Consider the following 56484-nt stretch of genomic DNA (forward strand, 5'->3'; position numbering starts at 1 on the left):
CCCGTTCCGGTGGCTTCAACCGTGACCGTGACGACCGCGGTGGCCGTTCCTTCGGTGACCGCGACGACCGCGGCGCCCGCTCGGGCGGTTTCAACCGTGACCGTGACGACCGTGGTGGCCGTTCCTTCGGTGACCGTCCGGCCCGCACCGGTGGTGGCTTCGACCGCGACCGTTCCGGTGGCTTCAACCGTGACCGCGACGACCGCGGCGGCCGTTCCTTCGGCGACCGCCCGGCCCGCACCTTCGGTGACCGCCCGTCCTTCGGCCGGGACCGCGACGAGCGCGCCGGCAGCAACAACCGTCCGTTCGCGCGTCGTGACGACCACCGCTCCGGCGGCCGTCCGCAGGCCTCCGGTGGTGGCTTCGGCCGTGACCGTGACGACCGTGGCGGCGCCCGCTCGGGTGGCTTCGACCGCGACCGTTCCGGTGGCTTCAACCGCGACGACCGCAAGCCGCGCTGGAAGAACTGACGCCGTACGGCCGGTGGTTGACCACCGGTAGCTGAACACCTGAACACACACGACGGGCCCGCTCCATGCACTGGAGCGGGCCCGTCGCGTTCCCCCGATGCCCCCGGTACCTCCCCCGGTACCCCTCGCGCCCCCGAGGCGTTGTTCTGCAGCTGAGAATAACCTGTGGCGCGGCCCGGCGGAAGTCCCGTAGCGTCCCGGACATGAGCAGCAGACTGCACGACGTGGCCCGGGTGAACGAGGAGATCGCCGAGCGGGGGAGCTACCGGGCGGCCGGTGGCGAACTCGTCACGGTGGGGGAGCAGTTGGCGGCTGCCAGGGCCGGCACGGTGTCGTACGCGCCGCCGGCGCTGGACGCGCTGCTGAGGGGCGGGGCCCCGGGGCCCGGGCCGGGTGGGCCCGTCGGGGCGGTGGAGGTGACGGCCGAAGGCAGCATCGAGGCCGCCCGGCGCCTGGTCGAGGGCGGGGCGGGCCCGGTCGGGGTGCTCAACTTCGCCTCCGCGCGCAACCCAGGCGGCGGCTACCTGCGCGGCGCCCGCGCCCAGGAGGAGGACCTGTGCCGCAGCGCGCTGCTCTACACCTGCCTGCTGGAGGCGCCGGACTACTACGAGGCGCACCGCGCCTCCACCGACCTCCGGTACAGCCACCGGGTGATCGTCTCGCCCGACGTACCGGTGATCCGCGGCCGGGGCGGGGACCTGCTGGCGCGGCCGTACCCGGTCACCTTCCTGACCTCGCCCGCGCCCAACGCGGGCCAGCTGGAACGGCGCTCGGCCGACGTGGACGTCCGGGGCGTGCTCGCCGAGCGGGCCGTCCGGGTGCTCGCGGCGGCGGCCCGGCACGAGGTCCGCACGCTGGTGCTCGGGGCCTGGGGCTGCGGGGTGTTCCGCAACGACCCGGCCCAGGTCGCCGAGGCCTTCGAGGGCGCGCTCTCCCGGTACGGGGCGGCCTTCGAACAGGTGGTGTTCGCGGTCTGGGACCGCTCACCGGTCTCGGCGAACCGGGCCGCGTTCGAGGCGCGGTTCGGCGGGGCGGCGCAGCCCGGCGCGGCGGTGCGCTGAGGCCGCCGCCGGGTGTCGCCGCCGGGTGTCGCTGCCGAGGCCGGTGAGCGGGCCGGCGCGCGGCTCGCGCCGGGTGCTGCTACCGCTTGCGGGCGGCCAGCGCCGTCGCGGCCGTAGAGGCCGCCGCGACCACACCGGTGACGGCGAAGACCGACGGCCAGGCGCCGATCTTCTTCGCCAGCGGATGCGAACCGCCGAACGCCGCCACGTACAGACCGGTCAGCGCCGCCGCGGTGGCCGCGCCCGAGCTGCGGTGCCACTGCGCGGCCGCCCCGGCACCGGCCACCGCCAGCACGGCGCCGCCCAGTTCGCGCCGGCCGCTCCAGCGGGCGACGCCGTAACCGCCCACCAGGCCGCTCGCCGCGGTCAGCGCGGCGGGCGCGGCGGCCGAGAGCACGTTGGGGACCTTCGCCATCGTCGACTCCACTCGTAGAGGTTGTCCTGACTTCCTGTTCCGGCTTCCGACCATAGCCCGCCCGCCCCGCGCGCCGGTCCGGGCCTCCAGCCTCCAGCAGGCCGCCGTCTTCCCTGCCGTCTTCCCTGCCGTCCGCTCCGCCGTCCGCTCCGCCGTCCTCGACTCCGAGGCCTGTCGGCCCCCGGTGGCAGACTGCGAGCGTGACTGACACCGCGATCACCGACGGCCGCTACCGGATCCGCAACGTCGACAGCGGCCTGCTGCTCGAAGTCGCCGACGGCAGCCGGCGCAGCGGCGCCCGCGTCCGCCAGGGCGCGGACGACGGTTCCGACGCCCAGCTCTGGCAGCTCACCGCCGTCCACCCGGGCGGCGCCCTCTGCCACCTGGAGAACGCCGCCAGCGGCAAGCGCCTCGACGTCACCGGCGCCTCCACCGACGACGGCGTCCCCATCCAGCAGTGGTCCGCCAACGCCTTCGGCGCCCAGGAATGGCTCCTCGAAGCCCACGTGGACGCCCCCGGCACCTACACCATCACCAGCTTCATCAGCGGCAAGCCCCTCACCGCCGCCGCACCCCCCGACCCCACCGTCCACCAGTGGGAGGACACCGACTCGCCCGCCCAGTGGTGGCGCTTCGAACGCCAGGAGTAGGTGCGTCCCCGGGCCGGTCAGGCCGACAGGTTGGCGCGCAGGGCGGTCAGTTCCTCGTCGGTGACGCCGTGGGCGCGGAGGTAGGCGGGGACGGAGGAGTGCTGGGTGTGGATCCAGCCCAGGGCGGAGGCGAGGAGTTCGGCGGTGACGGGGCGGGAGACGCGTTCGGTGCCGGTCTCGTCGACGTAGGGGGTGGGGCCCCGGTCGAGGCCGAGGCCGACGTTGGAGAGCAGGAAGTCGGCGGTAACGTCGGCCTCCGAGGCGCCGAGCAGGGACTGCAGGACGGCGATGGTCAGGCCGGTGCGGTCCTTGCCGACGGCGCAGTGCACGAGGGCGGGCAGCGCGCCGGGGGCGGCGAGGCGGCGGACGACGGCGGCGAGGGACGGGCCGGCGGTCCGGGCCATGAAGGGGTAGAGCGCCGCCTGGTCCTCGGGCCAGGGCTGGTCGATGTCCTCACGGTTGGCGGGCAGGGTCGGGAGGTTGAGGGCCTCGTGGTCGAGGCCGTGCCGCAGGTCGGGCCAGACCTCCAGCTCGACCGGACTGCGCAGGTCGAGGACGGTGCGCAGGCCGAGGGCCTTGAGGCGCCGGGCGCCCTCTTCGGTGAGGGTGTGGAAGGAGCCGGAGCGGTAGAGCACGCCCCGCCGCAGGGCGCCGATCCCGCCCGCGTCACGGAAGTTGCGCACACCGGGGATGTCGATGAAGGCATCGGTCATGGCCCCACGGTACGGGCGGGGGCGGGCCGGCGGAAGGAAACCGGAGGGAACCTTTCAGCGCCCGCCGGAGACGTCCAGGAAGGCGTTGGTGGTGTACGAGGCGGCGGGGGAGAGCAGGAAGAGGATCGCCTCGGCGACCTCCTCCGCCCGTCCGCCGCGCCGCATCGGCAGCCCGGGGGCGACCCGGTCGACCCGGCCGGGCTCGCCGCCGAGGGCGTGGATGTCGGTGTGGATCAGGCCGGGGCGGACGGCGTTGACCCGGATCCCCTCGGCGGCGACCTCCAGGGCGAGGCCGCGGGTCATCGAGTCGACGGCGCCCTTGGCGGCCGCGTAGTCGACGTACTCGTTGGGCGAGCCGAGCCGCGAGGCGGCCGAGGACACGTTGACGATGGCACCGCCGCGGCCGCCGTGCCGGGTGGACATCCGGCGCACGGCCTGGGCCGCGCACAGGAACGGGCCGGTGATGTTGGCGGCCCAGATCCGGTTCAGCCGGTCCTCGTCGATGTCCTCCAGCCGGCACTGCTTCTCCAGCGTGCCGGCGTTGTTCACCAGGCCGGTGAGCAGCCCGAGTTCGGCGTCCACGGTGGTGAACAGCCGCTCCACCTCGGCGGTGCGGGTGACGTCGGCCCGGACGGCGAGCGCGGTGCCGCCCTCGGCCCGGACGGCGTCCACCACGGCGGTGGCCGAGGCCTCGTCCGTGCGGTAGTTGACGCAGACCCGGTAGCCGCGCCGGGCGGCGAGCAGGGCGGTGGCGGCGCCGATGCCGCGGCCGGCGCCGGTGACGATCAGGACGCCGTCGTCGGAGGTGGTGGTCGACATGCTCGGTACGCTACCCGGCGGACCGGCCGGGGCGGGCCCCGGAGCGGAAATCGTTCGCCCGGCGCGGCCCGGACCGGCGAGGATGCGGTAGCGGCGCCGCCACCGCAGCCCTGCCGGCTGCCAGGTCGAGAGGCGTCGAGAGAGTCGAGAGAGGAGACCGGCGATGTCCGACGAACCCGCACCCGTACCCGCACCCGCACCCGTCGTCCCCGGCACCGTCCTGCTCGCCGGGGTGGTCGGCTCCACCGCGTACGGCTTCGCCCACGCCGGCTCCGACGTCGACCGGCTCGGCCTGTACGCCGCCCCCACCGAGGAACTGCACGGCCTGCACCGCCCGGCCGAGTCGCACGTCACCACCGGGCCCGACGTCACCCTGCACGAGGCCGCCAAGTGGTGCCGCCTGGCGCTGTCCTGCAATCCGACCGCCTCCGAGCTCGTCTGGCTGCCGGACGACCTGTACGAGATCCGCACTCCGCTCGGTGCCGAACTGGTCGAGATCCGCTCGAGCTTCCTCAGTGAATCGGGCGTCCGGAAGGCCTATCTCGGTTACGCAGAGCAGCAGTTCCGCAAACTGCTGACCCGCGACACGACCGACCCGGCCACCCGCCGCCGGGCCGCCAAGCACGCCCGGCACCTGGTCCGGCTGGTCGAACAGGCCGTCCGGCTGCACGAGACCGGCCACAACCTGGTCCGCCTCGCCGACCCCGGACACGTCCGCGACCTCGGCGAACGCATCGCCGACCGCCCCGCCGTCGCCGAATCCCTGCTCGCCGACGCCGCCGACCGCCTCGCCCGCCCCGGCGTCCTCCCCGCCGCCCCCGACCCGCGCCCCGCCGAATCCTGGCTCCGCCGCGTCCGTGCCGCCCACTACGCTCCGCCCCCCGCCCCCGGCGCGCCCGCGCAATCCACTGGCGGAGCCCTGCGCCCCACCGGGTAGGATCACGGTGGCCCTCCCCAACCGGGACGAGGGCCGCGGGCCACTAGCTCAATTGGCAGAGCTGCGGACTTTTAATCCGTAGGTTCAGGGTTCGAGCCCCTGGTGGCCCACCGAACTGAGGCCAGGTCAGACACCCTCTGACCTGGCCTTTTGCATGTCCGCCGCCGGTGAACGCACTGCGGCACCCCGGCTGGTCGAGTAGCCGGGGTGCCGCGGTGCGGTGTGGGTCGTGGGGCGGATCAGGCCGCGGCGCGGATCGGGGCGCCGGTCTGGTGGAGGTGGGTGAGGATCTCGCGGTACGAGCGGAAGAGGCCGGTCTCGTAGTAGGTGATCTCCTTCTCGGCGCAGAAGTCGCGGGTGAGGACGGCGGCGCGGCGCAGGGCCGGGGTGGGCATGCTGGGGAAGAGGTGGTGCTCGACCTGGTAGTTGAGGCCGCCCATCAGGGCGTCGATGAAGTAGCCGCCGCGGACGTTGCGGGAGGTGAGGACCTGGCGGCGGAGGAAGTCGAGCCGCATGCCGGGCGTCACCATCAGCATGCCCTTGTGGTTGGGGGCGAAGACGCAGCCCAAGTAGACGCCGAGCAGGGCCTGGTGGACGGCGAGGAAGGCGAAGGCCTTGCCGACCGGGAGGGCGGCGAAGACCAGCCCGAGGTAGGCGGCGAAGTGGGCGACCAGCAGGAAGCCCTCCAGGTAGGGGCGCTTCATGATCGGGCTGCGCAGCGCGCGGAAGCTGTTGTAGCTGAGGTTGAGGCCTTCGAGCAGGAGCAGCGGGAAGAAGAGGAACGCCTGGCGGCGGCCGATGAAGCGGGCGATTCCGCTGGCCCTCCTGGCCTGGTCCTGGGACCAGACGACGAGGTCGGGGGAGACGTCCGGGTCCCGCTCCTCGTGGTTGGGGTTGGCGTGGTGGCGGGTGTGCTTGTTCATCCACCAGCCGTAGCTCATGCCCATCAGGAGGTTGGCGACGATGCGGCCGCCGATCTCGCCGGCGCGGCGCCCGGTGAACACCTGACGGTGCGCCAGGTCATGTGCCATTAATCCCAGTTGGGCGAAGACGATGGACATGGCGGCGGCCAGTCCGAGCTGGAGCCAGGTGTCGCCGAGGGCGAACATGGCCCACCAGCCGCCGAGGAACGCGGCGAGGACGAGGCCCGCGCGGACGGTGTAGTAGACCGGGCGTCGGTCGAGCAGGCCCTCGGCGGTGATCCGGCGGCTCAGTTGGGCGAAGTCGCTCCCGCCGGTTCCGGGCGGGGCGGTGTCCGGTGGTCCGGCGGGCGGCTGCGGCCGGGTTTTCGCGGTCGGCGTCCCCGCGGTGTCGGTGGTCATGGTGCTGAGTCTGGTCTAGCGAACGGGCCTTGAGAAACGGGGGCATCCCCCTGGGGTGGGGTGAGGAAAACCCCCGGACCGTCCTGGGTGGCTGCGGACGTGCGGCGCGTGGTGCCTGATGGTGCCGCAGGGGCGGGGAGAGGTGGCGTAGGTCACGTCGTAATCGGCTGGTTTCGGGCGTTCTGTGGCGAGCTTGCGCCGTGGTGGCCGGGGTTGGTGGTGGACCGGAGGTCGGTGATCGCGTCGGGCCTAAATATGATCGGAAGCCACGTTCATCGGTTTGTACCGATGTTCGTATGTGCAACCTGGGAACGGTCCCGACCGTCTCCCTGTGTGCGGTGCGCCAGATCGTCCGGGGCGTCGCTTCCGTCGGTGAAAGGTACGCGCATGTCAGGTCAGTGGGGCGAGGGCCCGGCTCGGGGCGAGAACGCACCCGGCGCGCTCACGACGGGGAGCGATGGGTCCGTGCCTCCGCCGCGTACCGGGGGCCGGGCGGAGGCCCGGCGCGCCGCCCAGGGCAAGGGCGGTGGCCGCGGTGGCAAGGACGGCGGCAAGGACGCGGGCAAGGACGGCGGTCGGGGCGCGGGCAAGGACGGCGGCAGGCCGGAGGCGGCGGCCGGCGGCGGCCGGGCGGCGGCGCGCAACAGCCGCAAGCCCAAGAAGAACGTGAAGAAGATCGTCGCCTGGTCGGCGGCCGGCGTGCTGGTGCTGATCGCGGGCGCCGGCGGGGCGATCTACTTCAAGCTGAACGCCAACATCAAGTCCTTCGACGGCGACGCGATAGCAACCGACCGCCCGCCGGAGGCGCAGGCCGACGCGGACGGCAACAAGCCGGTCAACGTGCTGCTGATCGGCTCGGACAGCCGCGGCAGCAACAACTCCGACCTCGGCGGCGGTAGCGCGGACGGCGGCGCCCGCTCGGACACCACGATCCTGCTGCACGTCTACGCCGACCACAAGCACGCCGTGGGCATCTCGATCCCGCGCAACGCGAAGGTCCCGATCCCGCCCTGCAAACTGCCCAACGGCAAGTGGACCAAGGGGTCGTCCAGCGACCTGTTCAACGCGGCCTTCTCGGTCGGCGGCAGCGACGGCGGCAACCCGGCCTGCGCCCAGAACACGGTGGAGAAGCTCACCGGGATCCGGGTCGACCACACCATCGTGGTCGACTTCAACGGCTTCTCCGCGATGACCAAGGCCGTGAACGGCGTCGACGTCTGCCTGCCGAAGGCCATCTACGAGGGCGACGTCAACCCCAACCTGCACAGGAAGGGCGACCTCGTCCTGCCGCAGGGCAAGCAGACCGTGCAGGGCCAGCAGGCGCTGGACTACGTGCGGCTGCGGCACGGCATCGGCGACGGCTCCGACATCGGCCGGATGAAGCGCCAGCAGGCCTTCCTCAGCTCGCTCGCGAGCAAGGTCAAGAAGGACGGGCTGAGCCCCACCAACCTGCTGCCGCTGGCCGACGCCGCGACCAAGTCGCTGGTGGTCGACCCGGGGCTGGCCTCCGCGGACAAGCTGCTCTCCTTCGGGCTGTCGCTCAAGAACATCGACATGCACGACCTCAAGTTCGTGACGGCGCCCTGGCGTTACCGCACCCAGGACAAGGACCTCGACCTGGTCCAGCCGGACGCCAACAAGCTCTGGGAGACCCTCAAGGCCGACCAGACCATCGACGGGCAGAACGCCACCGGCCAGCAGCCGGACGCCGCCGCCAGCCCGAGCGCACCGGCCGCGCCGCAGTCGGCCGCGCCCAGCGCGCCCGCCGCGCCGGTCGCGGACGCCGGCAACTCGTCGATCAAGGTGGCGGTCTACAACGGGACGACCGAGAACGGCCTGGCCGGCAAGGCGACCGCGCAGCTGAAGGCCGCCAAGTTCGCCGCCACCACGGCGGGCCAGGCGGCGAGCACCAAGTACAAGACCACCATGATCGAGTACGGCTCCGGGCAGAAGGCGAACGCCGACAAGGTCGCCGCGCTGTTCCCGGGCGCCAGCGTCGAGGCCGGCAACTCGGCGGGCGTGACCCTGATCGTCGGCAAGGACTTCTCCGCGGCCAACGGCGGCGGGCCCACCGGCCCGGCCACCGGGACGGGCGGCGCGGCCGCGAACGGCACCCCGGCGCCCCCGGCGCCGCTGCCCACCACCGTCACCAACGACGCCCGCTCGGCGGACGACGACATCTGCGCGAACACCTCCTACGGCAGCGGCGGCTGACCGCACCCGAGCCGTGGGGGCGACCCCCGGGCCGGCGCCGTCCAGGGCGCGCGGGCCCGGGGGTCGTGCCATGGTGGCCGGAGAAACCGGGGGGCGCCCGGCACGGGCGACCTGAGGGACGGGGGCCCGACGCACCGGACCCGGGCACACCGGACCCGGCCCACGGACGAGGGGGGCGCGCACCGAAAGGCGGACCCCATGCCCGAGATCGCCCTCCAGTTCGACATCGCCGCACCCCGGGCCGTCGTCCTCGCCGCGCTCAACACGCACGGCGGGCTGACCAGCTGGTGGACCACCGGCGTGGACCGGGAGGGCGACGTCCTGCTGTTCGACTTCCCCGGCGTCCCCGAGCCGTTCCGGCTGCGCCGCGAGCGGGCCGACCTGGACCGGGTGGTGTGGGCCAACGCCGGGGCCTTCCCGCCGCACTGGGCCGGCACCTGGATCAGCTGGGACCTCGCCGACCAGCCCGACGAGCCCGGCCGCACCCGGTTGCTGTTCCGGCACGGCGGCTGGCAGCCGGGCAGCGAGGACGGCGTCCCGCTGGTCGCCGGCACCTGGGCCGAACTGCTGGTCCGGCTCAAGGACTACGTGCAGAGCGGCAAGGTGCAGCCGTACTTCGTCACGGCCCAGCGGCACGACGCCGCGTGAACGGCCCCCGCGACGGCATGAGCGCCACGACGCCGCGTGAACGGCCCGCCGGCGGCTGAACGGGCCCCGGGCCCGTCCGATCGCCCGCCAGGGCGCCGTCCGGTGGCGGGATCGCGGCGCCGGGCCGATGGTGGGCGGTGTACCCGCCGTTCGCGCCGACGGCCGGCACCGGCAGCCCGGCACCGGGCGGCCGGGACCCGCCCGCCCCGACGACCACTGCCTTCGGGAGGCCCAGCAATGCCCGTAGTCACCGCTCCGTACAAGCCCGGCACCCCGTGCTGGATCGACCTGATGGCGAGCGACCAGCAGGCCGCGCTCGACTTCTACCGCGACCTGTTCGGCTGGCAGGGCGAGGTCGGCCCGGCCGAGTTCGGCGGCTACGCCGTGTGCATGCTCAACGACCGACCGGTCGCCGGGATCATGGCGCGGTCCGCGCCCGAGGGCCAGCCGCTGCCGCCCGTCGCCTGGACCACCTACCTGGCCTCGGACGACGCCGACGTGAGCGGGGCTGCCATCGCCGAGCACGGCGGCACGATCCTCTACCCGGCGATGGACGTCGGCGTGATCGGCCGGATGCTGGTCGCCGCCGACCCGACCGGCGCGGTGTTCGGCGTCTGGCAGGCGATGGACTTCATCGGCGCGGGCGTGGTCAACGAGCCCGGCGCACTGGTCTGGAACGAGCTCAACACCGCCGACACCGAAGCGGCCGGCCGCTTCTACCTCCCGGCGCTCGGGCTGCGCCCGGCGACCATCCAGGGCATGGAGGGGTACTTCTCGCTCAACGCCGGCGACCGTACGGTGGGCGGCATGCAGCCGATCCCCGGGTACCTGGGGGCGGGCACGCCCTCGCACTGGATGGCCTACTTCTCGGTGGACGACACCGACTCCACCGTGGACGCCCTGGTCAAGGCGGGCGGCTCGGTGATCCAGCCGCCGTTCGACATGCAGTCCGGCCGGATGGCGGTCGTCCAGGACCCGCAGGGCGCGGTGTTCGCGGTGGCGGAGGCCGCCGAGGCGCAGATGCCCGACTCGCCGTAACAGCGCCGGGCACCCCTCGCCGTGACAGCGCCGGGCACCCACGAGCCCACCTGGCCACCCACAAACCCACCTGGCCACCCACGAGCACCCGGGCACCCGGGCAACCGGAAGCCGCCCTTCCCGCGACGCGCCGCCGGGAAATGGGCGGCTTCCCCGCGTTCCCGGGTAAGACTGCACCCATGCTGGGGCTACCGGACGACATCCGCGCTTTCCTCTTCGACCTCGACGGGGTCCTCACCCAGACCGCCAAGGTGCACGCCGCGGCCTGGAAGGACACCTTCGACTCCTTCCTGCGCGCCGAAGCCGCCCGCACCGGCGGGCAGTTCGTCCCCTTCGGCGCCGTCACCGACTACGACACCTACGTGGACGGCCGTCCGAGACTGGACGGCACCCGGGCGTTCCTGCGCAGCCGGGGCGTCGACCTGCCCGAGGGCACCGACGCCGATCCGCCCAACACCCGTACCGTGCACGGGATCAGCCGGGCCAAGAACGACACCGTCCTGCGGTTGATCCGCGAGCAGGGCGTCCAGCCGTACGACGGCTCGGTCGCGTACGTGCACCGGTTGCGCGCGCTCGGGCTGCCCAGCGCCGTGGTGTCCTCCAGCGCCAACTGCCGGGACGTGCTGCGGGCGGCGGGCATCGAGGGGCTGTTCGACGTGATCGTGGACGGCGTCGTCGCCCAGCGCGAGGGCCTGCCCGGCAAACCCGCCCCCGACACCTACCTGTACGCCGCCCGCACGCTGGGCGTCGAGCCCGCGCACGCCGCCGTCTTCGAGGACGCGCTCGCCGGGGTGGCCTCCGGCCGTGCGGGCGGCTTCGGGGCCGTGGTCGGGGTCAACCGCACCGGGCAGGCCGCCGAACTGCGCCGGGACGGCGCGACCGTGGTCGTCGACGACCTCGCCGAACTGCTGGAGGAGCGGGCATGAGTGAGCGGAGTGAGGCAGTCGCATGAGTGGCTTGGACAACTTCTCCGTCGACCCCTGGCTGATCGCCGAGCAGGGCCTGGACCTGACCGCGATGGCCCGCGCCGAGTCGCTGTTCGCGCTCTCCAACGGCCACATCGGCCTGCGCGCCAACCTGGACGAGGGCGAGCCGCACGGCCTCCCCGGCACCTACCTGAACGGTGTCTTCGAGCTCCGCCCGCTGCCGTACGGCGAGGGCGGCTACGGCTACCCGGAGTCCAGCCAGAGCGTCATCAACGTGACCAACGGCAAGATCATCCGGCTGCTGGTCGACGACGAGCCCTTCGACCTGCGCTACGGCGAACTCGTCCGCCACAAGCGCTGGTTGGACTTCCGGGAGGGGATACTGCACCGCGAGGCCGAGTGGACCTCCCCGGCCGGCCGGACCATCCGGGTGCGCTCCTCCCGGCTGGTCTCGCTCACCCAGCGCGCGATCGCCGCGGTCGACTACAGCGTCGAGGCGGTGGACGGACCGGTGCGGATCGTGCTCCAGTCCGAGCTGGTCGCCAACGAGCAGCTGCCCGGCGGCCCCGAGGGCGATCCTCGGGCCTCCGCCGTCCTGGAGGCGCCGCTGCAGCCCGAGGTGCACCACGCGAGCGACACCAAGGCCGTCCTGGTGCACCGCACCCGCTACAGCGCGATCCGGGTCGCCGCCGGGATGGACCACGTGATCGAGGGCCCGGAGGAGCTCGAAACCGTCGCCGAGGCCGAGGCCGACCACTGCCGGATCAGCGTCACCACCGTGCTCCGGCCCGGACAGCGGCTGCGGCTGGTCAAGTTGATGGCCTACGGCTGGTCGGGGACGCGCTCGCAGCCCGCCGTCCGGGACCAGGTGGAGGCCGCGCTGACCGCCGCCCGGTACACCGGCTGGGACGGTCTGGCCGCCGAACAGGCCGCCTACCTCAAGGAGTTCTGGGAGACCAGTGACGTCGAGATCGAAGGCGACGTCGAACTCCAGCAGGCCGTCCGGTTCGCCGTCTTCCACGTCCTCCAGGCCGGCGCCCGCAGCGAGGAACGGGCCATCCCCGCCAAGGGGTTGACTGGCCCCGGCTACGACGGGCACAGCTTCTGGGACACCGAGACCTTCGTCCTCCCGGTGCTCACCTACTGCCTGCCCGGGGCCGTCAACCAGGCCCTGCGCTGGCGGCACACCACGCTGCCGCTGGCCCGCGAACGGGCCGCCCAACTCGGCCTGGCCGGAGCGGTGTTCCCCTGGCGGACCATCCGCGGCGAGGAGTGCTCCGGGTACTGGCCGGCCGGTACCGCCGCCTTCCACATCGGCGCCGACATCGCCGCCGCCGTCGCCCGCTACGTCCGGGCCACCGGGGACGCCGAGTTCGAGCGCGCGTACGGGCTCGAACTGCTGGTGGAGACCGCCCGGATGTGGCGCTCGCTCGGCCACCACGACGTCTCGGGGAAGTTCCGCATCGAAGGCGTCACCGGCCCGGACGAGTACAGCGCCGTCGCCGACAACAACGTGTTCACCAACCTGATGGCGCAGACGAACCTGCGCGCCGCCGCCGAGGCCGCCGCCCGCCACCCGCACGAGGCCGCCGAACTCGGCGTCGACACCGAGGAGACCGCCGCCTGGCGGGACGCCGCGGCCGCGATGTACATCCCGTACGACGAGGACCTCGGCGTGCACCCGCAGGCCGACGGCTTCACCCACCACCAGGTCTGGGACTTCGAGCACACCCCGCCCGAGAAGTACCCGCTGCTGCTGCACTACCCGTACTTCGACCTGTACCGCAAGCAGGTGGTCAAGCAGGCCGACCTGGTGCTCGCCATGCAGGTCCGCGGCGACGCGTTCACCGACGAGCAGAAGGTCCGCAACTTCGCCTACTACGAGCGGCTCACCGTCCGCGACTCCTCGCTCTCCGCGTGCACCCAGGCGGTGATCGCCGCCGAGGTCGGCCAGCTCGACCTCGCGTACGACTACACGGCCGAGGCGGCGCTGATGGACCTGCACGACCTCGGCGGCAACACCCGCGACGGCCTGCACATGGCCTCGCTCGCGGGTGCCTGCATCGCCTTGGTGGCGGGCTTCGGGGGGCTGCGCGACCACAGCGAGTCGCTGTCCTTCCGGCCCCGGCTGCCGGGCGGGCTGATGAGGCTCGGGTTCTCGCTGATGGTCCGCGGGCAGTTGCTGGGCGTCCAGATCACCCACGAGGGGACGACGTACGCGCTGCGCCGCGGCGAGGTGCTGCACCTGTGGCACGACGGCGAGCCGGTGCAGGTGAAGGCCGGGGAGCCGGTCACCCTGCCGACCACCGCGCCGCCGGCCCAGGAGCGGTGCGGCCAGCCGCCCGGCCGCGAGCCCGCCCGGCGGCAGGCGCAGGCGGGCCTGGTCAGCGGCAAGCTCGGGCAGCAGGACCACTTGGCGGCGGAGTAGCCGCGCCGACCGGTCACCTGTTCGGGCCCGCTCCGGGTGCGGGGCGGGCCCGGCCGTCGGAGGGTGCAGGTGTCCTGCGGCAGCCGGCGGCCGGTGATTGGAGAGCACCCGTGGCGAGCGTGGCCGAACAGATGGTGGAGGTGCTCCGGCAGGCCGGGGTCGAGCGGGTCTACGGCGTGGTCGGAGACAGCCTCAACCCGGTCGTGGACGCGATCCGGCGGACCGACGGCATCAGCTGGGTGCACGTGCGCAACGAGGAGGCGGGCGCCTTCGCGGCGGCCGCCGAGGCCGAGCTCAGCGGTCGGCTCGCGGTCTGCGCAGGCTCCTGCGGGCCCGGCAACACCCACCTCGTCCAGGGCCTGTACGACGCCCAGCGCAGCGGCCTGCCGGTGCTGGCGCTCGCCTCGCACATCCCGTCCGGGCAGATCGGCACCGGCTTCTTCCAGGAGACCCACCCCGAGCGGGTGTTCACCGACTGCAGCACCTGGTGCGAGATGCTCTCCACCCCCGCGCAGCTGCCCCGGCTGATGCGGATCGCCATCCAGCACGCGCTCGGCTCGCACGGCGTCTCGGTGCTGGCCTTCCCCGGGGACGTCGCCGCGCTCCCCGCCGCCGGACCCACCGGGACCAGCCACTTCCTCACCGAGCAGGCCGTCGCCGCGCCGCCGTGGTCCCAGGTGCAGGAGCTGGCCCGGCTGCTCAACGCGGCCCGCAAGGTCGCCCTGTTCTGCGGCGCGGGGGTGCGCGGGGCGCACGGCGAGGTGATGGAGGCGGCCCGGGCCCTGAACGCGCCGGTCGGGCACTCCCTGCGCGGCAAGGAGTGGATCCAGTACGACAATCCGTACGACGTCGGCATGAGCGGCCTGCTCGGCTACGGCGCCTGCCACGAGGCGCTGCACTCCGCCGACCTGGTGCTGCTGCTCGGCACCGACTTCCCGTACGACTCCTTCCTGCCGCAGGCGCACACCGTCCAGGTCGACCACGACGCCACCCGGCTGGGCCGCCGCACCGCGCTCGAACTGGCCGTCCACGGCGATGTCGCCGCCACCCTGCGGGCCGTCCTGCCGCTGTTGGACGCCAAGCGCGACCGCGCCTTCCTCGACGAGATGCTGCGCAAGCACTGCCGCTCGCTGGAGGACGTGGTCGGCGCCTACACCCGGGACATCGAGAAGCACCTGCCGATCCACCCCGAGTACGTCGCCTCGGTGCTCGACGAGGTGGCCGCCGACGACGCGGTGTTCACTGTGGACACCGGCATGAACAACGTCTGGGCCGCCCGCTACCTCCAGCCGAACGGCCGCCGCCGGGTGATCGGCTCCTTCCTGCACGGCTCGATGGCCAACGCCCTGCCGCACGCCATCGGCGCCCAACTGGCCTGCCCCGGGCGCCAGGTGATCGCGATGGCCGGCGACGGCGGGATCGGCATGCTGCTCGGCGAACTGCTGACGGTGGCCAAGCACCGGCTGCCGGTGAAGACCGTCGTCTTCAACAACGGGGCGCTCGGCATGATCAAGCTGGAGATGCTGGTCTCGGGCTACCCGGAGTACGAGATCGACAACGGGGACGTCGACTACGCGGGGATCGCGCGGGCGACGGGCATCCCGGCCAAGCGGGTCACCGAGCCGGCGAGGGTCCGGGAGGTGCTGGCGGAGGCGCTGGAACGGCCCGGCCCCGCCCTGGTGGACGTGGTCACCGACCCCAACGCGCTGTCCATCCCGCCGTACATCACGGCCGCCCAGCTGAAGGGCTTCGCGCTGGCGGCCGGGCGGACGGTGCTCTCCGGCGGGGTCGGACGCATGATCGACCTGGCCCGCAGCAACCTGCGCAACATCCCGCGGCCCTAGCCGAGAACGGGGATCCGATCCGGGCCTCTTGCCTCTGAGGCAAAAATCTTGCCCGAGCGGCACGGCGGGTGTCCACTGGTCACATGACCACCAGCCCGACCGGGGACGCCGCCCCGGGAGACCGGCTCGACGACCAGGAAGTGGCCGGCCTCGCCGCCCGCCTCCGGGAACACCGGCTCAGCAGCCGCCTGACCCTCGAAGTGGCCTCCGCCCGGGTCGGGCTCTCCCCAGCCTATCTGTCCCGGCTGGAGACCGGCCGCCGCCAGCCCTCCCTCCCCGTCCTGCTCGGCCTCGCCCGCGCCTACGGCACCTCCGTCTCCGGCCTGCTCGGCGAGACCATGGCCGAACCCGACCCGGTCGTGCGCGGCGGCGCCATCGAACCCGGCCGCGCCGGGGGCTGGGGCTACCGCCGGGCCGGCGCCCCCGGCCGGGCGATGCAGGCGCTGCGCGTCCACGTGCCCCCGGGCGTGCAGGACACGGTGGTCCGGGTCCACCCCGGCGAGGAGTGGCTGTACGTCCTGCAGGGCCGGCTCAAGCTGACCCTCGGCGACCGCGTCCACCGCCTCGACGTCGGCGACTCCGCCCACTTCGACTCGCTCACCCCGCACTGCATCGCCGCCGACGCACCGGACGGCGTCGAACTGCTCTTCGTCCACACCCTGCTGCAGAGCCCCGGCGGCGAACTCTGCCTCGGCGGCCCCGCGGCAACCCACTGACCCAACGTCAGAACCCTTGGAGGAGATCCCTCATGGCCGATCCCACCAGCCCCGAGAAGGCCGCCGCGGCCACCGCCCCGGCCGCTCCGACCCCCGCCCCGCTGACCGTCGACGCCGGCATCTCGGCCAACCGCCGGGTCGGGATCCGCCTGGTGATCTACACCGCCGGCATCCACGCCTTCGCCGGCTTCATCATGCTGCTGTTCGAACTGGGCAACCGCAACAAGTAGTTCACCGGGGTGGTCGCGGCCCTCACCGCTCGCGCAGCAGTTCGCAGAGGGCGTCCAGCGCGGCCGGGAAGGCGTGCTCGGGCGGGGACGCGTAGCCGATCACCAGAGCGGGAGCGGCGTCCGGGGCGGCGGCCGACCGGTCGGCGAGGTGCCAGGACAGCCCTTCGAGGGCCAGGCCGGCGGCCTCGGCCCGGGCCAGCAGCTCAGCCTCGGACGCGGAACCGGGCGGCAGTTGGAGAACGGCGTGCAGCCCGGCGGCGATCCCGGTGACCCGCACGCGCGGGGCGTGCTCGGCGAGCGCGGCGACCAGCCGGTCCCGCCGGCGCCGGTAGTGCAGCCGGCAGCGGCGGACGTGCCGGTCGTACGTCCCGGAGGTGATCAGCTCGGCGAGGGTCAGCTGGTCGAGCACCGGGGACATCGTGTCGGCCAGCGTCTTCAACCGGGCCACCGGCTCGACCAGCGCGTCGGGCAGGGCCAGCCAGGCCAGCCGCAGGCCCGGCGCGAGGCTCTTGGCGGCCGTCCCGGCGTACACCACCCGCTCCGGGTCGAGCGCCTGCATCGCGCCGACCGGCTGCCGGTCGTAGCGGAACTCGCCGTCGTAGTCGTCCTCGACGACGTACCCGTCCCGCTCGCGCGCCCAGCGCACCGCGGCGGCCCGCCGGTCGGCGGCCAGCGGCGCACCGGTGGGGAACTGGTGCGCGGGGGTGAGCAGGACGGCCCCGCACCGGCCGTCCAGCCGCTCGACCCGGGCGCCCGCCCCGTCCAGCGGCACCGGGACGGTGGCCAGCCCCGCCGCCCGGGCGACGGCGTGCTGCGGCGGCAGCCCGTACTCCTCGACCGCGAGGGCGCGGTCCCCGCGCTCCCGCAGGGCGGCGCAGAGCAGGCCCAGGCCCTGGGAGACACCGGTGCAGATCAGCAGGTGGTCGGGGTCGGTGCGGACGCCGCGGACCCGCGCCAGGTAGTCGGTGAGCGCCCGTCGCAGCTCGATCCGGCCGAACGGGCTGCCGTAGCCGAAGGCCTCGTGCGGCGCGGTGGCGAGGGCCCGGCGGGCGGCGGCGAGCCAGGCGGTGCGGGGGAAGAGCGAGAGGTCGGGCCGCCCGGCCATCAGGTCGTGCCGGACGGCCCGCCGCCCCGCCGCGGGCCGGGCCACCCGCCGGCTCCGGCCGGGCGCGGCCCGCCGGGCGACGGTGGTGCCGGAGCCCTGCCGGGAGGTGAGCCAGCCCTCCGCGGTGAGCTGCCCGTACGCCTCGACCACGGTGTTCCGGGCGATCCCGAGGTCCTCGCCGAGGGCCCGCGAGGACGGCAGCCGGGTGCCGGGCACGAGCCGCCCGTCCTGGACGGCCTCGCGCAGCGCGTCCTCCAGAGCGGCCCGCAGCCCGGCCCCGGCGGCGCGCCGCTCGGTGAGGTCCAGGTGCAAGTCGCCGCCGAAGGAGGTCCAGGAGCTGCTCACGGGCCCGATTATCGCGCGGCCCGGCATCCTCGACCGCGAGTCGGTGGCGGATCAGACCGACAGGTAGACCGCGCTGCCGACGCCGGCGAGGAAGCAGTAGAGCGCGAACGGCGTCAGGCTGCGGGTCTCGAAGTACTTGGTGAGGAAGCGCACCGAGACGTAGCCGGCGACGAAGGCGGCGATGCTGCCGGCGACGACCGGGCCGAGGACGGCGGAGTTCTCCGGCTTGAACAGCTCCGGCACCTTCAGCACGGAGGCGGCCAGGATGACCGGGGTCGCGAGCAGGAAGGAGAAGCGGGCGGCGTCCTCGTGGTGCAGGCCGCGCAGGATGCCGGCGCTCATGGTGACACCGGAGCGGCTGATACCGGGGAAGAGCGCGAGGATCTGGGCGGCGCCGATCCAGGCGCCCTGGACGAAGCCGAGCCGGGCGAGGCGGTGGTCGGAGGCGATCGCCGGGTCGAGGCCCGGTTCCTCGGTGGGCGGGGCGGCGTGCCCGGCCCGCCGGCGGCCGGTGCCGCCGCGCTTGAGCCGTTCGGCACCGAGCAGCACCAGCCCGTTGAGGGCCAGGAAGACGGCGGCCGGGACGGGCTTGCCGAGCGCGTTGCGCAGCGCCTTCTCCAGGGCGAGGCCCGCCACCCCGACCGGGATGGTGGAGATGATCAGCAGCCAGGCGAGCTTCTCGTCCCGGCTCTCGACCCGGCGGCGGCGGATCGAGCTGAAGAAGCCGCCGATCACCCGGACCCAGTCCTTGCGGAAGAACACCACCAGCGCGAACGCGGTGGCCAGGTGCAGGCCGACCAGGACGGCGAGGTAGGAGGAGCCCTCGGCGGTCATGTCGAGGTCCCGCTGGATCTTCCCGCCGATCAGGGCGGGGAGCAGGATGCTGTGGCCCAGGCTGGAGACCGGGAAGAGTTCCGTCACACCCTGCAGCAGGCCGACGCCTATCGCTTCCGGGTAGGTCAGGGTGGACATCGCGCACCTTCGCTCGGGGGTCTGGATCCGGGGGAGCCCCGCGAAGCTACTACGGGCATGTAGACGCCCGGCAGCCCCGCCGCCAGAAGTTCATCGAGCGGACGTCTGGGCGCCACCGCCGCCGGTCAGCCGCCGGTCAGTCGCCGGACCGCGCCGCCGACCCGCCTCCGCCGAGCGGCACCCGCCGCCACGCCCCGCCGCCGGCGGGCACCGGCGCGGGGGCGAAGTCGTAGCGCGGCCCGTCCGGCCCGAGCGCGAGCAGCGAGATCGAGGAGGACCCCCAGATCCGCCCGTCGCCGAAGTCCCGCCGCTGGATCAGCGCCGCGTCGTCGTCCAGCGGCAGGCCGTCGCCCGCGACGATCGGCAGCCAGTCGCCCCAGGCCCGTTCGGCGGACCCGTCGCCGGTCGGCTCCGGCCGGGGCGCGGCGGCGAGGCGGGCCCGGAAGCGGTCGGCGCGGGCGGCCATCAGCGTGCGGATCCGCTCGGAGGCGGTCCGGTTGGCGGCCGCGCCCTCCAGCCCGTCGTTGAGCACCACGCTGAGGCCGACCGGCAGTTCGCGCTCCTCCAGCCGGCCGCCGCCCCAGCTGGCGACCCGGGCGCCGTCGGGCCGGACCAGGACGAGGTGGAACGGGTCGTACGGGGTGAGGTCGAGGTGGCCGATCCCGCCGTCCCGGACGGCGGTGAGCGGCAGTTCGCCACGGGAGAGCCGGGTGTCGGCGGGGGCGAGCGGCCCGAAGCCGTTCAGTAGGCAGGCGGCGGTCCGCCGCCCGGGGTCGACGGCCAGCCAGGTGCCGCCGGCGGCGAGGTCGAGTCCGCCGACCAGGGCCGGCCGGTCCGGCCAGTGGTGGTCCGGCGGCAGCCAGTCGCGCCCGAGGTACTCGTCCCGGACGGAGAGGAGCAGCACCGGCACAGCCGCCCCCGGTTCGATGCTGACGAACGCCGTACACACGATCGCGGCCCCCTGACCTCGCCCGGCGGGGGCACGCGTGGTGGCGCCCCCGCGGTCGATCCTCGCACTCCCGTTCGCGCGCCGGGAGTGCGCGTCCGCGCCCGGAGGTTCCCCCGGGCCCTCCCTTTTCGGCCGCCGCCGTGCCACACTCGCCCCACGGCCGGGCGCACGCGAAGTGGCCCAGGATTCTGTGGTTCGAATGCACCAGGAAACGGGTCCACCAGGTCCCTAGGCTGGCGGTCATGACGACGAACGAGCACCAGCCGACCGAAGCGCCCGTCCCGGCCCCCGCCCAGCGCCTCGCGCTGCACAGCCTGGCCCCCGACTTCTACCAGGCCATGATCGCGGTGGACCGCGCTGCCCGGAAGGGCATCGACCACACGCTCGCCGAGCTGGTCAAGGTGCACGCCTCGATGATCAACGGCTGCGCCTTCTGCATCGACATGCACAGCACCGACGCCCTGAAGGGCGGCGAGCAGGACCACCGGCTGCTCTCCCTCCCGGCCTGGCGCGAGACCCCCTGGTTCACCGCCCGGGAGCGGGCCGCGCTGGCCCTCACCGAGTCGGTCACCCTGCTGACCCAGGGACACGTCCCGGACGCGGTCTACGCCGAGGCCGCCGCCCGGTTCGACGAGACCGAGCTGGCCCAGCTGATCGCGCTGATCGTCACCATCAACGCCTGGAACCGGATCGGGGTGGCCTCCCGGCTCAGCCCGGCCGCCAAGTGAGGCCCGGGAACATGGCGGACATGACGGATATGGCGGACATGGTGGACGTCCAGCAGGAGAAGGCCCGGCTGCTCCGGGAGCTGCACCGGCCGGGCGAGCCGCTGGTGCTCGCCAACGTGTGGGACGCGGCGAGCGCCCGTCTGGTCGCCGCCGCCGGAGCGCGGGCGGTGGCGACGGCCAGTGCGAGCGTCTCCTGGTCGCTCGGCAGCCGGGACGGCGGCGGCGCCGACCTCGAACAGGTCCTCGTACGGACGGCGCAGGTGGTCCGCGCGGTGGACCTGCCGGTCACCGCCGACCTGGAGAGCGGCTTCGCGCGGACCGCCGCCGGCGTCGGCGAGTCCGTCGCCGCGCTGCTGGCCACCGGCGCGGTCGGCGTCAACCTGGAGGACGAGGGCCGGCCGGCGGCCGAGGCCGCCGAGCGGATCGCGGCGGCCCGGGCGGCGGCGGACGCGGCGGGCGTGCCCGCCTTCGTCAACGCGCGCACCGACGTGTTCCTGCACGGGATCGGCGCGCCGGAGGGCCGGCTGGACGACGCGGTGCGCCGGCTGCGGGCCTACGTCGAGGCGGGCGCGGACGGCGTGTTCGTGCCCGGTGTCGCGGACCGGGAGACGATCGCCGCGCTGGCCGCGGCCGTCCCGGTGCCGCTGAACGTGCTGGCGGGGCCGGGCGCGCCGTCCGTCCCGGAGCTGGCGAAGCTGGGCGTGGCCCGGGTCAGCCTCGGCCCCGGGCTGGCCGAGGTGGCGTACGCGGCGGTGCGCCGGGCCGCCGCGGAGGTGTACGCGAGCGGCACCTACACCGCGCTGGAGGGCGGACTGACCTACCAGGAGCTGAACGGCCTCTTCTGAGCGGGCTTCTCGCGGTCCGTCCAGCGCTGAGCGGGCCCGGCGGCGCGGGCTGGACGGCGCCGGGCGGGCCCGGGTACGGCGAAGCCCCGGCTGCCGCCGACGGGGGGCGGCGGCAACCGGGGCGGTGCCCGGTGGGCGTGGTCGGCCGATCCGGGTCAGCCGATCTGACCGCTGAGCCCCGGGTGGGTCATCTGGTTGGTGCCGACGGCCTCCACCTCCTGGGCGGCGTGGCCGACCACCGGCAGCTTGCCGGCGGCGTGGATGGCGAGGTCGGCCGGGGAGAGGTTGAGACCGTCGGTGAGGCCCCCGGTGGCGTCCGGGGAGCTCGCGGTCTGGGTGGTGGCGGACGCCGCCGGGGCGGCGAGCGCGAGGCCCGCCATGGTGAGGGCGGCCAGGGTGGCGAGTTTCTTCATGCACTGCCGAACGACCCGGGCCGCCTTCAGGTAACCGGACGGCTCAGACCGTCACCCGCAGGGTTCGCACGCTGTTGCTGATGAAGGAGCCGATCGGCTCCGGCGCGTCGCCCTCGGCGAGGGCCAGCCCGGGGAACCGCTCGAACAGGTGCCGCAGCGCGGTCTCGGCCTCCAGCCGGGCCAGCCCGGAACCGAGGCAGAAGTGCGGGCCGTGACCGAGCGACAGGTGCCGGTTGGGCCGGCGGGTGACGTCGAAGCGGTCGGCGTCCGGGTGGTGCCCGGCGTCGCGGCCGGCCGCCGCGTAGGAGGCGAGCAGCGCCTCGCCGCGCCGGATCACCACGTCACCGACCTCGATGTCCTCGGTCGCGTAGCGCAGCGGGAACTGGCCGACCGGCGAGTCGTAGCGCAGCGTCTCCTCGATGACCGCCGACCACGGCTGCTCGCCGGAGAGCACCAGCCGCAGCTGGTCGGGGTGGGCGAGCAGGGCCCGGACGGCGTTGGTGATCAGGTTGAGCGTGGTCTCGTGCCCGGCGACCAGCATCAGCAGCAGGGTGCCGACCAGCTCGGCCTCGCTGAGCCGGTCCCCGGCCTCGCGGGCGGCGATCAGGTCGGTGGTGAGGTCGTCGCCGGGCGCGGCCCGCTTGGCCGCCACCACGGAGCCCAGCAGCGCGTACAGGGCCTGCTGCGCGGCGGCGGCCGCCGCCGGGGTGGCCGAGCTGGAGACCAGGGTGTCGGAGAGCTCGTGCAGCCTGTCCTGCTCGTCCAGCGCCAGTCCGAGCAGTTCGCCGATCACCTGCATCGGCAGCGGGTAGGCGAAGTGCTCGCGCAGGTCGAACGCGCCGTCCAGCTCGGCGACCCGGTCGAGCAGCGAGACGGTGCGGGCCTCGATCGCGGGCGCCAGGTCGGCTATTCGGCGCGGGGTGAAGGCCTGGCTGACCAGGCCGCGCAGCCGTCGGTGGTCGTCGCCGTCGGCGGTGACCATGCCGGGCACGGTGACGAAGTTGAGCAGCGGCCAGCCCTGGGGCAGCCGGCCCTCCCGGAAGGTCGTCCACAGCTGGGCGTTCTTGCCCACCCGGTGGTCGGCGAGCAGCGCCTGGAGGGTGTCGTGGTGGGTTATCGCCCAGACCACCACCCCGCCAGGGAGCTCCACCAGGACCGCGGGGCCGGCCGCCCGGAGGCGGGCGTTCTCCTGGTGCTGGTCGCGTCCGAAGGGGTCGAGTCTGACGGGCTCGGGTCGGGGGTCGACGGCGGTGTCCATGCGGGCCTCTCGGGGGCTGGCGGGCGGGGCGGGGTGAAGGCGCTGTACAGCACCGGCAGGCCGAGCAGGGCCCGTGACCACGGGGACGGGCGCCATCCCAGGTCGCCGGACGGCACGGCGAGTTGGAGATCGGGCAGGCGGTGCAGCAGGGTCTCGACGGCGGTCTCGACGATGATCCGGGCCGGGTGCTGGGCCGGGCAGACGTGCCGTCCGGCGCCCCAGGCGAGGTGGGCCCGGTTGCCGCCGAGCGAGCCCTGGGCGGCGGAGGCGACGCCCTGGGCGGCCGGGTCGGCGTTGGCCGCGGCCAGGCCGAGGACGAGCATGTCGCCGGCGCTGATGTACTGGCCGCCGAGGACGGTGTCGCCGGTGGCCCAGCGGCCGGGGAAGTTCTGCGTCGGCGGGTCGCGCCAGAGCACCTCCTCCAGCGCGTCGGAGACGGTGAGCCGCCCGCCGGTGAGGGTGGCCCGGAACCGGCGGTCGGTGAGCAGCAGCCGCAGCGTGTTGCCGGTCCAGTTGATGCTGGTCTCGTTGCCCGCGACCAGCATCACCACCAGGTGGTGCACGGCCTCCTCGTCGGTGAGCGCGGCCGGGTGGGCGAGCAGCCAGGAGGTGAGGTCGGCGCTGGGGGCGGTGCGGCGCCGCCGGACCAGGTCGACCAGGATCGCCTGGAACTCGGCGTTGGCGCGCACCGACTTGGGGCCGCTGTCCACGAAGTGGCTGATCAGCTCGACCAGGTGGGGCCCGGCCTCGCGGGGCAGGCCGACCAGCTGGGTGAAGACCAGCAGCGGCAGCGGGCGGGCGTACTGGGCGATCAGGTCGGCGGTGCCGTCCGGGCCCCAGCTGTCGATGAGGTCGTTGGCGCAGGCCTCGGTGGTCTCGCGCAGCTGGCGGTGGTCGATCTGGGAGAGGGTGTCCGAGACGGCGGAGCGCAGCCGCTGGTGCTCGGCGCCGTCCAGGTTGAGCAGGGTGGGCCGCCAGGAGGTCATCGGCAGCAGCCGGGAGTCGGGGGACAGCCGGCCCTCGGCGGGCACCCGCCAGCGGCGCGAGTCCTTGGAGAACAGCGCCTCGTTGCGGGTGAGTTCGAGCAGTTCGGCGTAGCCGAGGACGAGCCAGGCCTCGACCCCGGGCTCCAGCTCGATCGGCGCGACCGGGCCGTAGCGCTGGCGCAGCCGGGCGTACAGGCCGTGCGGGTCCTCGGCGACGGCGTGGCCGTACAGCGGGGTCAGCGGGATGCCGGTGGGCAGGCTGCCGCCGTGCGGGACCGGGCAGCCGGGGGAGGCGGTGCCGGGTTCGGGCGCGGTCATCCCTGGAGCTCCAGGATCGAGCTGCGGTGCAGGTGGTCGACGAAGTCGATCAGCAGGTCGTAGGACTGCCGCCGGTCGCGGGCGTCGCAGTGCAGGATCGGTACCTCCGGCAGCAGGTCGAGGGCGGAGCGCAGCTCCTCCTCGGGGTAACTCGGCGTGTCCGAGAAGGTGTTGACCGCCACGGCGAACGGGATGCGCTGCTCCTCCAGGCGGCCGAGCACGTCGAAGCTCTCGTCCGGGCGGCGCAGGTCGACCATGGCGATGGCGCCGAGCGCGCCGCGCGACAGGTCGTCCCAGAGCGGCCAGAACCGCCGCTGCCCGGGCGTGCCGAACAGGTACAGCGCGAGCCGCGGGTTGAGCGTGATCCGGCCGAAGTCGAGCGCGACCGTGGTGGTGGTCTTGTCGCCGCGCCCGGTGAGGTCGTCGATACCGCTGCTGGCGGCGGTCATCGTCTCCTCGGTGCGCAGCGGAGTGATCTCGCTGAGCGAGCCGACCAGCGTGGTCTTGCCGACCCCGAACGGGCCGGTGACCAGGATCTTCACCGCGCCCTGGACCGAGGACGGCAGGTACCGCGGCTCGGCGGGCAGGTCGGCGGTGGCCCCGGGGGCTTCAGCGGAGTTGGCGGAGGCCAACGAGCACCTCTTCCAGAAGGGTTGCGGGCAGGCGTTCGGCCTGCGGGACGGGCGGGAGGACCTGGACGGCGCCGAGGTCCCAGAGGTCGCCGACCAGCACCTTGACGACGCCGAGCGGCAGCCCCAGGTGGGCCGCCACCTCGGCGATCGACAGCAGGCTGTGGCAGAGCGCGAGGATGCGCCGGTGCTCGCGGTTGAGCAGGGCGTGGTCGGGGAGCTCCGGCGGCTCGGGTAACGCGCTGACCAGGCTCTCGATGGCCAGCTCGGCCCGGGTGGACCGGCTGCGGCCACCGGTGATGACGTAGGGCCGGACCGGCCCGCTCACCGGTGTCCCCCCGCCGCGTGGTCGACCCGCGGCGGGCTGGTGAGGTGGCTGCCGATCCGTTCGACCAGGACCTGCATCTGGTAGGCGACCAGGCCGGCGTCCACGGCGTCGCTGGTCACCACGGCCAGGTGCGCGCCGGCCCCGGCGGCGACGATGAACAGGTAGCCGCCGCCGTACTCGATGATGATCTGGCGGGTGGCGCTGCCCGGTCCGCCGAACCCGGTCGCGACGCCGCGGGCCAGCGACTGGAGTCCGGAGCAGGCGGCGGCGAGCCGTTCGGCGTCCTCGCGCGCGATGTTCGCGCTGCGGCCGATCTCCAGGCCGTCGTTGGAGACGACGACGGCGTGCTGGACCTGCGGGACGTTGACGATGTCGGCGAGCATCCAGCCGAGATCAGGGGTGGTGGTCATGGAACTCTCCGGAGCGCTGGGGAAGTCGGGGGGAAGCGGGCAGGGAAGGGTCGGGCTGGGCCTGGGCCCGGGCGGCCGATCGGCCGCTGGTGGTGCCGGCCTGGAACATCGCCATGAACGCCTGCGCGTCCCGGGCCGAGCGGTACGGCGGGGCGGGCGGCGGCGCGGGAGAGGCGTGCTGGGCGGGGCGGGCGGCGCGGTCGCGTCGGTGGCTCCGGCGGGGCAGCGGCGGCGGGGTGTCGGCGGCCGCGGGGGGTCGGCCGGCCGGCGGGATCTCCACCAGGGGGTGTCCGGCGGGGTGTCCGGTCGGCCGGAGGTCGGTGCTGAACGCCAGGTCGTCCGGTCCGAGGCCGGGGACGGTGGGCGGCAGCGGTTCGGTGAGCAGGGCGTTCGGCAGCATCACGACGACGCGGACGCCGCCGTACGGCGAGGGCGCTGAGCTGAGGGTGACCCGGAAGCCGTACTGCTCGGCCAGCCGGCCGACCGCGGCGAGGCCCAGTTGCGGCACCTCGCCGAGCCGGGAGACCTCCAGGCTGGTGCCGCCGGCGAGGGCGGCGGCGGCCTTGGCGACGGCCTGTTCCGGCATGCCGACGCCACCGTCGTCGATCTCGATGACGGCTCCGTTGTGCACCGGCATCAGGGTGACGAACACCTGGGTGCTGGGCGGGGAGTAGCGGGTGGCGTTGTCCAGCAGCTCGGCGACGGCGTGGATCAGCGCCTCGGCGGCGGCGCCGACCACCGCGGTCTCGATCCGGCTGCGGACCACCACCCGCTGGAACGGCAGGATGCGGGACTGGGCGCCGCGCACGACGTCCTCCAGCGAGACCGGCTCGGGCCAGTGGCGGCCGGCCCGCGCGCCGCACAGCACGGCCAGGGTCTGGGCCAGCCTGGCCTGTTGGGCGGCGGCGTGGTCGGCCTTGAGCAGGCCCTCCAGCAGCGCCGGGTCGTCGTGGGTGCGTTCCATCTCGTCGAGCAGGGCCTGCTGGTCGTGGGCCATGACGAGGATGCGGCGGGCGACGCTGAGGAAGGCCCGCTGGGTGGAGGCGGTGAGTTCCTGCTCCTGCTGGACGGCGGCCAGGTCGGCGCCGCGGCGGGAGAGTTCGGCGCCGAGCTGCTCCTGGAGCCGGGCGAGGTCGCGCCGCAGCCGGTCGGCGCGGCGGCGCTGGGTGACGGACACGGCGCGGTACCGGGCGGTGGCCACGAGGGCGAGGGCGGCGAGTACGCCGGTTGCCGTTGCGCACCACTGAGTCATCGTCACGCCGCGAATTCTAGGGTGATGATCCTACGAAGGTGTGAACGGATCTCGCCAAGTGACCGGATCTCGTCAATATCCAGTCAATACGGCGTCAAACCGGCGCCGTTCGACCGCGATCCGGGCGGCCCGAGGACGTTCGTCCCCGGTGGGGCGCCTGCGGCGCGTCGGCCGGGCCGGGCGGGAGATGGCCGAGTCACGTCCTGGGATGTGTGGGGAACGTGTGCACGGTGTTACGGAAGGGGCGACGTCCGGTGCAGGAGCAACAGCGCCACGTCGTCCGGCCGGGACCGCCGCTCGGTCACGTTCAGCGTGAGCAGGTCGGCCAGCCGCTCCAGCGCGGGCGCCGCGCCGGCCCGGGCCGGGCCGGTCTGCCGGGCCCACAGCTCCAGCCCGCCGAGCATCCGCTGCACCGACTCGTCGTAGTCCTCCTCGCGGTCCTCGACCAGCCCGTCGGTGTACACCAGCAGCGTCTCGCCGACCGCCAGCCGACCGGCCGTCAGCGGGTACGGCTGCCCCGGGTCCACGCCCAGCGGCGGCCCGCCCGGCAGATCGAGCTCGACGGCCCCGGCGTCCGCGATCCGCACCGGCGCGGGATGCCCGGCCCGGGCCGCGGTCAGCGCGCCGTCGGCCGGGTCCAGGGCCAGGAAGAGGCAGGTCGCGAACAGGTCGGTGTCCAGCTCGGTCAGCAGCCGGCTGGTCCGGGCCAGCGTGGCGGCCGGATCGTGCCCGTCCGTCGCGTACGCCCGCAGGCCGCTGCGCAGCTGGCCCATCACCGCCGTCGCCTCCGCGTTGTGGCCCTGGACGTCGCCGATCACCAGCCCGATCCGGCCGTCCGGCAGCCTCAGCAGGTCGTACCAGTCGCCGCCGATCTGCATGCCCTCGGTGCTCGGCAGGTAGCGGGCGGCGCTGGCGATCCCGGGCAGCCGGGGCAGGGTGCGCGGCAGCATCGCGCGCTGCAGCTCGGTGGCGCGGTGGTGGTGGGTGTCGTACAGCCGGGCCCGCTCCAGGGACTGCGCCAGGATCCCGGCGAAGGCCGAGTACAGGGTGCGGTCCTCCCGGCCGAACGCCCGCTCGGCGGAGAAGGTGATCAGGCAGGAGCCCACCTGCCGCCCGGAGGCGACCAGCGGCAGTACCGCCCAGGAGGCCGGGGTGAGCGGGCCGTGCCGGCCCCGGCCCGCGTCGGGCTCGCTGAACAGCGGGGCCGAGCGGGTCAGCGCGTGCTGCATCACGTTCTCGGAGAGGTCCGCCAGCCGGGTCAGCTCGGTGCGCCTCGGCCCGCCGTACACGGTGTGCGAGACGGGCAGCAGCCGGCCCTCGTCCACCAGGTCCAGGACGATGCTGGCGGCGCCGAACGCCGGGCGGGCGACGTCGGTGACGGCGGTGGTGACGTCCCGGACGGTCACCGCCCGCGACAGCGACCGGGTGAGCGCGAGCAGCAGTGCCGTCCGGGCCCCGCCTGGGGTGGCCTGCTCCTCGGCCTGCTCCCGGGGGTGTTCCCGGCGCTGGTCCCGATCCTGGCCCTGGGCCCGGCCCTGGTCCCGGTCGGAGAGCAGCCCGGCGACCCGGACCGGCCGGCCGTGGACGTCCAGCATCACCTCGCCGGTCTCCTCGATCCGCGCCACCTTGCCGCCCCCGCGCAGCACCCGGTACCCGATCCGGTACCACCCGCCGGTGGTCAGCGACTCGGCGAGCGCGGCCTGCACGTCCGGCAGGTCCTCCGGGTGGACGATCCGGTCCAGCTCCGGAGCGGAGCCGTCGGCGGTGGCGGGCTGGCCGGTGACCCGGAACGCCGCGGCGTCCCAGTAGCTCTCGCCGGTGACCAGATCGCGCTCGAAGGCACCGTGCCCGGCCGCCCGGACGGCGAGCGACAGCATCGGGTGGGCCAGCCCGGCGGGGAGGCTCCCGGCCCCGTCCGGCGGTGCCCCGGCCGGATCCTGGGGTATCCGGGCGTCCGCGTGGTCGAGCAGGTGGGACAGCCGGTGGGCGCAGGCCTCGCCGATGGTCTCCAGGACGTCCAGGTCGCGGCGGGGGACGGTGCCCCGGTGGGCCAGCGCGAGGGCGAGGACGCCGACCGGCCGCTCGTCGACGACCATCGGCAGGGCGATCACGGCGACCATGCCGGTGCCCATGCCGACGTTCTTGTTCGGGTAGTCGACGCTGGTGTGCTCGGGACTGAGCAGGTAGGGGCGGCGTAACCGCAGGGCCATCGCGGCGGGGAGGTCACTGGCCGGATCGACGGTGCTGTAGCGCTCGTGGGCCCAGTCCGGCAGCCCGTGCGAGGCGGTCAGTCGGAGCATCCCGGCGGAATCCAGCAGGTAGAGCGCGGAACCCTCGCCGGTGATCCACCCCGGCCCCTCGGCGAGGACGGTGCCGAGCAGTTCGGCGGCGCTGGTGCAGCCGAGCAATAAGCGCACGCAGCGCATGGGGCTGCGGGCGGTGGGACTGCTGCGCGGCGTCCGGCTCTCGTCCTCGGAGGGGGGAACCCACGGAGAGCTCAGGTCCATCGGATACCCGGCCTTTCCGCTCTCGGGGGGTGGGTGCCCTCTGGGTGCCCGAACGGGCACTTAATTCTTAATACCTTATTTCTCAAGCGGGTGCTGAAGCGGGTGAATGGTGACCCAGACGGCGCACCAGCACCAGCGTCCGGTCGTCCGCCGCGTCCCGCGCCACCGTCCGGACCAGCCGCTCCGCCGCACCCCGGGTGAGCTGCTGCTGCGTCCGCCACGGCCGCACCACGGGCTCGGCCGCCGCCAGCAGCCGACCCACCCCCTCGTCCAGATCCCGACCCGGCACCTCCACCAGGCCGTCACTGAACAGCAGCAGCGAATCGCCCCGCCGCAGCCGCCCCGACACCGCCGGATACAGCGCGCCCGACACCAGCCCCAGCGCCGGGCCGCCGTGCCCCGACCGCGCCCAGCCGCCGCCGTCCGCCCGGCGGAACTGCGCGGGCGCCGGATGGCCTGCGTTGAACAGCAGGTAGTCGCCCGTCGCCGGGCGCAGCGCGAGGTGCACCGCCGTCGCGAAGTCGTCCTCCCAGCCCATCCGCACCAGGTGGTCGTTGGCCGCCGGCAGGAACGCCTTCGGCGGCACCCGCCCCAGCAGCATCGCGAACGCGCCCGACAGGTGCGTCGAGCGGGCCGCCGCCCGGCTGCCCTTGCCCGACACGTCCACCAGCAGCAGCTCCAGCAGATCCTCCTCGGGGCGGTGCGCGCACAGCAGGAAGTCACCCGAGAACGAGGTGTCGCCGGCCGGCGCCAGCGCACTGTCGAAGTGCCAGTCGAGCAGCCGCTCCGGAAGCCGGGCCAGCGTCCGGGTGTGCTCGGCCAGCTCCAGCAGCATCGAATCGCCCTGGGTCCCGCGCAGACCCAGCCGGTGCCGGAACCGGTTCGCGGCCAGCACCGTCACCGCGGTCGCGGCCAGTACCAGCGTCACCCCGATCCGCACCCCGAGCGGATCCCGCACCACCGCCCCCAGCACCCCGCCGGCCAGCGCCGCGCACACCAGCACCAGCAGCTGCCCGCGTCGCAACAGCAGCCCGCCGACCACCAGCGGCAGCACCAGCGCCGACGGCGGCCAGCTGTACGGCAGCACGATCGGCAGCACGCTCAGCACCGCGGTCACCCCGAGCAGCACCCCCAGCGCGTACCGCGCGGCCCGGGCGTTCCCGTCCAGCAGCCGCAGGTACCACCGCCGCGCCCTCGCTATCGGTGCGGGCACGTGGACCTCCGCCAAGGGGTCGGCGGTCCCCTGTCATGACCACCAGTCAGCCCGGCCACACTAACCCGTCCGCCCCCACGACCCCCAGGCCCGCTGCCTGCCCGCCGCACGGGAAGTCGGCGGGTCCGACTTCTCGCGCACGCCTCACCCGGTGCGCCGGCCGTTCCGTCGTCGTGGGAGACCGGGTGGGTCGTGCCGCGGCCGGTGCGGTGGCCGGCGTCTCAGGGGGTGGGCCAGGTGCGGAGCCCGGTGGTGAGGAGGGTGATGAGGCGGCTCTGGGTGGTGGCCAGGTCTTCGGCGAGCTGGAAGCCGCCGCCGATGGAGAGGGAGGCGAAGCCGTGGGCGACGGAGCGGACGGTGCGGGCGGCGTGGATCGCCTCCGCGCCGTCGAGGCCGTACTCCCGCAGGACGGCGATGATCACCCCGACGAGCCGTCCGGCCGCGCGGGTGAGGTCGTCGTCCGGCTGCGGGGCTTGCGGGAGGGCGTTGTAGCGGTGCGGGTACTCGGTGGCGTACGCGTGGTAGGCGCGCAGGACGGTGTCGACGGCGTCGTCGCCGCTGCGGCCGACGGCGGCCTCGGCGAGCCGGTCGGCGAGTTCCTCGGTGACCCGGACGGCGATGAGCCGCCGCAGTTCGGCGAGGCCGCCGCTGACGTGCTTGTACAGCGACGGGGTGGCGACCCCGGCCCGGGCGGCGACGGCGGCCAGGGTGAGGGCGTCGGCGCCCTGCTCGTCGATGAGGGCGATGGCGTGGTCGACGACCTGCTCGGGGGTGAGTCCTACTCGGGGCATGGTGTGGGCTCTCCGTCGGTGGAAGGCGTACGTGGCGTGGCGTGGCGGGGCTGACGTGGGCGGGCGGGGCTCAGGCGAGTTCGGCGAGGAAGGGCAGCAGGGCGTCGGCGGTGGCCTGCGGGTTGTCGGCCATCGGGTAGTGCCCGGATCCGTCGATCATGACCTTCCGCGCGTTGAGCGCGATGGCCTGCCGGTCGGCGACGGCTTCCGGCTCGGGGAAGTCGGGGTCCTTGCTGCCCATGATGACGAGCGAGGGGCAGCGCACGGCCGCGGTCCAGCCGACGGGCGCGGAGTCCCCGCTGACGTGTCCGCGGGTGGCGGTCTTGCGGCCGGGGGTGCGCATGGCGGCGACGAGTCCGGCCACGTACGGGTCGAAGTCGGCGGGCCTGGCGCCCGGGTAGGCCAGCTTGCGGTGGTAGAGGCCCCAGAAGGCGGGCGAGTGGACGGTCAGGAAGCCCATGACGCGGAGGGCGCCGCGCATGAGGGCGCCGGGCGGGGGGTTCTCGATGAAGGCGTCGATCAGGGCGATGCCGGCGACCCGCTCGGGGGCGTCGCCGGCGGCCTTGACGACCGTCGCGCCGGTGTAGGAGTTGCCGACCAGGACGGCGCGGTCGATGCCGAGGTGGTCGAGCAGGGCGAGGACGTCGGTGGCGATGGCGGCGGGGGAGTAGTCGTCCCAGATGATCGAGGATTCCCCGAAGCCGCGCAGGTCCATGGTGATGACCCGGCGGCCGGCGGCGGCCAGCAGCGGGCGGAGGTGCCGGTAGGCGGCGCGGGTGTCGAGCATTCCGGGGAGCAGCACGACGGGGGCGCCGTCGCCCTGTCGGGTGTCGTCGTAGGCGAGGCGGCCGCCGGTGACGTCGAGGTACTGGGTGGTGGGGGCGCTGGTGGCGTTCATGGTGGGCCTCCGGAGGGTTGCCGGTGCGGGGCTTCGGTGCTGCCGCCGATAGCCATAAAGCTAAGGCTAATAGCCTTAGCCGTCAAGCCCTCGCGCCCTGCGGAGCGGGGGAGGCCGGCGGGGGGTGCGCGGATGAAGGGTCGTTCGTTGACGTCCGATCACGTGAGGTGGCGTCAACGGTGCTCAAGGGGGTGCAGGGGTGTCCAAGGGGAACAAAACGCCCGTCGTGCCCCGGAGTGCCCCGCCCGTCTCCGGTCGTCCCGGGCGAACGGCTTGGAATCAGGGCCTCCTAGGATTAACGTTTGATAACGCAGCGCGGTCGTCAACGCCGTACCCAGACGGCACCGTGCGCCGTCGCCTAATCCCGCCGACCGGCCTCCGGGCAGGTCAGGGAGCCGGGGAACCACGTTCCTTGGGGTGAATCGGCGGGGCTCCGGCCCGGCCGTAGGAGACCTTCCTGCTCCGAACCCGTCAGCTAACCCGGTAGGCGCGAAGGAAGGAAAGGAGCGCGCCTCCGTGGCGTCGACGCACACTCCGGCACACCCGGCCGGCCTCGCAGCAGGTACCCGGCTCCTCGACCACCCCGGCCCGGACGGCCCCGAGTACGCGGGCCCGGAGGCCGAGACCAACCGGCACCGGATGCCGCGTCAGGTCCGTGGGGCCTCCCCGCTGCTCGGCGTCACCGCCGTCGCCGCCACCCTGGGCGCCACCGGCTTCGCCTCCGCCACCCCGGCCGCCGCCCCCGCCATCGAGACCCCGGACGAGACCCCGGTCGCCCTCTCCGCCGACCCCGGCCTCGCGCTCGCCGCCCGCATCCAGCTGCAGGCCGACAGCCAGCGCACCGCCGCCGAGGAGGACGCCCGCGTCCAGGCCGCGAAGGAGGCGGAGGCCAAGGCCGCCGCCAAGGAGGCCGAGGCCAAGCGGGCCGCCGAGGAAGCCGAGCGGGCCAAGGCCGCCGCCCTCACCCTGCCGGTGCGCGACTACCACCTCACCGCCCACTACGGCCAGAGCGCCCGCTACTGGGCCCACCTGCACACCGGCCTGGACTTCGCCGCCGACACCGGGACCCCCGTCTACGCGGTCGGCCAGGGCACCATCACCTCGGCCGGCTGGTCCGGCTCGTACGGCTACCGGATCGTCGAGACCCTGCCCGACGGCACCGAGATCTGGTACTGCCACCTCTCCTCGATCATCAAGGGCTCCGGCAAGGTCGGCTCCGGCCAGCAGATCGGCAAGGTCGGCGCCACCGGCAACGTCACCGGCGCGCACCTGCACGTGGAGGTCCGCCCCGGTGGCGGCGCCCCCGTCGACCCGGAGACCTGGTTCCAGCAGCGCGGCGTCAACCCCTGACGCACCCGCGAAGCCCCGGCCGCCGGAACCAGCAGCGCGGCCTCAACCCCTGACGCACCCGCGAAGCCCCGGCCGCCGGAACCAGAAGGCACCGCGGCCGGGGCTTCGCCGCGTCACTCCTGCGCCGGGTCTGCCGGCTCCGCCGGGTGCGCGTCGAACTCCTCCTGCGCCGGCCCCGCCAGCCCCTCCAGGCGGGCGTCGAACTCCTCCTGCGCCAGCCCGGCCAGGTACGCGTCGATCTCCTCCTGCCCCGGCTCCGGCGCGAGGTCCGGGAACTCCTCCACCAGCAGTCGTGGCAGCCCGGGCACCGTCCACTCCCCGTACAGGTCGAGCGCGGCTTCCACCGCCGCCTCCTCGAACGCTCCGAAGTCCCCGGCCAGTTCGTCCGGCATCGGCTGGCCCAGCGCGGTCAGCTCGGCCAGGTTGCGGTAGCTGCGCCGCATCAGGCCCTGCTCCAGCAGCCGGCGCGCGCCGTCGGTGGCCATGCCGACCGAGATCACCCGGGTCGGGCTCCAGCCCTGCTCGTCCACCTCGTCCAGCCAGCCGGTCTGCGCCAGTGCGGCGAACACGGCCAGCCGCTCCTCCTGCGCCAGCTCCCGGAAGCCGGTCAGCCACTCCCGCACCGCCTCCGGATCCGCGACGTCCGCCCCGTACGCGTGCAGCAGCAGCGCGTACAGCCGGGGCCAGGTCACCAGGTCGGCGCGGCGCAGCAGCCCGGCCGCGACCTCGCCCTGCCACTCGGCCTCGGCGTGCAGCCGCTCCTGGCGCTTGGCGTTGAGCCGCTTGGCGGCCCGCTGGTGGTCGGTCAGCAGCCGGACGGCGGCGCCGTACGCCAGCGGGTCCGCCTCCGGTTCGGGTTGGACGTACAGGTAGAGCCGCTCGTACAGCAGGTGCTCCACCGCGTTCGAGGTCAGTTCGGGCCAGCCGTCGTGCATCCTGCCCTCGCCCAGCTCCAGCAGGGCCAGCACCGCGCGCAGCGGCGCTTCGGCCACCGGGGCGCGGTCCTCTTCCGCCGCCCAGGCGAGCAGGTCGGAGGCCCTGGTGCGCGGGGCGAGCCGCAGGTCTTCGTCGTTCATAGCTCGAACGGTAACCGCTGGCCGGGGGTAGGGTCGGCTGCCATGGTCCCCGTACGACTCACCGGCCCCCGGCTGGCCATCCGCGAGTATCACCACACCGCCGGCGACGTGGACGCGCTGTACGGGCTGTTCAGCGACCCGGAGGTCACCCGCTACCTCCCCTTCGAGCCGCGCGACCGTGAAACCTGCGCCGACCAGATCGAGCTCTACCTGGAGGAGGCGATGGCGCCGGAACGGGACACCTACCGGCTGGCCGTCACCCGGCGCGACGACGCCGAGGACCCGGTGGACGCCGTGCCGATCGCCCACGCCTCCCTCACCCTCGGCAAGCACCGCTCCGCCCACCTCGGCTACGTGCTGGGCCGCGACGTCTGGGGCCGCGGCTACGCGGGCGAGATCGCCGGCCTGCTCTGCGAGCTCTCCTTCGAGGCCCTCGGCGTGCACCGGCTGGCGGCCCGGGTCGACGTGGACAACGGCGCCTCGGCCAAGGTGCTCCTCCGGCTCGGGTTCCAGTTGGAGGGGCGGGTCCGGCACGACCTCTACAAGGGTGGCGCCTGGTCCGACTCGTACCTGTACTCGCTGCTCGCCGACGAGTGGCGCGGCGCGACCGGCTGACGGCCCGGCGTGGACGTCCGGCGTGGACGTCCGACGCGGACGTCCACGCGGACCTGGGGGCAGGCCTGCCGGGTCAGGCCCGGGGGGTTAACCCCACCCCCGATCCGCCAGGCCTCCGGATCCTCCCCGGCCCGCCGTTCGACCAGACTGGTGCCATCAGCAGTCGAGAACGAGGGACCGGGGCCGGGACATGAGCATCAGCCGAAGCACGCAGGACCGCGAGTGGGACGTCCTCGGTGGTTACGGCGACGACCCGCGTCCCGCTCGGGCCCACCGGACCGAGGAGCCGCCGGCCGTCTGGCGGGCGCCGTTCTCCGGGCACTACTACCGCGAGATCGGCTACACGCTCACCGGCCTGCCGCTGTCGGTCATCGGCTTCTCCGTCTCGATCGTGCTGTTCTGCATGGGGATCGGCACCTTCGTCACCGTCCTCGGCCTGCCCGTCCTCGCCCTCCTGACCACCGTCGCCCGCGGCATGGGCCGGATGGAGCGGGCCCGGGTGCGCGGCATGCTGGCCCTGGACGTGCCCGCCCCGGCGCCGGTGCGCCAGACCCGCCCGGGCACCTGGGGGGCGATCACCGCGCGGCTGGCGGACCCGGCCGGGTGGAAGGCCGCGTTCTACCAGGTGGTGATGTTCCCGTGGGCGGTCCTCAGCTTCGTCCTGTCGCTGGTGTTCCTGCTGCTCGGCTGGGCGATGGCGCTGTACCCGCTCTACCACTGGGTCTTTCCGGCCTTCACCTCCTGGCGCGGGTACCGGATCTTCGACTTCTACGACAGCGACAACGTCCAGCACGTCTACTACATCGAGGGGGCCTGGCAGATCGCCGGCCTCTCGCTGGTCGGGGTGCTGCTCATCATCCTCACCGCCCAGCTGGTCCGCGGCCTGACCAACGTGAACCGGGCCGCCGCCCAGGGCCTGCTCGGCCGCTGAACCCCGCGGCCCTCCCCGCCTGCCCCGCCCGCCTCCCCGGCCCCGCCCACACCCGGACGTGCTCCGGATGCGGGTGGGGCCGGCCCGTGTTGGGATGGCCGGGTGGCCGCCGCACACACCCCCGCCGACCCGGGCGCCCTGGGCCGGGACATCCTGGTCACCTCCCGCCCGCTGGACGAGTACTGCGACCTGTTCGACCTCACCCGGGCCCAGCTCGCCGCGCTGCCGGGCCCGGTGCTGGACTGTCCGGGCGGTGCGGCCGGCCTGGCCGCCGAGGCGCGTCGGCTCGGCTGCCGGGTGATCGCCGCCGACCCGGCGTACGCGCTCCCCGCACCCGAGGTCGCGGCCCACGCGCTGGCGGCCCGGGCGTCGATGGCCACCGCGATGGCCGCCCGTCCGCACCTGTACCCGTCACCGCGCTCCTGCCGGCCGGACCGCTACCTGCGCAGCTGGGACCGCGCCCGCCGCCTGTTCGCCGCCGACTCGGCCGCGCACCCGCAGCAGTACGTGGCCGCCGCGCTGCCCCGACTGCCGTTCGCGGACGGCGCCTTCGCGCTCACCCTGAGCGGCTACCTGCTCTTCGCCTACCCCGAACTATTCGGCCTCGAAAGGCAGTTGGACGCCCTGGTGGAACTCGTCCGGGTGACCTCCCCGGACGGCGAGGTCCGCGTCCAGCCGCTGCACGACGGCCACGGCCTCCGCTGCGCCCACCTCGACCCGCTGCGGTACGCGCTCGGCGAGCGCCGCGTCGCCAGCGAGATCCGCCGCTTCCCCCGCGCCGCGGACGGCCGCACCCGCCGGGTCCTGGTCCTGCGGGCCGCCGACCGCCGCCGCCGGTCTGCTGCCGAAAAGTAATGGTCTCTCCTGGTCAGCGCCCCTATACTCGCCCGCATGAACGAGACGACCGTCAGGCGTGCCAGGGCGGCCGACGCCGACCGGCTCACCGAGCTGATACAGGCCTCCACCGCCTACCGCGGCCACTACTCGGCGATGATCGACGGCTACCAGGTCACCCCCGAGTACATCGCCCGGCACGAGGTGTTCCTGGCCTCGGACCCGACCACCGACCGGCTGCTCGGCTTCTACGGCCTGATCCGCGAACCGGCCGAACTGGACCTCATGTTCGTCGCCGACGAGGCCCAGGGGCTCGGCATCGGGCGGAAGCTGATCGCGGACATGCTGGAGCGCGCCCGGGCCGCCGGGATCGCCTCGGTCAAGGTGGTGTCCCACCCGCCCGCCGAGGGCTTCTACCTCCAGGTGGGCGCCGAGCGCACGGGCACCCGCCCGCCGCAGGTCAAGACGCCCTGGGAGCAGCCCGAACTGCGCTTCACCGTCAAGGAGTTCGGCAGCTAGCTGGGGTCGCCCGCCGACGGAGCCGACTGGACGGGCTGAGCTGGCTGAGCGGGCTGAGCGGGTGGGACCGGCTGTCCCGGCTGTCCCGGCTGTCCCGGGTGGTCAGGCTCGGCGGGTCGGGCCGGCTGCGTCGGGACGAAGGCCGTCGCCTCCAGCCGGGACAGTATCTTCTCCGCCAGCCAGCTGCGGTCCGACCCGTACGGGATCCCCTCCGGCAGCACCAACTGCCCGGCCACCGCGTCCCGCAGCCGCTGCGCCTCGGCGCCGGGCAGCCGGGAGAGCAGGCCCCGGGCGGCCAGCAGCGCGTGGTACTGCTCGAAGCCGGAGCGTGGACGCTCGATCGCGTCCAGCAGGCTCGGCAGGTCGGCCAGCGACGGGTCGCCCTGCATCAGCGCGAGCGCCTGGATCCGGCGGCCCTCGGAGCCGTCCGCGTACAGGGCCCGCACCTGGTCGGCGGTCAGCGCCGAGCGCCGCGCCGTCGAGCGGACCTCGGCCACCACGCCCTCCGGCCCGGACGAGGGCGAGGAGGCGGGCGGCAGCTGCGCGGCGAGCGCGGCCGACTGCTCCGCGCTGCCCCCCAGCAGCCCGAGCTGCTGCATCGCCCGGACCCGCAGGTCGTCGGCACCCACCTTGTCGCCCCGCCGGTCGCGGTCCTGCCCGGCGAGGAAGAGGTCCAGGGCCTGGTCGGCGTCGGTCAGCACCTGCGGCAGCGCGAGCCTGGTCACCAGCCAGCCGGCCAGGAAGCCGAAGACCACGAAGTACAGCACCAGTGCCGCCGCGAACGGCACCGCGGCGTCCTCCCCGCCCAGTGCGGGGGCCAGCGCGGTGCCGAGCTGGTGCAGCCGCTCGCCGAGCGAGCCGAGCTGGGTCAGCCCGACGCCCAGCAGCACCTTGGTCAGCCAGTCGGACACCTGCTCCAGGTTGGTGTTCGGGGCGTACGAGCCCTGCGGCTCGCCGCTGCCGCTGCGTACCCGGGGCACCCCGAACAGGAAGCCGAGCGCGCCGCCGAGCACCGTCGAGGCCCCGGCCACCACCAGCCCGCCGCCGAACGCCTGCCAGGCCTTCTCCCGGCCGAGCGAGAAGAGCAGCAGCCCGAGCAGGCCCGTCCCGGCCAGCACCCCGGTCGCGGCCCACCGGGCCGTCCGCAGGGTCGTCGTGCCGCTCCGCCGCCGGGCCTTCGCCATTGCCTACCCCCTGTGCCTGCGCCGCTCCGCTCCGGAACCCGCGCCGACTCTAGCGCCGCGGCCCCACCACGGGAACGACCCGGGTACGACGCGGGGGCGCCCCGGACGGGGCGCGGGTGACGGCGAAGAGCGGCGGAAGACACCGGAGAGCGGTGGAGAACGCAGACAGCCCGCAGGCTGCTCCTCCGCGCCGGCCCGTGCACTGGCCTGGCGCCGAGGCACCGGGGATGTACCGGTGGGCCTGCGGGCCGGGTGACTGCTATGGATTTCGCCTGCCGGAGGCCTCAGGCCTCACCCCGCGCAGGCAGGGGCGGCTCTAGCGAGCAGCCACCTCACGCATCCTGATGGAACTCAATTCAGGATCACCTCCCTTCAGTGTGCCGCCACGATAGGCAGCCCACCGGCCGGAGGGCAACGGATTTATCGGCGGCCCGGCGGGCGGCCCGCCCGGCGGCCGTCGTTCGGGCGGTCTCCGCTGACGGGGGCCCAGGTCCGTTGCGGCTTCGCGGCAGAACGTTCCTTCGCCGTGCCGGGGAACGCGAAGGGCCCGGAGGACGAATCCTCCGGGCCCTTCGTTGCTACTGAGTAGCGGGGACAGGATTTGAACCTGCGACCTCTGGGTTATGAGCCCAGCGAGCTACCGAGCTGCTCCACCCCGCGTCGGTGAACACAACAATACGGGGAAGTCGCCGAGATGGGAAATCGGTTCTTCAGACCACCCCGGCAGAGCGCCTGCCGCGCCGGGCGGCGTGCCGGGACGCCCGGGACCTGGCCCAGGCCGCGAAGCAGACCAACGCGGCGAAGCAGGGCACCATCAGTGCCCCGTACACCGCCAGGAAGCCGTCCGTGCCGAGGTCGGCGGCGGCGTTCCAGGTGCCGTGCAGCGCCATCGCCAGCAGCAGCCCGGTCGGCGCGGCCAGCCGGGCCAGCCAGCGCCGCCCGGTGGTCAGGGCGACGGCCAGGCCGATCCCGGTGAGCGCGGTGAACAGCGGGTGCGCGAAGGGGGAGAGCAGGGCGCGCAGCACGAAGGTCTGCACGGTGCCGTCGAAGTCGCGCAGGCTGGGCGGATCGCCGAGGCCGATGCTGTCCAGCCGCTGCCGCTGGTCGGTGGTGAACGCCCGGCCCAGGTAGAGGGCGTTCTCGGTGAAGGCGAAGCCGCAGGCGGTCATCCCGCCCAGCACCACCCCGGCCGCCAGGGTGCGGGGCCGGGAGCGGCGGTGCGGGCCGCCGCCGGAGGGCGGGGCCGGGCGCAGGTACGGCAGCGGGCGCAGGTACGGGCGCAGCCGCAGCCGGCCCCGGGCGTGCGGACCGGCCGGGCGGCGGGCGTACGTCCGGGGGAGCCGGGGGGCCGGCAGCCGGTGCAGCAGCGGCGCGCAGGGGCGGCCGGTGCGGCGGCCGTGGCAGCGCAGCCGTTGGCCGAGCGGCAGCAGCAGCACCAGCAGGGCGGTGGCCTTGGCGGTCTCCTCGATCAGCGGGGTGGCGATGCCGGCGCCCAGCAGTTCGCCGAGCGGGCCCTGGTGCGAGGTCAGGTAGCTGGCGGTCCAGTTGTTGGCCACGATGGCGACGGTGGTGGCCGCGCAGGCGCCCCAGGCGAGGCAGAACACGGTGTGCCGCAGCGGTACCCGGGCGGTCAGGTTGAGCCAGGCCAGGGCGCCGAGCACGAACGGCAGCGGCACCATCGCCAGGCCGACGCCGACCAGCAGCCCGACGGTGCCGGTCTGCCGCTGGACCAGGTGCAGGATCAGCACCCCGCAGCCGGCCAGGGTCAGTACGGCGGTGGCGGTGACGGAGGAGATTGCCACCGAGCGGCCGCGCCGGGGCGGTGCGACGGCTCCGGCCGGCGGCGGTGACGCGGCGCCGGCCCAGGGCGCGAGGCGGTGGGCCCGGCGCCTCCGGGGCCCCGGGATGGTCCGGGTGTCGCCGGTGCGCGGGACCGTCTCCGGTGCGTCAGCGGCGGCCTGGACGGTGGCCCGGGACCCGCCGCCGGCCGGGCTGCCCATGCGGCACAGGGTAGGCCACCGCACCCGCCCGTCGGGAGGACTCGGGACGAACCGTCCGTCCGGGGAACGGCCCACCGGTCATCGCGCGGTGGCCTGTTCGAACGGCCGGCGGCGGCTCAGCGGCGGCGGAACAGCAGGTCGTGGACGACGTGCCCCTTGGCCAGCCCGGCCCGTTCGAACTTGGTGACCGGGCGCCAGTCCGGCCTCGGCGCGTAGCCGGGGATGCTGCCGTCCGGGTGGTCCGCGGGCTCCAGCCAGCCGCTGCCGTCACCCTCGGGGTGCAGGTTCTCCAGCTCCGGCGAGGCGGACAGCACGGCCAGCATCTGCTCCGCGTACGGCTCCCAGTCGGTCGCGCAGTGCACCAGGGCGCCGGGGGCGAGCCGGGGCAGCACGAGCTCCAGGAAGGACGGCTGGACCAGCCGGCGCTTGTGGTGCTTGGGCTTGGGCCACGGGTCGGCGAAGTAGACCCGCAGGCCGGCCAGCGAGGCGTCCGCCAGCATGTCGCGCAGCAGGATCACGGCGTCGCCGGCGGCCGGCCGCACGTTCCGCGAGCCGTCGCGCTCCAGCAGGCCGAGCAGGTTGCCGTGGCCGGGGGTGTGGACGTCGGCGGCGAGGATGCCCATGGCCGGGTCGGCGGCGGCCATGGCGGCCGTGGTCTCGCCCATGCCGAAGCCGATCTCCAGGGTGACCGGCAGCTCGCCGAACAGCTCCCGCAGGTCGAGCGGGCTGCCGTCGATCGGTATGCCGTACGCCTCCCAGCCCCGGTCCAGGGCGCCCGCCTGGGCGTTGGTCATCCGGCCCCGGCGCGGCTGGAAGCTGCGGATGCGCCGCTCGCGGTGCTGGGCCTCGGTGGCCTTGTGCGGGTACATCGGCGCGGGGTAGCCGGCCGGTGCGGCGGACAACCGGGCGGACGGCGAGGGCTGGGGGATCGGGGCGGTGGCAGTCACAGTTCCCCGAGTCTACGGGGCCCCCGGGCCCCTCCCGAAGGTGCTGTGACCGGGCTCATCCGCCGGCCTCCAGTGCCGCCAGCGCCCGGCGGGCCACCTCGCGGCCGATCGGCAGCGAGGCCGTGGCGGCGGGGGAGGGGGCGTTCAGCACGTGCACCGCGCGGCGCGGGGAGCGCGGGTCGGCCGGGTCGAAACCGGCGAAGGCGAAGTCGTCCAGCAGCGAGCCGTCCCGGGCCACGGCCTGGGCCCGGACCCCGGCGCCGGCCGGTACCAGGTCCTCGGGGGCGACGGCGGGCAGCAGCCGCCGCACGGCGGCGGTGAACGCCCGCTTCGACAGCGAGCGGTGCAACTCGCCCACCTCCTGGCGCCAGTGCCGCCGGGCGATCCGCCAGGCGCCGGGGAAGGCCAGCGTCCCGGCCAGGTCGCGCGGGCGCACGGTGCGCCAGTCGTAGCCCTCGCGGGCCAGCGCGGGCACCGCGTTCGGGCCGACGTGCACGTCCCCGTGGACGCCCCGGGTGAGGTGCACGCCGAGGAACGGGAAGGCCGGGTCGGGCACCGGGTAGACCAGGCCGCGCACCAAGTCCCGTCGCCCCTCGGCCAGTTCGTAGTACTCGCCGCGGAACGGCACGATCCGCACCCCGGGCTCGTCCCCGGCCAGCCGGGCGATCCGGTCGCTGTGCAGCCCGGCGCAGTTCACCAGCACCTGGCAGCGCAGCTCCCCGGTGGAGGTCTGTACCGTCACGCCGTCCGCCCGCCGGGCCACCGCCCGCAGCTCGCAGCCGAGCCGGAGCTCCGCACCCGCCTCCCGGGCCAGCCGGGCGTAGGCGGTGGCGACGGCCGGGAAGTCGCAGACGCCGGTCGTGCCGACGTGCAGCCCCGCCACCCCGGTGACCTGCGGCTCGTACCGGGCGATCCCGGCCCGGTCCACCTCGGTGACGGGGATGCCGTTCGCCCGCCCGCGCTCGGCCAGCGCCGCCAGCCGGGGCAGCTCCTCCGTGCCGGTGGCCACGATCAGCTTGCCGGTGACCTCGTGCGGGACGCCCTGCTCGCGGCAGAACGCCACCAGCTCGGCGGCGCCCGCCACCGCGTACCGGGCCTTGTACGAGCCCGGCCGGTAGTAGACGCCGCTGTGGATCACCCCGCTGTTGCGTCCGGTCTGGTGGGCGGCGAAGCCGGGCTCCTTCTCCAGCACCGCGAGCCGCAGCCCCGGCCGGGCCCGGGTCAGCGCGTACGCGGTGGCGAGGCCGACGATCCCGCCGCCCACCACCAGCACGTCGAAGTCGTACGCCACCGCCCGCTCCTCGCAGTCCGCCCGGCTCCCCCGCCGCCGATGCTGCCACGCCGGGCGGGACCGGTCGAGGGGGCCCGGGCCCAGGTGGCGGTGCCGTACCTGAGTGCCCGGGCCCCTCTCGCCGGTGCACCTCAACTGCCGCCGGGCACGCCCCCGGTCACGCCGGGGCGACCAGGACCGCGCGGGCCCGTTCGGTCAGCTCCCGGACACGGCGCTCGCCCTGGAAGGGCTCCAGGCGGCGCAGCATCTCCACCACGTACTCCCGGCTGCGCTGGGAGGAGATCCGGCCAGCCACCTCGACGGCGCGCTCGCCGGCGGCGACCGCGGCGTCCAGGTTGCCGGCCTCGGCCTCGGCCATCGCCGAGACCACCAGTCGCAGTCCGTGCGAGCGGACGAAGCCCTCGGTGGGCTTGGCCAGTGCCTCGCGGGTGAACTGGCGGACCTTGGAGGGCACTCCGAGGTCGCGGAAGCACTCGGCGGCGTCGGCGGCGAGCCGGTCGTAGGCGTAGAAGTCGATCCACGCCGGATCGGGATCCCCGGCGCGGGCCCGTTCGAGTGCGCTCTCCGCCGCGCCGAGCGCCGTCGCGCACGCCGCCGCGTTGCGGGCCTTGGCCTGGGCCCGGGCCTCCACCAGGTGGAAGAAGCTCATCGTCCGGGCGGTGGCCAGGCCCCGGTTGCGCTCCAGGGCGGCCTGGGCGAGGTCCACCGCCTCCTCGGCGAAGCCCCGGTAGCCGGCCTGGAGGCTCATCGAGGCGAGCACGTAGCCGCCGAGCGGCACGTCGGCGGCGGCCCGGGCGAGCCGCAGGGCCTGGATGTAGTAGCGCTGGGCGGCCTCGTGCTGCCCGGTGTCGAAGGCCATCCACCCGGCCAGCCTGGTCAGTTCGGCGGTCGCGCCGAACAGCGCCCGGCCGACGGTGTCGCTGTACGAGGCCAGCAGCAGCGGGGCCGCCTCCACCCGCAGGCACTCCGGCACCATCGACGAGCGCCAGTCCCCGCCGCCGTACTTGGAGTCCCAGCGGCGGGCCTCCTGGGCGGCCTCGCGGAGCTTGGCGGCGTCCGAGTGGCCGACCCGGTAGGAGGACGCCTCACTGGGCGCGCGCGGCGCCTCCCGGGCGACCGAACCGTCCGCCGGGGTGATCAGCCAGCGGGACACCGGCGTCGCGTAGGCGGCGACCGAGAAGGTGCCGGCCAGGCTGTCGCTCCAGCGGCCGCCGCCGGGGCCGCGGCGCAGGTCGAGGTCGACCCGCCACAGGTCGGTGGCGGAGCGGACCGCCTCGGCGACGTCGCGGGGGAAGGCCAGGCCGAGTTCGGGGGCCGGGTCGGTGTCGCCGAGGCCGATCTCCTCCAGCGGCACCGGGCGGCCGAGCTTGCCGCCGATCGCGGTGGCGATCAGGTGCGGGACGGGACCCTGCGGGACCATGCCCTTGCTGACCCAGCGGGCCACCGAGGTCTTGTCGTACCGCAGGGTCAGCCCGCGCTGGGCGCCCAGGTCGTTGACCCGGCGGGCCAGTCCGGCGTTGCTGATCTGGGCGAGGGTCAGGAGCGTGCCGAGCCGTTCGTTCGGTCCTCGTGGGCTGACGGTCATGGTGGCGGCGGCACCTCCTGCGGCCTTGTGCTCGGGGCCCGGGCGGCACCGGGCCGTAGCTGCTGTACCTAGAGTAGTCGGACGCGTTCCGACGGTTAAGAGGCCGCATTCCGGATGGCGGGATCGTGCACCCGGCGGTGCGGCGCCGGCTCCTCGCCGGGGTTGGTCCGGACCACTCGGATCGGGCCGGGGGTGCCGCGCGCCGGAGCGTCGTGCTCCGGTCCTGTGTTCACGTGCGCCCGGCCGTGCCCCCTGGCTCGACCGGCTGGTCGGCGATTCGCTGGTGGTCGTGGGTCGGCCCGCCGTCGAGGACCCGGCGGGCCGGGGGATGCCGCCGCCTCAATCCCCGCGGGCGGCGGCTGAGTCCGGGAGGGCATGCGGATGCCCTCCCGGGCTGGGCGACGCCTTTCGGCCATCTCGCGATGCCCATGCCAAAGGCGGCACGGGGGGCGGTCCGGGCCGGGGAGGGGAAGGCCCGGCCCGCCCCGCGGACCACGCGAACACGTCAACACCCGCTGCCCGCAACGGGATCGCCGCCGGGACCGGAACCGCCCCGCACCGGGACCACCGGCGGAACCGGAACCGGCAACACGGGCCACGGGAGCGCCAACCGGTGGCACGATGTCTCCTGACGGCGCGCCGGTACCCGGGGCGGCCGCCACGGCACACCGCGGACCGGCGAGGAGCCGCCCGGCGGCGGAAGCGCCGTACGGGTGCAGGTCCTCGTCCGGTGGAGGCGCGATGCGGTGGCTGACGGGCTGGAGCACGGGCACGCCCCGGGCGGGCGCACCAGCGCACGAGGCACTCGGTACGGTCGCACCGATCGCCGCGCGCCCCCTGTGGACCGGACCCAACCCGCTCTGGGCCGTCGGGGACTGGCGCCCCGAGGAGATCCGCCTCGCCACCCTCCGCCCCGGCGCCCCCGCCACGGTCACCACCGGCCCCACCGCCCCCGACCCCGTCGAGGACACCCCCGCCACCCTGCGCCTCGCCGTCCTCGGCCACTGCGGCGCCACCGACGCGGAACTCGCAGCCGGCCTCGCCGCCGCCCGCGGCGGCGCCGTCCGCCACCTCACCGCCTGGCCCGGCAGTTACACCGCCGTCCTGCGCACCGGCACCCGCTCCACCCTGCTGCTCACCGACCTGGCCGGCGCCCAGCCGGTCTTCCACACCCCCTGGGCCGGTGGCACCGCGTACGCCACCGCCGCACTCCCGCTCGCCGACCTGGTCGGCGCCCCGCTGGACACCGGCCACCTCGCCGCCCGGCTCGCCTGCCCCGAATCGCCCGAGGCCCTCGGCGCCGGAACCCCGTACCTGGGCGTCCAGCGGGTGCCGCCCGGCCACGTGCTCGCCATCCGCAGTGGCCACCCCTACCTCTCCGCCTACGACGACCCCGCCGTCCGGGAGCAGCCGCGCGACGAGGCGCCCGCCGTCCGCGAACTCACCCGCGCGCTGCTGGAGTCCGTCCGCTCCCGGGTCCGCACCACCGCGCCCGCCACCGCGCGGGGCCCGGCCGGCCGCGCCCGGCTCGGCGTCGACCTCTCCTACGGCACCGCCTCCGCCACCGTCGCCCTGCTCGCCGCCGCCGTACCGCTGCCGCCGGTGCCCGCGAGCACGGGCCCGGAGCGCCTGCCGGCCGTCGGCGCCGGGGCCAGGAACGGCGCGGTCAAGGGCTCCTGGGCCCGCGTCGCCGCCCAAGAACCCTCCACCCCGGAACAGTTGGCCGCCGTCACGCTCGGCGAGACCGAAGCCCCCACCACCCTCGCGCTCGCCCCCGACACCCCCCGGCTGCGGCACACCGTGCTCCACCCCGGCCCCGACACCCTCCCGTACGCCGGACTGCACGCCGACGCACCGCCCGGCCGGCTCACCGACGAGCCCGGGCCCGAACTCGTCGCCGCCGCCCGTGCCGAGGCCCGCTTCGACGCCGGCGGCACCGACCACCTCACCGGCTACGGTGCCCGCCAGGTCCTCGACGGCCACCCGGCCCGGCTCGCCGACCTCATCCGGGCCGGCCGCCCGCGCGAACTGCTGCCCCCGGTCGCCGCGCTGGCCGGTGCCGACCGGGCCGTCGTCGGCGTCCTGGCCGGTGCGCTGCGCACCCCGCTCACCGTGGTCCGGGCCGCCCACCGGCTCTCCCGGGTCCGCTACGCCGAGGCGCTGGACGACGCCGCCGCCAAGTTGACGGCCCGCCACCTCCCGGGCGGCGGCCGTACGGCGGGCGACCGTTCGGTCGGCGACCTCGCCTGGTGCGTCCCCGGCCCGGCCGCCCGCTGGCTCTCCGACGAGGCGCTCTCCTCCGTCGCCCTCCGGCTGCGACTGGCAGCGCGCAGACCGGCGCCCGACGAACGCCCGGGCGCACACCGCGCCCGGCACGCCCTCTACCGTCACGCGCGCTCCTACCGCACCCTCGTCCACGCCGCCGAACAGCCCGGCCAGCGGCTGCACGCGCCGTTCCTCGACAACCAGGTGGTCCGTGCCGCCCGCCTGCTCCCCGACGACGTCCGCCTCCAACCCGGAGCCCGGCACGCCCTCCTGCACGCCGTCCTCACCGGCGCCGGCCGCACCGACCTGCCCCCCGACTGGGGCCGCGGCCCCCGCCCCGACCGCACCGCCCCCGCCCGGGCCGGCCTGCGCCTCGCCGCCGACGGCCTCGCCGAACTCTTCGACGCCCCCCTCCTCGCCGAAGCCGGCCTCATCGACCTCCCCGCCGTCCGCGCCGGCCTCGCCGACCCCGCCACCCCCCTCTCCCCGGCCGCCCTGGCGGGCCTCGCCGACCTGGTCTCCACCGAACTCTGGCTCCGCCGCGTCCGCGCCCGCCGCCACGGAGCCTGCTGGACCGGCCTTCCCCTGGCCCAACCCCCGGCCCTCGGCCCCGTCCGGCCCTCCTGACCCCCTCCGGGCGCCGCGCCCGGCCGGGCGGCGGGGTCCGGGAGCCGGGGCAGGTGATGATGGCGGGCAATGAGTCCGTCGGTGAGGAGAGCCGTGGTGGCCAGCGTGAGCCCGGAGCAGTCCGTTCCCGTCGTGCTGTCGGTGTCGGGACGGCCGCCGACGGGGCGCCCGCCGGGGGTACTGGCGGCCTGCGACGGGTCGGACGGGTCGCTGTGGGCGCTGGACCGGGCGATGACCGAGGCGGAGTCGTTCGGGCTACCGCTGTACGTGCTGGCCGTGGTGAACCCGGCGCCGGCCGGCTACCCGCCGGGGATGGCGGAGCTGGTGCAGGAGAGCGTCGAGACGCTGGTGGAGAGCATGGCGGACGGGCTGCGCCGGGCGGTGGTGGCCGTGCAGGGGCAGCGTTCCCGGCCGTACGCGGGGGAGATGTCGCTGCACGTGGTGCTGGGGAACGTGATCGAGGTGCTGCTGGAGGCCTCGACCCGGCAGCACACGCTGGTGCTCGGCACGCGGGGGAACGGGGGGTTCGCGCGGTTGCTACTGGGTTCGGTGAGTTCGGCGGCGGTGCACCACGCGGCGTGCCCGGTGCTGGTGGTTCCGGCGCCCGCGGAAGGCTGATCCGGGGCGGGGTCGGGGTGCTGACCAGCCCGGGTCAGGGCGTCGCTGACCAGGGAAGCTGACCGGGGTGCCGGGAATGTACCGAGATGGTTCATCGTTCACCTATCCCGATACCCGTCCCCGCCCCACCCCTGGAGTCCCCTCATGAAGGTCGAGATCTGGTCCGACATTGCCTGCCCGTGGTGCTACATCGGTAAGCGCCGCTTCGAGCAGGCCCTGGAGGGCTTCGCCGGCAAGGAGGGCGTCGAGGTGGTCTACCGGCCGTACCAGCTGGTCCCGGACGCGCCGGCGACGGCGAGCCCGCACCGCGCGTGGCTGGCCGAGCGCTACGGCCCGCAGTCGGTGGCGATGGACGCACGGGTGGCCGAGCTGGGCCGCGCCGAGGGCATCACGTACGACTTCGACGCCGCGCTGCACGCCAACACCTTCCTGGGCCACCGCCTGCTGCACCTCGCCGAGACCGAGTACGGCGCGGCCGTCCAGGGGCGGCTGAAGGAGGAGCTGCTGAAGGCGCACTTCACCGACGGTGTCGACGTCGGCGACCGCGCCGCGCTGACCGACGTCGCCGTGGCAGCCGGCCTGGACCGGGCGCGGGTGACCGCCTACCTGGCGGGCGACGAGGGCGCCACCGAGGTGAGCGCGCAGCTGGCCGAGGCCCGGGAGCTGGGCATCACCGCCGTGCCGACCTTCGTGTTCGAGGGCAAGTGGGCGGTGCAGGGCGGCCAGGACGCCGAGACCTTCCGCAAGGTGCTGGAGCAGGTCGCCGCCGAGATCGGCGAGACCCGCCCGGCGCCGGTGCAGGTCGCCCCGGCGGGGGAGGCCTGCGCGGACGGCTCCTGCGCGATCTGACCCCGCACAGGCCCACCCCGCACAAGCCCCACCCCGTGCGGGTCCCACCCCACGCAGCCCCCGCCGAGGCCCGTTTCAGGAACACCTGAAGCGGGCCTCGGCCCAGTCCGCCACGTTGAGCGCCGACCAGATCCCGTGCACCGGGGTGACCACCAGCCGGATCGACTTCTGCCCGGCCAGCGGCACGTGCACCGGTACCGCGTCGTCCCCCGCGGCGAGCGGGAGGGAGCGCCACAGGGTGCCGCCGTCGCCGCCCTGGACGGAGAAGACCACGCCGCCCGGCGAGAGCGTGGCGTCGTCGACTCCGGCGACCGCGTCGAAGGACGTGCAGCTGCGGTTGAGGTCGATCAGGGTGGTCGCCGGGGCGTGCACGGTGATGGCGTGCCCGTGGCGTTCGCCGCCGATCCAGGCGCTGTCGTGCTGCCAGAACCAGTCGCTGCCCTTCTGCCGGATGCTGGGGCCGGGCGGCGGCACCCGGTTGTTGCCGGGCTTGACCACGGGCAGTGAGTCGGCCCAGAAGTCGGTGGGCGCGGGCGGGGTGACCGTCGGGGTGGGCAGCGGCGGCACGGTGGGCGTGGGCACGACGGGGATGACCGGCGGCTCGGGCGTGGGCAGCGGCGGCACGCTGGGCGTCGGCACGGCGGGGACGTCCGGGGCCGGCGGCGGCGTGGGGGTCCGCTTGGGCGTCGTCGAGCTCGGCGTGACCGGCGACGCGGCCTTCGTCGTGGTCTGGGCGGCTGCCGGGGCGGGCGTCGACCGGGTGACCGGCGTCGCGCTCGGGCTCGGGCTCGGCTCGGACGGTGCCGGGGCGGCCGCGGTGCTGCTGGGCGCCGGGTCGGCGGGCGCGGGCGGCCCGGGTGCGGGGGCCTGCGGCCGGGGGGTGGCGGGGGCGCCGGCGGCGGGAGGCGCGGCCGTGGGGGGCTTGGGTTCGGGCGAGCCGGTGAGCGCGTACGCGGCGACGGCGGCTGCGGCCACCGCGACGGCGGCGGCGATCCCGGCCTTGGCAGCGGTGCCCAGGCCCTCGCCGGCCGCGGCGCCGGCTCCGGCCCCGCCTCCGCCGGAGGCCGCACCGGCGCCCGCACCCGCTGCACCCGCACCCGAACCGGCTCCCGCGGTTCCGGAGGTGGCCGCCGCGGTGCCCGCAGCCGCACCGCCGACCGCGGCGGCTCCGCCGACGGCCGCCGCGGCGGCGCCGAACCCGCCGACCCCGATCCAGACGAGCACGCCGCCGGGCAGCAGCGCGCGCAGGCCGGTGTTGATCTCGGTGAGTTCGAGGCAGGCGGCCGTGCAGCGGTCGCACCCCTGGAGGTGCCGTCCGACCTCCGCCGAGGCCCGCTTGCGCAGCGATCCGCGCGCGTACGCGCCGAGCCGGTTGGCGTACGCCTCGCAGGTGCGGTCCTGGCTGCCGGAGACGTGCGCCTGGAGGAAGGCGGCGGCGAGCCGGTCGCGGGCCCGGTGGGCCTGGACGGCGGTGGCGTTGGCGGTCTTGCCGAGCATCACGGCGACGGTCTTCGGGGACTCCCGCTCGACCTCGGTGTGCCAGAGCACCACCCGGTCGTCCTCGGGCAGTTCGGCGTAGGCCTGCATGACCATGCGCTGGTCGGCCATGGCCATCGCCCAGGCATCGGCGCCGGGGTCGGCCAGGTCGAGGTCGACGACGGCGGCCGAGGTCTGGGCGAACACGCTGAAGTCGTCGACGAGTTGCTCGCGCCGCTCGCTGCGGGTCCAGGCGGCGGCGACGTTCCGGACGGCGGTCAGCAGGTAGGCGCGGACGGCGAACTCCGGGCCCTTGCCCGCCCTCAGGGCTTGCAGGGTGCGGGCGAAGACCTCGCCGGCGAGGTCTTCCGCGGTGAAGCTGTCCCGGCAGCAGGTGCGGGCGTAGCGGCGCACCGAGTCGGCGTGCCGGCGGTAGATCTCCTCGTACGCGGTGTCGTCGCCGGCCCGGACCCGGGCGGTCAACTCGGCGTCGGAGGCCGGGCGCTCGCCGTCGACCGGGTCGGCGGGGGCGGGCACGGTGGGGCGGGCGGGGCGGCCGGCGCCGACGAACGCCTCGGGGGCGACGCCGCCCCGGCCGGCCGGGGCCTGGCCGGGCACCCGTCCGGGTGGCAGCGCGGCGGCGGAGGCGGAGAGGGACTCGCGGCTGGGCATGCCCGCCTGGTCGGGCACGTGTCCGGTGGTCGGGCCGGTGGCCGAACCCGGTGCGGCGCCGGGTACTTGGGCCGGGCCGCCGGAGGCCGTGGCGGGGCCTTCGGACGTACTGGACGTGCTGGACGTGCTGCCGGACGAGCCGTCGGCCAGTCCCCCGGTCAAGCCTCCGGACGGGCCGAAGTCGAGGCCGTACCCGTAGTCGTTCTGTTCCTCGGCGCTCACAACGGACCCCAGATTCCACGACAGCCCCCGCAGTGTGGCAGGGCGCGCGGGAGCGCGTGGGCGCACGGTTCCGCGCTGTACGGCGCCGAGGGCGCGCGAAGGGCGCGCATCGGGACATTGGCTCCAACCACGGGCAAAGGATGGCATAGCGCAGAGATGGGCGGTAGCCGGACCGGCCGGGACCCACTCTTCCGAGGAGCCGTCGCGGATGTGTTCGGCCAGCACAGGGCGGGTGGTTGCGTACCGCCCGCACCCGGCGCGCGTGACTGGTCCGCGCGCCGGTCTCCCGTCCAACTCCCGTCCCCGCCACCTGCGGGGTCCGCGCCCGTGGTGGCGCGTCAGCGTGCCCGCAGGCCGTCCAGCAGGATCTCCAGCAGCCGGTCCGAGGGGCCGGCGGTCGGCTGCCCCTCTGCCTGCTGCCCCCCGGCCGAGAAGCCGGCCGTGGTCGGCGCGGTGCGGGCCGCGTGCACCGGCACCGAGGCGGTCAGCACCAGCACGACGTCCGACACCGTGACGCCCGGCCGCAGTTCGCCGGCCGCGCCGACCCGGGCGACCAGGGCGGCCAGCAGTTGCAGCAGCAGCCGGGGATCGGCGTCGGCCGCCGACGGCTCGACGGCCGCACCGTTCTGCGCGTCCTCGCCGCGCAGGTCGAACCGGACGGCGGCCGGCTCGGGCACCCGCTGCTCGGGCACCCGGCCCAGCTCCTCCGCGTACCGGAACGCCTCCGGCGGCAGCAGCCGCCCGGCGCCGGTGCTGACCGCCCGGGCCAGGTAACCGGCCAGCGACTCCCAGGCGCCGCCGCCGCCGTACAGCGACTCCCGCGCCTGCGCGGTCAGCCAGGCCACCTCCTCGGCGGCGATCCGCTGGACCAGCACCTCCTTGCTCGGGAAGCGCCGGTAGACCGTCCCGACGCCGACCCCGGCCCGGCGCGCGACCTCCTCCATCGGCGCGCCGTAGCCGAACTCGCCGAACACCTCGCGGGCGGCCCGCAGCACGCTCTCCAGATTCCGCCGGGCGTCCACCCGTAGTCGGGCCCCGGGGACGTGCACGGTGGCCGGTGGTGGCTCCACCCGGTAGGGGACGCCCGGATAGGCGGCCCCGACCTCCGGTGGCAGGTCCACCGGGCCGCGCTGTTCCGGCACCATGCCCTGGCCGGCGTGCGGTGTTCCCGTTCGCCCCAACACCTGCTCCTGCTCCATCATCCCAACTCTCCCCCGCAGGCGCCCGAACCCGGACCCTGTCGTCGCCCGCCCCTGCACCCCCCGGTGCAGCTCAGCCCGTCAGAAATGACCTGATGACCCATCGCTCGTTGCCGCCCGTCCCGTTTCGTGACCACGGTTCGTGCCTCCGGGCCGGCTCGCGTCCGGCTCGGCGCGTCGGCACCGTCCGGGGCCTTGTCCGGGAACTACCCTTCCCCGGATGACTGTCCCGCAGTCGGGTTCTCGAGCCAACGCTGGAACTGGCCGTAGTGGCCGCTCCACGGTGCGTCGCCGCCGATTGTCATGGCGGTAACCGCTCCGGCACACAATCCGACCATAGTTCACGCCCGTTCGCGGCCGAAAGTCCGTCAGAAAGTCGCCCGGGCAGCACAACTGGCCCCACCCGTCGACTCCCGTCACATCCGGCGCGGTACGGACTGTGGACAAGACCGCCCCTGCCGGTCCTTCATAGGGGGGCGCGAGGGGGGACACCCCCGGCCGCGGGGCCGGGAGGAAGCGCCAATCGGCAGGAGGTGCACCATCAGAATCCTGATCGCCGGCGGAGGCTGCGCCGGGATGGCCACCGCGCTGCACCTCCAGCGCGGCCTGCGGGAACGGCTGCGACGCGGCGAGGTCGAGATCACCGTCGTCGAGCCCCAGGCCTACTTCACCTACCACCCGCTGCTGGCCGAGGTCGCGGCTGGCTCGATCGACCCCCGGCACGTGGTCGTCCCGCTCCGCCGGGCCCTGCCGGACTGCCGGGTGCTGACCGCCCGGATCACCCGGATCGAACACGCCGCCCGCCGCGCCTTCGCCGACGCCGCGGGACCCGGAGAGGCCGCCGCGCCGATCGAACTCCCCTACGACGTCCTGGTGGTGGCGCCCGGCTCGGTCTCCCGGACGGCGCCGGTGCCCGGCCTGGCCGAACACGGCCGCGGCTTCTCCACCGTCGGCGAGGCCGTGGGCCTGCGCAACCACGTCCTGGAACAGCTCGACCTCGCCTCCGCCACCCGCGACCCGGCCCTGCGCCAGGCCGCGCTCACCTTCGTCTTCGTCGGCGCCGGGTACGCGGGCGTCGGCGCGCTCGCCGAACTGGAGGACATGGCCCGGACCGCGGTGCGCGGCTACCACAACGTCCGCCCCGAGGACCTGCGCTGGGTCCTGGTCGAGGCCACCGACCGGATCCTGGCCGAGGAGTCGCCGGAGCTGGCCGAGCACACCCTCGGCCAGCTCCGCGAACGCGGCGTCGACATCCGGTTGCGCACCACCCTGGCGTCCGCCGCGGACCGGGTCGTCGCCCTGTCCGACGGCAGCCGCTTCGGTGCCCGCACCCTGGTCTGGACGGCCGGGGTGCGGCCGGCCCCGCTGCTGCGCGACACCGACCTGCCGCTGGACACCCTCGGCCGGGTCCGCTGCCTCGCCACCCTGCAAGCCGTCGGCCCGGACGGACGCGCGCTGCCCGGCGTCTGGGCGGCCGGGGACTGCGCCGCCGTACCGGACCCCGACGCGGACGGGGCGCCCTGCGCGCCCAACGCCCAGCACGCCTTCGCCCAGGCCGAGCTGCTCGCCCGGAACATCGCGGTCGCCCTGGACGCCGGACCGCACGCCCCGGGCCTCGCCGAGTACCGGCCGGGCCACGCCGCCTGCTCGACCTCGCTGGGCCTGCGCCGGGCCGTCGCCCACACCCGGCGCGGCCGCCGGATCACCGGGCGGCGGGCCTGGTGGCTGCACCGGGCCCGGCACCTGCGGCGCCTGCCGAGCGCGGAGCGCCGGGTGCGGGTGCTGATGGACTGGGTGCTGGGCGGGCTGTTCTCCCGCGAGGTGGTCTCGCTGGGGGCGGCGGAGCATCCGCGTCCGGAGTTCGAGGCCGGGTCCGGGCCGCGGCCCGACGGCGGTCCGGACGCCCCGCGGTGAGCGCCCCGGTGCCCCGCGCCGGGGTGGAACGGGCGGCCACGCCGGGCGGGCGACTTCCGGAATCGGGCCCTTGCCTGACAGGATCAGCCCAACCTAGTCATTACCCCGTGTGCTGATGCGCACACAAAAAGTGATGATATGCCTGGAAATCGAGGAAGCGGCCGTCGTTTGAACCTCATGCGCTGGAGCGCCCGGCTCACCGGAGTCCCTTGGCGTGCCGCCCCGCCGACCGGGGCCGGCACCGACGAGGGCGCGCCCTCCGCCGACGGCGTCGTCGTCCCCGGCCCCCGCGACCCCACCAACCTGGCCACCGCCGCCGAACTCCTCGACCTGCACAAACCCCAGAACCTGCGCGAGGTCCTCAACCGGATCCCCGCCCCGGTGGCCGTCACCTACGGCCCGCTCCACCAGCTCGGCTACGCGAACCGCGCCTACCGCGAACTCTTCGGAGACCGCACCACCGGCCTGCCCGCCGGAGAAGCCCTCCCCGAACTCGGCACCATGGGCGTCCTGGCCCTGATGGACCAGGTCATCCGCGGCGGCCGCCCGCGCAGCGTCAAGGCCCGCTGCATCCTCGGCCTCACCGGCAACCGCTACTACAACGTCTCCTGCGTCCCGCTCGGCCCCGGGGACACCGGGGACACCGGGGACACCCCCACCGAGGGACCGCCCGCCGGCGTCCTGATCTTCGCCGCCGAGGTCACCGACCAGGTCCTCGCCGCCGCCCGGCTCCGCGAAGCCGAACGCCGCCAGCGCGAGGCCGCCGTCACCCTCCAGCGCAGCCTCCTCCCGCAGAAGCTCGACCAGCCGGCCGACCTGAGGGTCGCCGCCACCTACCAGCCCGGCGGCGCCGAGGCCGCCGTCGGCGGCGACTGGTACGACGTCATCGCCATCGACGGCGGCCGAACCGCCCTGGTCATCGGCGACGTGATGGGGCGAGGCCTGCGCGCCGCCGCCGTCATGGGCCAGCTGCGCACCGCCGTCCGCGCCTACGCCCGGCTCGACCTGCCCCCGCACGAGGTGATGCGCCTGCTCGACGGCCTCGCCATGGAGATCGACGCCAACCAGATCGCCACCTGCACGTACGCCGTCTGGGACCCGCAGCGCCGCACCCTCTCCTACGCCTCCGCCGGGCACCTCCCCATGCTGCTGCGCTGCCCCGACGGGACGGTCCTGCGCAGCGAGGAGCAGAACGGCCCGCCGCTCGGTACCGGCGACGGCCTCCACGTCTCGCACACCCTGCGCCTGCTGCCCGGGACCACCGGCGTCCTCTATACGGACGGCCTGGTCGAACGCCGCGACGAGGACATCGACGAGGGCCTCGACCTCCTCGCCCGCACCCTCACCGGCGCGGTCGGGGCCCCGGAGGTGATCTGCGCCCGCCTCCTGCGGGCGATGGGCGTGACCTCCGAGCACGACGACGACGTCGCCGTCCTGGCCTTCCACCTGCCGGCGGAGGAGGCGGAGGAGAAGGCGGAGGAAGAGGTGGCCGAAGAGAGCGCCACCGAGGCGGAACCGGCGCTTGACTCGGCCTTGCCCGAGGTCTAGTGTTCTTCGAGCTGCCTGGCAGGGAGCACCGGACACGCATTTGCGCGGACGGTCCCGCCGTAGCCAATCCTTTCGAAACACCACTTCCCGGTTCGGGCTGGGTCGCGTCTTGTCGCGGCTTGGTTCCTATTCGGCTTGTTCGTTTTATTGGATTGCGGTCGATTCGCTTTTCGGAGCAGGGATCGGCTAGAGTTTGAAACGTCGGACGGGGCGTCAAGCCGCAGAAGACACCAGCGAGTTGGATGAACGAAGCACCGGAAACGGAGCGGAAAACATCTGGTAAGCTGGGAACACGAAAGAACGAAGCGCCCGGAGGGCCCGCTGGAAGGCGGCCTGAAGGAAGTGTCCGTTCCTTGAGAACTCAACAGCGTGCCAAAAGTCAAC

48 protein-coding genes, 2 tRNA genes, 2 pseudogenes and 1 riboswitch are annotated in these 56484 nt (G+C 74.8%); of the genes and pseudogenes, 24 read left to right on the forward strand and 28 right to left on the reverse strand.

Annotation, left to right across the window (positions count from 1 at the left end; translation table 11 throughout):
* Positions 1 to 521: pseudogene (locus AB0P03_RS07910) on the reverse strand (hypothetical protein); the annotation flags it as partial.
* A 152-nt stretch (positions 522 to 673) separates the two neighbouring features.
* On the opposite strand from AB0P03_RS07910, the gene AB0P03_RS07915 reads away from it, so the two are divergent.
* Positions 674 to 1531 (forward strand): TIGR02452 family protein, encoded by an 858-nt coding sequence (locus AB0P03_RS07915; protein ID WP_363581391.1) that lies wholly within the window; start codon positions 674 to 676, stop codon positions 1529 to 1531.
* A gap of 79 nt (positions 1532 to 1610) precedes the next feature.
* Here AB0P03_RS07915 and AB0P03_RS07920 read toward each other — a convergent pair whose 3' ends face one another.
* Positions 1611 to 1946, reverse strand: coding sequence for a hypothetical protein (locus AB0P03_RS07920; protein ID WP_063348325.1), 336 nt, complete (start codon positions 1944 to 1946; stop codon positions 1611 to 1613).
* 125 nt (positions 1947 to 2071) lie between these two features.
* On the opposite strand from AB0P03_RS07920, the gene AB0P03_RS07925 reads away from it, so the two are divergent.
* The gene (locus AB0P03_RS07925) at positions 2072 to 2596 is read left to right on the forward strand and encodes an RICIN domain-containing protein (RefSeq protein ID WP_363628086.1); all 525 of its coding nucleotides are present in this window, start codon (positions 2072 to 2074) and stop codon (positions 2594 to 2596) included.
* A 17-nt stretch (positions 2597 to 2613) separates the two neighbouring features.
* Here AB0P03_RS07925 and AB0P03_RS07930 read toward each other — a convergent pair whose 3' ends face one another.
* Together AB0P03_RS07930 and AB0P03_RS07935 are read right to left on the reverse strand one after the other, a co-directional pair.
* Positions 2614 to 3309: a tyrosine-protein phosphatase gene (locus AB0P03_RS07930; RefSeq protein ID WP_363581389.1), complete on the reverse strand. Its 696-nt coding sequence runs from the start codon at positions 3307 to 3309 to the stop codon at positions 2614 to 2616.
* A gap of 54 nt (positions 3310 to 3363) precedes the next feature.
* Complete coding sequence (locus AB0P03_RS07935) at positions 3364 to 4128, reverse strand: SDR family oxidoreductase (protein ID WP_363581387.1); 765 nt, start codon at positions 4126 to 4128, stop codon at positions 3364 to 3366.
* A gap of 163 nt (positions 4129 to 4291) precedes the next feature.
* On the opposite strand from AB0P03_RS07935, the gene AB0P03_RS07940 reads away from it, so the two are divergent.
* Together AB0P03_RS07940 and AB0P03_RS07945 are read left to right on the forward strand one after the other, a co-directional pair.
* Positions 4292 to 5065 (forward strand): nucleotidyltransferase domain-containing protein, encoded by a 774-nt coding sequence (locus AB0P03_RS07940; RefSeq protein WP_363628071.1) that lies wholly within the window; start codon positions 4292 to 4294, stop codon positions 5063 to 5065.
* A gap of 37 nt (positions 5066 to 5102) precedes the next feature.
* Positions 5103 to 5175 (forward strand) — tRNA-Lys (locus AB0P03_RS07945).
* Between the two features lie 129 nt (positions 5176 to 5304).
* On the opposite strand, the gene AB0P03_RS07950 is transcribed toward AB0P03_RS07945, so the two are convergent.
* Complete coding sequence (locus AB0P03_RS07950; RefSeq protein WP_363581383.1) at positions 5305 to 6387, reverse strand: acyl-CoA desaturase; 1083 nt, start codon at positions 6385 to 6387, stop codon at positions 5305 to 5307.
* Positions 6388 to 6852: 465 nt separating this feature from the next.
* Between AB0P03_RS07950 and AB0P03_RS07955 the strand changes: the two genes are divergently transcribed.
* The 8 genes from AB0P03_RS07955 (at position 6853) to AB0P03_RS07990 (ending at position 16431) form a co-directional block, all read left to right on the forward strand.
* Positions 6853 to 8601 (forward strand): LCP family protein, encoded by a 1749-nt coding sequence (locus AB0P03_RS07955; RefSeq protein ID WP_363628072.1) that lies wholly within the window; start codon positions 6853 to 6855, stop codon positions 8599 to 8601.
* A 198-nt stretch (positions 8602 to 8799) separates the two neighbouring features.
* Positions 8800 to 9249 carry an SRPBCC domain-containing protein gene (locus AB0P03_RS07960; RefSeq protein ID WP_363581379.1) on the forward strand — a complete coding sequence of 150 codons (450 nt, stop codon included), beginning with the start codon at positions 8800 to 8802 and terminating at the stop codon, positions 9247 to 9249.
* Positions 9250 to 9486: 237 nt separating this feature from the next.
* Positions 9487 to 10287, forward strand: coding sequence for a VOC family protein (locus AB0P03_RS07965; RefSeq protein WP_363581377.1), 801 nt, complete (start codon positions 9487 to 9489; stop codon positions 10285 to 10287).
* 179 nt (positions 10288 to 10466) lie between these two features.
* On the forward strand, positions 10467 to 11213 hold the full coding sequence (locus tag AB0P03_RS07970; protein WP_363628073.1) for a beta-phosphoglucomutase family hydrolase: 747 nt from the start codon (positions 10467 to 10469) through the stop codon (positions 11211 to 11213).
* A gap of 22 nt (positions 11214 to 11235) precedes the next feature.
* Positions 11236 to 13641, forward strand: coding sequence for a glycosyl hydrolase family 65 protein (locus AB0P03_RS07975; protein WP_363628074.1), 2406 nt, complete (start codon positions 11236 to 11238; stop codon positions 13639 to 13641).
* A gap of 110 nt (positions 13642 to 13751) precedes the next feature.
* A complete protein-coding gene (locus AB0P03_RS07980) occupies positions 13752 to 15485 on the forward strand; it encodes a pyruvate dehydrogenase (RefSeq protein WP_363581371.1) in 1734 nt (577 codons plus the stop codon).
* Positions 15486 to 15568: 83 nt separating this feature from the next.
* Entirely contained in the window at positions 15569 to 16201 is a 633-nt protein-coding gene (locus AB0P03_RS07985; protein WP_363581369.1) for an XRE family transcriptional regulator, read from the forward strand.
* Between the two features lie 32 nt (positions 16202 to 16233).
* On the forward strand, positions 16234 to 16431 hold the full coding sequence (locus tag AB0P03_RS07990) for a DUF6126 family protein (protein WP_363581367.1): 198 nt from the start codon (positions 16234 to 16236) through the stop codon (positions 16429 to 16431).
* Positions 16432 to 16453: 22 nt separating this feature from the next.
* On the opposite strand, the gene AB0P03_RS07995 is transcribed toward AB0P03_RS07990, so the two are convergent.
* From AB0P03_RS07995 to AB0P03_RS08005, 3 genes are all read right to left on the reverse strand, one after another.
* On the reverse strand, positions 16454 to 17881 hold the full coding sequence (locus AB0P03_RS07995; RefSeq protein ID WP_363581365.1) for a PLP-dependent aminotransferase family protein: 1428 nt from the start codon (positions 17879 to 17881) through the stop codon (positions 16454 to 16456).
* Between the two features lie 51 nt (positions 17882 to 17932).
* Entirely contained in the window at positions 17933 to 18853 is a 921-nt protein-coding gene (locus AB0P03_RS08000) for an undecaprenyl-diphosphate phosphatase (protein WP_363581363.1), read from the reverse strand.
* Between the two features lie 136 nt (positions 18854 to 18989).
* Positions 18990 to 19802: an NRDE family protein gene (locus AB0P03_RS08005; protein WP_363628075.1), complete on the reverse strand. Its 813-nt coding sequence runs from the start codon at positions 19800 to 19802 to the stop codon at positions 18990 to 18992.
* 242 nt (positions 19803 to 20044) lie between these two features.
* Here AB0P03_RS08005 and AB0P03_RS08010 point away from each other — a divergent pair, with 242 nt between their 5' ends.
* Positions 20045 to 20530 carry a carboxymuconolactone decarboxylase family protein gene (locus AB0P03_RS08010; RefSeq protein WP_363581359.1) on the forward strand — a complete coding sequence of 162 codons (486 nt, stop codon included), beginning with the start codon at positions 20045 to 20047 and terminating at the stop codon, positions 20528 to 20530.
* Positions 20531 to 20559: 29 nt separating this feature from the next.
* The gene (locus AB0P03_RS08015; RefSeq protein WP_363628087.1) at positions 20560 to 21375 is read left to right on the forward strand and encodes an isocitrate lyase/phosphoenolpyruvate mutase family protein; all 816 of its coding nucleotides are present in this window, start codon (positions 20560 to 20562) and stop codon (positions 21373 to 21375) included.
* 155 nt (positions 21376 to 21530) lie between these two features.
* On the opposite strand, the gene AB0P03_RS08020 is transcribed toward AB0P03_RS08015, so the two are convergent.
* The 11 genes from AB0P03_RS08020 to AB0P03_RS08070 all read right to left on the reverse strand — a co-directional run bounded on the left by AB0P03_RS08020 (position 21531) and on the right by AB0P03_RS08070 (position 32378).
* The gene (locus AB0P03_RS08020) at positions 21531 to 21788 is read right to left on the reverse strand and encodes a hypothetical protein (protein WP_350880538.1); all 258 of its coding nucleotides are present in this window, start codon (positions 21786 to 21788) and stop codon (positions 21531 to 21533) included.
* A gap of 43 nt (positions 21789 to 21831) precedes the next feature.
* Positions 21832 to 22938 (reverse strand): cytochrome P450, encoded by a 1107-nt coding sequence (locus tag AB0P03_RS08025; protein WP_363581355.1) that lies wholly within the window; start codon positions 22936 to 22938, stop codon positions 21832 to 21834.
* Positions 22902 to 24350, reverse strand: coding sequence for a cytochrome P450 (locus tag AB0P03_RS08030; RefSeq protein ID WP_363581353.1), 1449 nt, complete (start codon positions 24348 to 24350; stop codon positions 22902 to 22904). Before AB0P03_RS08030 ends, AB0P03_RS08025 begins: the two co-directional genes overlap by 37 nt.
* On the reverse strand, positions 24347 to 24937 hold the full coding sequence (locus tag AB0P03_RS08035; protein WP_363581620.1) for an ATP/GTP-binding protein: 591 nt from the start codon (positions 24935 to 24937) through the stop codon (positions 24347 to 24349). The genes AB0P03_RS08030 and AB0P03_RS08035 overlap by 4 nt, the downstream gene beginning before the upstream one ends.
* A 22-nt stretch (positions 24938 to 24959) precedes the next feature.
* Positions 24960 to 25307, reverse strand: a complete 348-nt coding sequence (locus tag AB0P03_RS08040) for a DUF742 domain-containing protein (RefSeq protein ID WP_350880532.1) — start codon at positions 25305 to 25307, stop codon at positions 24960 to 24962.
* Positions 25304 to 25717 (reverse strand): roadblock/LC7 domain-containing protein, encoded by a 414-nt coding sequence (locus tag AB0P03_RS08045; protein WP_063348307.1) that lies wholly within the window; start codon positions 25715 to 25717, stop codon positions 25304 to 25306. Before AB0P03_RS08045 ends, AB0P03_RS08040 begins: the two co-directional genes overlap by 4 nt.
* The gene (locus AB0P03_RS08050) at positions 25701 to 26969 is read right to left on the reverse strand and encodes a sensor histidine kinase (RefSeq protein ID WP_363628088.1); all 1269 of its coding nucleotides are present in this window, start codon (positions 26967 to 26969) and stop codon (positions 25701 to 25703) included. Before AB0P03_RS08050 ends, AB0P03_RS08045 begins: the two co-directional genes overlap by 17 nt.
* A 233-nt stretch (positions 26970 to 27202) precedes the next feature.
* Positions 27203 to 29476, reverse strand: a complete 2274-nt coding sequence (locus tag AB0P03_RS08055; RefSeq protein WP_363628076.1) for a SpoIIE family protein phosphatase — start codon at positions 29474 to 29476, stop codon at positions 27203 to 27205.
* Between the two features lie 82 nt (positions 29477 to 29558).
* Positions 29559 to 30689, reverse strand: a complete 1131-nt coding sequence (locus AB0P03_RS08060; RefSeq protein WP_363581347.1) for a PP2C family protein-serine/threonine phosphatase — start codon at positions 30687 to 30689, stop codon at positions 29559 to 29561.
* A 221-nt stretch (positions 30690 to 30910) separates the two neighbouring features.
* Positions 30911 to 31480, reverse strand: coding sequence for a TetR-like C-terminal domain-containing protein (locus AB0P03_RS08065; protein WP_363581345.1), 570 nt, complete (start codon positions 31478 to 31480; stop codon positions 30911 to 30913).
* Positions 31481 to 31550: 70 nt separating this feature from the next.
* On the reverse strand, positions 31551 to 32378 hold the full coding sequence (locus AB0P03_RS08070) for an alpha/beta hydrolase (RefSeq protein WP_363581343.1): 828 nt from the start codon (positions 32376 to 32378) through the stop codon (positions 31551 to 31553).
* A 345-nt stretch (positions 32379 to 32723) separates the two neighbouring features.
* A riboswitch (cyclic di-AMP (ydaO/yuaA leader) is annotated at positions 32724 to 32882 on the forward strand.
* Positions 32883 to 32894: 12 nt separating this feature from the next.
* Between AB0P03_RS08070 and AB0P03_RS08075 the strand changes: the two genes are divergently transcribed.
* On the forward strand, positions 32895 to 33728 hold the full coding sequence (locus AB0P03_RS08075) for a M23 family metallopeptidase (protein WP_363581341.1): 834 nt from the start codon (positions 32895 to 32897) through the stop codon (positions 33726 to 33728).
* A 113-nt stretch (positions 33729 to 33841) separates the two neighbouring features.
* Here AB0P03_RS08075 and AB0P03_RS08080 read toward each other — a convergent pair whose 3' ends face one another.
* Positions 33842 to 34804 (reverse strand): hypothetical protein, encoded by a 963-nt coding sequence (locus AB0P03_RS08080; protein ID WP_363581339.1) that lies wholly within the window; start codon positions 34802 to 34804, stop codon positions 33842 to 33844.
* Positions 34805 to 34846: 42 nt separating this feature from the next.
* Here AB0P03_RS08080 and AB0P03_RS08085 point away from each other — a divergent pair, with 42 nt between their 5' ends.
* The 4 genes from AB0P03_RS08085 (at position 34847) to AB0P03_RS08100 (ending at position 37703) form a co-directional block, all read left to right on the forward strand.
* Positions 34847 to 35419 (forward strand): GNAT family protein, encoded by a 573-nt coding sequence (locus tag AB0P03_RS08085; RefSeq protein WP_363581337.1) that lies wholly within the window; start codon positions 34847 to 34849, stop codon positions 35417 to 35419.
* Positions 35420 to 35609: 190 nt separating this feature from the next.
* Positions 35610 to 36350 (forward strand): sensor domain-containing protein, encoded by a 741-nt coding sequence (locus AB0P03_RS08090; RefSeq protein ID WP_363581335.1) that lies wholly within the window; start codon positions 35610 to 35612, stop codon positions 36348 to 36350.
* A gap of 102 nt (positions 36351 to 36452) precedes the next feature.
* Complete coding sequence (locus AB0P03_RS08095) at positions 36453 to 37205, forward strand: hypothetical protein (protein WP_363628077.1); 753 nt, start codon at positions 36453 to 36455, stop codon at positions 37203 to 37205.
* A 36-nt stretch (positions 37206 to 37241) separates the two neighbouring features.
* Positions 37242 to 37703 carry a GNAT family N-acetyltransferase gene (locus AB0P03_RS08100; protein ID WP_363628078.1) on the forward strand — a complete coding sequence of 154 codons (462 nt, stop codon included), beginning with the start codon at positions 37242 to 37244 and terminating at the stop codon, positions 37701 to 37703.
* Here the strand turns inward: AB0P03_RS08100 and AB0P03_RS08105 are convergent.
* The 6 genes from AB0P03_RS08105 to AB0P03_RS08130 form a co-directional block, all read right to left on the reverse strand.
* Complete coding sequence (locus tag AB0P03_RS08105) at positions 37700 to 38887, reverse strand: hypothetical protein (RefSeq protein ID WP_363628079.1); 1188 nt, start codon at positions 38885 to 38887, stop codon at positions 37700 to 37702. The genes AB0P03_RS08100 and AB0P03_RS08105 overlap by 4 nt on opposite strands.
* 586 nt (positions 38888 to 39473) lie before the next feature.
* A tRNA-Met gene (locus AB0P03_RS08110) sits at positions 39474 to 39547 on the reverse strand.
* Positions 39548 to 39597: 50 nt separating this feature from the next.
* Positions 39598 to 40887 (reverse strand): PrsW family intramembrane metalloprotease, encoded by a 1290-nt coding sequence (locus AB0P03_RS08115; protein WP_363581327.1) that lies wholly within the window; start codon positions 40885 to 40887, stop codon positions 39598 to 39600.
* Between the two features lie 116 nt (positions 40888 to 41003).
* Positions 41004 to 41834: a tRNA (guanosine(46)-N7)-methyltransferase TrmB gene (gene trmB, locus AB0P03_RS08120; RefSeq protein ID WP_363581325.1), complete on the reverse strand. Its 831-nt coding sequence runs from the start codon at positions 41832 to 41834 to the stop codon at positions 41004 to 41006.
* 55 nt (positions 41835 to 41889) lie between these two features.
* A complete protein-coding gene (lhgO, locus tag AB0P03_RS08125; RefSeq protein ID WP_363628080.1) occupies positions 41890 to 43125 on the reverse strand; it encodes an L-2-hydroxyglutarate oxidase in 1236 nt (411 codons plus the stop codon).
* A gap of 157 nt (positions 43126 to 43282) precedes the next feature.
* The gene (locus AB0P03_RS08130; RefSeq protein ID WP_063348294.1) at positions 43283 to 44710 is read right to left on the reverse strand and encodes a hypothetical protein; all 1428 of its coding nucleotides are present in this window, start codon (positions 44708 to 44710) and stop codon (positions 43283 to 43285) included.
* Between the two features lie 741 nt (positions 44711 to 45451).
* On the opposite strand from AB0P03_RS08130, the gene AB0P03_RS08135 reads away from it, so the two are divergent.
* The 3 genes from AB0P03_RS08135 to AB0P03_RS08145 all read left to right on the forward strand — a co-directional run bounded on the left by AB0P03_RS08135 (position 45452) and on the right by AB0P03_RS08145 (position 49069).
* Positions 45452 to 47602, forward strand: coding sequence for an asparagine synthase-related protein (locus AB0P03_RS08135; protein WP_363628081.1), 2151 nt, complete (start codon positions 45452 to 45454; stop codon positions 47600 to 47602).
* Between the two features lie 96 nt (positions 47603 to 47698).
* Positions 47699 to 48220 (forward strand): universal stress protein, encoded by a 522-nt coding sequence (locus AB0P03_RS08140; protein WP_363581319.1) that lies wholly within the window; start codon positions 47699 to 47701, stop codon positions 48218 to 48220.
* A 144-nt stretch (positions 48221 to 48364) separates the two neighbouring features.
* Entirely contained in the window at positions 48365 to 49069 is a 705-nt protein-coding gene (locus tag AB0P03_RS08145) for a DsbA family oxidoreductase (protein ID WP_363581317.1), read from the forward strand.
* Between the two features lie 75 nt (positions 49070 to 49144).
* Here AB0P03_RS08145 and AB0P03_RS08150 read toward each other — a convergent pair whose 3' ends face one another.
* On the reverse strand, positions 49145 to 51439 hold the full coding sequence (locus tag AB0P03_RS08150) for a sigma-70 family RNA polymerase sigma factor (protein ID WP_363628082.1): 2295 nt from the start codon (positions 51437 to 51439) through the stop codon (positions 49145 to 49147).
* Positions 51440 to 51777: 338 nt separating this feature from the next.
* Entirely contained in the window at positions 51778 to 52641 is an 864-nt protein-coding gene (locus AB0P03_RS08155; protein WP_363628083.1) for a helix-turn-helix domain-containing protein, read from the reverse strand.
* A 549-nt stretch (positions 52642 to 53190) separates the two neighbouring features.
* Between AB0P03_RS08155 and AB0P03_RS08160 the strand changes: the two genes are divergently transcribed.
* Both AB0P03_RS08160 and AB0P03_RS08165 read left to right on the forward strand, forming a co-directional pair.
* Positions 53191 to 54552, forward strand: a complete 1362-nt coding sequence (locus AB0P03_RS08160; protein ID WP_363628089.1) for an FAD-dependent oxidoreductase — start codon at positions 53191 to 53193, stop codon at positions 54550 to 54552.
* 168 nt (positions 54553 to 54720) lie between these two features.
* Positions 54721 to 55989 (forward strand): annotated as a pseudogene (locus tag AB0P03_RS08165) (SpoIIE family protein phosphatase); the annotation flags it as partial.
* Positions 55990 to 56484 lie beyond the last annotated feature (495 nt).

Origin of the sequence: Kitasatospora sp. NPDC088779, from assembly GCF_040685395.1 — a bacterium.
Taxonomy (GTDB): domain Bacteria; phylum Actinomycetota; class Actinomycetes; order Streptomycetales; family Streptomycetaceae; genus Kitasatospora.

Bases quoted from the DNA above. Each gene is read 5' to 3' on its own strand.
- AB0P03_RS08020 (WP_350880538.1), bottom strand. From the start codon at position 21,788: ATGAAGAAACTCGCCACCCTGGCCGCCCTCACCATGGCGGGCCTCGCG.
- AB0P03_RS07920 (WP_063348325.1), bottom strand. From the start codon at position 1,946: ATGGCGAAGGTCCCCAACGTGCTCTCGGCCGCCGCGCCCGCCGCGCTG.
- AB0P03_RS07915 (WP_363581391.1), top strand. From the start codon at position 674: ATGAGCAGCAGACTGCACGACGTGGCCCGGGTGAACGAGGAGATCGCC.
- AB0P03_RS08000 (WP_363581363.1), bottom strand. From the start codon at position 18,853: ATGTCCACCCTGACCTACCCGGAAGCGATAGGCGTCGGCCTGCTGCAG.
- AB0P03_RS08055 (WP_363628076.1), bottom strand. From the start codon at position 29,476: ATGGACCTGAGCTCTCCGTGGGTTCCCCCCTCCGAGGACGAGAGCCGG.
- AB0P03_RS08105 (WP_363628079.1), bottom strand. From the start codon at position 38,887: ATGGCGAAGGCCCGGCGGCGGAGCGGCACGACGACCCTGCGGACGGCC.
- AB0P03_RS08100 (WP_363628078.1), top strand. From the start codon at position 37,242: ATGAACGAGACGACCGTCAGGCGTGCCAGGGCGGCCGACGCCGACCGG.
- AB0P03_RS07950 (WP_363581383.1), bottom strand. From the start codon at position 6,387: ATGACCACCGACACCGCGGGGACGCCGACCGCGAAAACCCGGCCGCAG.
- AB0P03_RS08070 (WP_363581343.1), bottom strand. From the start codon at position 32,378: ATGAACGCCACCAGCGCCCCCACCACCCAGTACCTCGACGTCACCGGC.
- AB0P03_RS07970 (WP_363628073.1), top strand. From the start codon at position 10,467: ATGCTGGGGCTACCGGACGACATCCGCGCTTTCCTCTTCGACCTCGAC.
- AB0P03_RS08045 (WP_063348307.1), bottom strand. From the start codon at position 25,717: ATGACCACCACCCCTGATCTCGGCTGGATGCTCGCCGACATCGTCAAC.
- AB0P03_RS08010 (WP_363581359.1), top strand. From the start codon at position 20,045: ATGACGACGAACGAGCACCAGCCGACCGAAGCGCCCGTCCCGGCCCCC.
- AB0P03_RS07975 (WP_363628074.1), top strand. From the start codon at position 11,236: ATGAGTGGCTTGGACAACTTCTCCGTCGACCCCTGGCTGATCGCCGAG.
- AB0P03_RS08085 (WP_363581337.1), top strand. From the start codon at position 34,847: ATGGTCCCCGTACGACTCACCGGCCCCCGGCTGGCCATCCGCGAGTAT.
- AB0P03_RS08030 (WP_363581353.1), bottom strand. From the start codon at position 24,350: ATGACCGCGCCCGAACCCGGCACCGCCTCCCCCGGCTGCCCGGTCCCG.
- AB0P03_RS08065 (WP_363581345.1), bottom strand. From the start codon at position 31,480: ATGCCCCGAGTAGGACTCACCCCCGAGCAGGTCGTCGACCACGCCATC.
- AB0P03_RS07940 (WP_363628071.1), top strand. From the start codon at position 4,292: ATGTCCGACGAACCCGCACCCGTACCCGCACCCGCACCCGTCGTCCCC.
- AB0P03_RS07930 (WP_363581389.1), bottom strand. From the start codon at position 3,309: ATGACCGATGCCTTCATCGACATCCCCGGTGTGCGCAACTTCCGTGAC.
- AB0P03_RS07990 (WP_363581367.1), top strand. From the start codon at position 16,234: ATGGCCGATCCCACCAGCCCCGAGAAGGCCGCCGCGGCCACCGCCCCG.
- AB0P03_RS07960 (WP_363581379.1), top strand. From the start codon at position 8,800: ATGCCCGAGATCGCCCTCCAGTTCGACATCGCCGCACCCCGGGCCGTC.
- AB0P03_RS08135 (WP_363628081.1), top strand. From the start codon at position 45,452: ATGCGGTGGCTGACGGGCTGGAGCACGGGCACGCCCCGGGCGGGCGCA.
- AB0P03_RS07985 (WP_363581369.1), top strand. From the start codon at position 15,569: ATGACCACCAGCCCGACCGGGGACGCCGCCCCGGGAGACCGGCTCGAC.
- AB0P03_RS08050 (WP_363628088.1), bottom strand. From the start codon at position 26,969: ATGACTCAGTGGTGCGCAACGGCAACCGGCGTACTCGCCGCCCTCGCC.
- AB0P03_RS07935 (WP_363581387.1), bottom strand. From the start codon at position 4,128: ATGTCGACCACCACCTCCGACGACGGCGTCCTGATCGTCACCGGCGCC.
- AB0P03_RS08080 (WP_363581339.1), bottom strand. From the start codon at position 34,804: ATGAACGACGAAGACCTGCGGCTCGCCCCGCGCACCAGGGCCTCCGAC.
- AB0P03_RS08015 (WP_363628087.1), top strand. From the start codon at position 20,560: ATGGCGGACATGGTGGACGTCCAGCAGGAGAAGGCCCGGCTGCTCCGG.
- AB0P03_RS08130 (WP_063348294.1), bottom strand. From the start codon at position 44,710: ATGACCGTCAGCCCACGAGGACCGAACGAACGGCTCGGCACGCTCCTG.
- AB0P03_RS08115 (WP_363581327.1), bottom strand. From the start codon at position 40,887: ATGGGCAGCCCGGCCGGCGGCGGGTCCCGGGCCACCGTCCAGGCCGCC.
- AB0P03_RS08145 (WP_363581317.1), top strand. From the start codon at position 48,365: ATGAAGGTCGAGATCTGGTCCGACATTGCCTGCCCGTGGTGCTACATC.
- AB0P03_RS07965 (WP_363581377.1), top strand. From the start codon at position 9,487: ATGCCCGTAGTCACCGCTCCGTACAAGCCCGGCACCCCGTGCTGGATC.
- AB0P03_RS08155 (WP_363628083.1), bottom strand. From the start codon at position 52,641: ATGATGGAGCAGGAGCAGGTGTTGGGGCGAACGGGAACACCGCACGCC.
- AB0P03_RS08090 (WP_363581335.1), top strand. From the start codon at position 35,610: ATGAGCATCAGCCGAAGCACGCAGGACCGCGAGTGGGACGTCCTCGGT.